Annotated in this window: 41 protein-coding genes and 1 tRNA gene (1 of these 42 only partly in view); 7 read left to right on the top strand and 35 right to left on the bottom strand. The window is 41.9% G+C overall.

The window, feature by feature from the left end; genetic code table 11:
• Positions 1–189 precede the first annotated feature (189 nt).
• The 15 genes from CJ305_RS08815 to CJ305_RS08745 form a co-directional block, all read right to left on the bottom strand.
• Complete coding sequence (locus tag CJ305_RS08815; RefSeq protein ID WP_099645884.1) at positions 190–957, bottom strand: DNA-methyltransferase; 768 nt, start codon at positions 955–957, stop codon at positions 190–192.
• 326 nt (positions 958–1,283) lie between these two features.
• Positions 1,284–1,481 carry a hypothetical protein gene (locus CJ305_RS08810; protein WP_099645883.1) on the bottom strand — a complete coding sequence of 66 codons (198 nt, stop codon included), beginning with the start codon at positions 1,479–1,481 and terminating at the stop codon, positions 1,284–1,286.
• An 11-nt stretch (positions 1,482–1,492) separates the two neighbouring features.
• Complete coding sequence (locus CJ305_RS08805; protein ID WP_099645882.1) at positions 1,493–1,942, bottom strand: JAB domain-containing protein; 450 nt, start codon at positions 1,940–1,942, stop codon at positions 1,493–1,495.
• A gap of 77 nt (positions 1,943–2,019) precedes the next feature.
• Entirely contained in the window at positions 2,020–2,364 is a 345-nt protein-coding gene (locus CJ305_RS08800) for a single-stranded DNA-binding protein (RefSeq protein WP_099645881.1), read from the bottom strand.
• A gap of 694 nt (positions 2,365–3,058) precedes the next feature.
• Positions 3,059–3,814, bottom strand: a complete 756-nt coding sequence (locus CJ305_RS08795; protein ID WP_099645880.1) for a hypothetical protein — start codon at positions 3,812–3,814, stop codon at positions 3,059–3,061.
• Between the two features lie 6 nt (positions 3,815–3,820).
• Positions 3,821–4,231: a protein NO VEIN domain-containing protein gene (locus CJ305_RS08790; RefSeq protein ID WP_099645879.1), complete on the bottom strand. Its 411-nt coding sequence runs from the start codon at positions 4,229–4,231 to the stop codon at positions 3,821–3,823.
• A gap of 11 nt (positions 4,232–4,242) precedes the next feature.
• The gene (locus CJ305_RS08785; RefSeq protein WP_099645878.1) at positions 4,243–5,034 is read right to left on the bottom strand and encodes a UPF0489 family protein; all 792 of its coding nucleotides are present in this window, start codon (positions 5,032–5,034) and stop codon (positions 4,243–4,245) included.
• Complete coding sequence (locus tag CJ305_RS08780; protein WP_099645877.1) at positions 5,027–5,938, bottom strand: hypothetical protein; 912 nt, start codon at positions 5,936–5,938, stop codon at positions 5,027–5,029. The genes CJ305_RS08785 and CJ305_RS08780 overlap by 8 nt, the downstream gene beginning before the upstream one ends.
• Position 5,939: 1 nt before the next feature.
• Positions 5,940–7,358, bottom strand: coding sequence for a hypothetical protein (locus CJ305_RS19475; protein ID WP_189319414.1), 1,419 nt, complete (start codon positions 7,356–7,358; stop codon positions 5,940–5,942).
• Positions 7,359–7,368: 10 nt separating this feature from the next.
• Positions 7,369–8,472 (bottom strand): nucleotidyl transferase AbiEii/AbiGii toxin family protein, encoded by a 1,104-nt coding sequence (locus tag CJ305_RS08765; protein WP_099645875.1) that lies wholly within the window; start codon positions 8,470–8,472, stop codon positions 7,369–7,371.
• Complete coding sequence (locus CJ305_RS08760; protein ID WP_099645911.1) at positions 8,465–9,232, bottom strand: DUF6577 family protein; 768 nt, start codon at positions 9,230–9,232, stop codon at positions 8,465–8,467. Before CJ305_RS08760 ends, CJ305_RS08765 begins: the two co-directional genes overlap by 8 nt.
• A 165-nt stretch (positions 9,233–9,397) precedes the next feature.
• Positions 9,398–10,234: a DUF932 domain-containing protein gene (locus CJ305_RS08755; RefSeq protein WP_099645874.1), complete on the bottom strand. Its 837-nt coding sequence runs from the start codon at positions 10,232–10,234 to the stop codon at positions 9,398–9,400.
• Between the two features lie 17 nt (positions 10,235–10,251).
• A complete protein-coding gene (locus CJ305_RS19470; protein ID WP_189319413.1) occupies positions 10,252–10,413 on the bottom strand; it encodes a hypothetical protein in 162 nt (53 codons plus the stop codon).
• 261 nt (positions 10,414–10,674) lie between these two features.
• Positions 10,675–12,462: a ParB/RepB/Spo0J family partition protein gene (locus CJ305_RS08750; protein WP_099645873.1), complete on the bottom strand. Its 1,788-nt coding sequence runs from the start codon at positions 12,460–12,462 to the stop codon at positions 10,675–10,677.
• Between the two features lie 498 nt (positions 12,463–12,960).
• A tRNA-Leu gene (locus CJ305_RS08745) sits at positions 12,961–13,042 on the bottom strand.
• Between the two features lie 403 nt (positions 13,043–13,445).
• Here CJ305_RS08745 and CJ305_RS08740 point away from each other — a divergent pair.
• Entirely contained in the window at positions 13,446–14,843 is a 1,398-nt protein-coding gene (locus CJ305_RS08740) for a dipeptidase (RefSeq protein WP_099645872.1), read from the top strand.
• 352 nt (positions 14,844–15,195) lie between these two features.
• Here the strand turns inward: CJ305_RS08740 and CJ305_RS08735 are convergent, their stop codons facing one another.
• Together CJ305_RS08735 and CJ305_RS08730 are read right to left on the bottom strand one after the other, a co-directional pair.
• Positions 15,196–15,969 carry a DUF1206 domain-containing protein gene (locus CJ305_RS08735; protein ID WP_099645871.1) on the bottom strand — a complete coding sequence of 258 codons (774 nt, stop codon included), beginning with the start codon at positions 15,967–15,969 and terminating at the stop codon, positions 15,196–15,198.
• Positions 15,970–16,127: 158 nt separating this feature from the next.
• Positions 16,128–16,709, bottom strand: coding sequence for a PhnA domain-containing protein (locus CJ305_RS08730; RefSeq protein WP_099645870.1), 582 nt, complete (start codon positions 16,707–16,709; stop codon positions 16,128–16,130).
• Positions 16,710–17,023: 314 nt separating this feature from the next.
• Between CJ305_RS08730 and CJ305_RS08725 the strand changes: the two genes are divergently transcribed.
• The 4 genes from CJ305_RS08725 to CJ305_RS08710 all read left to right on the top strand — a co-directional run bounded on the left by CJ305_RS08725 (position 17,024) and on the right by CJ305_RS08710 (position 23,526).
• Complete coding sequence (locus CJ305_RS08725) at positions 17,024–17,392, top strand: BlaI/MecI/CopY family transcriptional regulator (protein ID WP_099645869.1); 369 nt, start codon at positions 17,024–17,026, stop codon at positions 17,390–17,392.
• Positions 17,392–19,884 carry a M56 family metallopeptidase gene (locus CJ305_RS08720; protein ID WP_099645868.1) on the top strand — a complete coding sequence of 831 codons (2,493 nt, stop codon included), beginning with the start codon at positions 17,392–17,394 and terminating at the stop codon, positions 19,882–19,884. Before CJ305_RS08725 ends, CJ305_RS08720 begins: the two co-directional genes overlap by 1 nt.
• Before the next feature lie 39 nt (positions 19,885–19,923).
• Entirely contained in the window at positions 19,924–22,125 is a 2,202-nt protein-coding gene (locus CJ305_RS08715; protein ID WP_099645867.1) for a M56 family metallopeptidase, read from the top strand.
• A 300-nt stretch (positions 22,126–22,425) separates the two neighbouring features.
• On the top strand, positions 22,426–23,526 hold the full coding sequence (locus CJ305_RS08710) for a DUF4407 domain-containing protein (RefSeq protein WP_099645866.1): 1,101 nt from the start codon (positions 22,426–22,428) through the stop codon (positions 23,524–23,526).
• 103 nt (positions 23,527–23,629) lie between these two features.
• Here the strand turns inward: CJ305_RS08710 and CJ305_RS08705 are convergent, their stop codons facing one another.
• From CJ305_RS08705 to CJ305_RS08680, 6 genes are all read right to left on the bottom strand, one after another.
• Positions 23,630–24,880, bottom strand: a complete 1,251-nt coding sequence (locus CJ305_RS08705; RefSeq protein ID WP_099645865.1) for an NAD(P)/FAD-dependent oxidoreductase — start codon at positions 24,878–24,880, stop codon at positions 23,630–23,632.
• A 1-nt stretch (position 24,881) separates the two neighbouring features.
• Entirely contained in the window at positions 24,882–27,167 is a 2,286-nt protein-coding gene (locus tag CJ305_RS08700) for a S9 family peptidase (protein WP_099645864.1), read from the bottom strand.
• 102 nt (positions 27,168–27,269) lie between these two features.
• Entirely contained in the window at positions 27,270–28,277 is a 1,008-nt protein-coding gene (locus CJ305_RS08695; protein ID WP_099645863.1) for a 4-hydroxyproline epimerase, read from the bottom strand.
• A 120-nt stretch (positions 28,278–28,397) separates the two neighbouring features.
• Positions 28,398–30,113: a DUF885 domain-containing protein gene (locus tag CJ305_RS08690; protein ID WP_099645910.1), complete on the bottom strand. Its 1,716-nt coding sequence runs from the start codon at positions 30,111–30,113 to the stop codon at positions 28,398–28,400.
• Between the two features lie 116 nt (positions 30,114–30,229).
• Complete coding sequence (locus tag CJ305_RS08685) at positions 30,230–31,807, bottom strand: aldehyde dehydrogenase (NADP(+)) (RefSeq protein WP_099645909.1); 1,578 nt, start codon at positions 31,805–31,807, stop codon at positions 30,230–30,232.
• A 303-nt stretch (positions 31,808–32,110) separates the two neighbouring features.
• Positions 32,111–33,043 carry a dihydrodipicolinate synthase family protein gene (locus CJ305_RS08680; protein WP_099645862.1) on the bottom strand — a complete coding sequence of 311 codons (933 nt, stop codon included), beginning with the start codon at positions 33,041–33,043 and terminating at the stop codon, positions 32,111–32,113.
• 132 nt (positions 33,044–33,175) lie between these two features.
• Between CJ305_RS08680 and CJ305_RS08675 the strand changes: the two genes are divergently transcribed.
• Positions 33,176–34,021, top strand: coding sequence for a helix-turn-helix domain-containing protein (locus CJ305_RS08675; protein WP_099645861.1), 846 nt, complete (start codon positions 33,176–33,178; stop codon positions 34,019–34,021).
• A 3-nt stretch (positions 34,022–34,024) separates the two neighbouring features.
• Here the strand turns inward: CJ305_RS08675 and CJ305_RS08670 are convergent, their stop codons facing one another.
• The 12 genes from CJ305_RS08670 to ruvC form a co-directional block, all read right to left on the bottom strand.
• Positions 34,025–34,810, bottom strand: a complete 786-nt coding sequence (locus CJ305_RS08670) for an SDR family oxidoreductase (RefSeq protein WP_099645860.1) — start codon at positions 34,808–34,810, stop codon at positions 34,025–34,027.
• Between the two features lie 132 nt (positions 34,811–34,942).
• Positions 34,943–35,260 (bottom strand): cupin domain-containing protein, encoded by a 318-nt coding sequence (locus tag CJ305_RS08665; protein WP_099645859.1) that lies wholly within the window; start codon positions 35,258–35,260, stop codon positions 34,943–34,945.
• 82 nt (positions 35,261–35,342) lie between these two features.
• Positions 35,343–36,344 (bottom strand): metal-dependent hydrolase, encoded by a 1,002-nt coding sequence (locus CJ305_RS08660; protein WP_099645858.1) that lies wholly within the window; start codon positions 36,342–36,344, stop codon positions 35,343–35,345.
• Positions 36,345–38,120 carry a MutS-related protein gene (locus tag CJ305_RS08655; protein WP_099645857.1) on the bottom strand — a complete coding sequence of 592 codons (1,776 nt, stop codon included), beginning with the start codon at positions 38,118–38,120 and terminating at the stop codon, positions 36,345–36,347. It lies immediately after the preceding gene.
• A gap of 86 nt (positions 38,121–38,206) precedes the next feature.
• Positions 38,207–38,578: an MmcQ/YjbR family DNA-binding protein gene (locus CJ305_RS08650; protein WP_099645856.1), complete on the bottom strand. Its 372-nt coding sequence runs from the start codon at positions 38,576–38,578 to the stop codon at positions 38,207–38,209.
• A gap of 87 nt (positions 38,579–38,665) precedes the next feature.
• Complete coding sequence (locus CJ305_RS08645) at positions 38,666–39,286, bottom strand: tetratricopeptide repeat protein (RefSeq protein WP_099645855.1); 621 nt, start codon at positions 39,284–39,286, stop codon at positions 38,666–38,668.
• 2 nt (positions 39,287–39,288) lie between these two features.
• Positions 39,289–39,822 (bottom strand): GNAT family N-acetyltransferase, encoded by a 534-nt coding sequence (locus CJ305_RS08640; protein ID WP_099645854.1) that lies wholly within the window; start codon positions 39,820–39,822, stop codon positions 39,289–39,291.
• The gene (locus CJ305_RS08635) at positions 39,806–40,432 is read right to left on the bottom strand and encodes a DUF4230 domain-containing protein (protein ID WP_099645853.1); all 627 of its coding nucleotides are present in this window, start codon (positions 40,430–40,432) and stop codon (positions 39,806–39,808) included. Before CJ305_RS08635 ends, CJ305_RS08640 begins: the two co-directional genes overlap by 17 nt.
• 18 nt (positions 40,433–40,450) lie before the next feature.
• Positions 40,451–40,798, bottom strand: coding sequence for a DUF4260 domain-containing protein (locus CJ305_RS08630; RefSeq protein ID WP_099645852.1), 348 nt, complete (start codon positions 40,796–40,798; stop codon positions 40,451–40,453).
• 2 nt (positions 40,799–40,800) lie between these two features.
• Positions 40,801–41,550: a cyclase family protein gene (locus CJ305_RS08625; RefSeq protein ID WP_099645908.1), complete on the bottom strand. Its 750-nt coding sequence runs from the start codon at positions 41,548–41,550 to the stop codon at positions 40,801–40,803.
• Between the two features lie 61 nt (positions 41,551–41,611).
• Positions 41,612–42,796 carry a radical SAM family heme chaperone HemW gene (gene hemW / locus CJ305_RS08620; protein WP_099645851.1) on the bottom strand — a complete coding sequence of 395 codons (1,185 nt, stop codon included), beginning with the start codon at positions 42,794–42,796 and terminating at the stop codon, positions 41,612–41,614.
• Positions 42,797–42,807: 11 nt separating this feature from the next.
• A complete protein-coding gene (gene ruvC / locus CJ305_RS08615) occupies positions 42,808–43,401 on the bottom strand; it encodes a crossover junction endodeoxyribonuclease RuvC (RefSeq protein ID WP_099645850.1) in 594 nt (197 codons plus the stop codon).
• 52 nt (positions 43,402–43,453) lie between these two features.
• Here ruvC and CJ305_RS08610 point away from each other — a divergent pair, with 52 nt between their 5' ends.
• Positions 43,454–43,717 carry the 5' portion of a glycosyltransferase family 2 protein gene (locus tag CJ305_RS08610; RefSeq protein WP_189319412.1) on the top strand. The gene runs 855 nt beyond the window's last position, so 264 of the gene's 1,119 nt are visible here — the first part of the coding sequence; it begins with the start codon at positions 43,454–43,456; the stop codon falls past the right edge of the window.

The following is a 43,717-nucleotide window of genomic DNA, read 5'->3' as shown; positions in this document are numbered from 1 at the left end:
GATATGTTATTTTTCGATGTGTAAGGGTATCTGCGAAAGTCGAAAAGTGGATAACCTTACTTAAAATTGAATGCTGAATTTCAGCGAAATAAAGATAGTGATTTTTTCTTGATATAGAATTAATTACATACAAAAACACCCCTGAAATTTTAGATGAATGTATAACCTATATTGTAAATGATTTAAAGTTTAAGAATGAAATATCAAACCCTTTTTTTGAAGCCTACTTATGGATATATCATAATGTTCTTTCATCAATTCACTACCGATAAAATTACAATGGCTTTCAATACAACTGAGTTGCGTAGTTCCGATTCCAGAGAATGGGTCATAGATGAGACTGCCTTCGGGGAAATAGATATTAATCAGTTGCTGGCATAAATCTTTTGAGTATGCTGCCTTTAAATTTGACCTATAACCATCATTATTTTTTGCTTCGATATAGTTCGTGTAATTTTTGAAAAATCTTTGTCCCGTCTTTCCATTTACCTTACTTATTTTTTTATTGGTTCTAAATGTATGCAAAGAGGATTTCTTTACAAAGACGTAGATTAGTTCTGTTAACCTACTTAATTTTGTTGGTGAGGTTTGAAAAGGAATGGCATTTGATTTTTTCCAGCAAATTATATCTGCAATCGTCAAATTGGTTTCATTGTGGATTTTAGAAACCAAAAGTGTCGGTAAAATGGGATTCTCTTTTGAGTAAGAAATGTTGTAACAAATAACCCCTTTTTCTTTCAGTACTTTTGAGAATTTTGTAAATTCTTCCGTCCTTAATTTAAGATATTCTGCTTCGCTTAATCCGTCAATATTAGAATATCCATTATTGTAATAACAGTCGCTTCTTTCCGTATTTATATTATAGGGTGGTGATGTGATAATTCCGTCAATACACTTTTTAGGTAACCTATCTAATGTTACGCTACAGTTTTCGTTATAAATGACATTTATTCTCATTTAAATTGATTAAATCAATCCCAAAAAATGATATCAAAATGTTTTTTAGGATTTTTCACGCAAAACCAAATTTTGATATAATCAACTATTTAAAACAGAAAAGAGCATAGATAGCTGTGGTTATAGTGTGCTGTTTTTTAACTTTAAGAAGTTAGTTTTTATACTGTTAAGACAAAAACGGCAGTTGGTGCCAAGTACTGACATTTGACATCAAAAAATAGGATAATGCAAAAAGTAAATGATTGAAGTGTCTAGTTTCAAAGTTTACTAAATAAAAACCAAGCACTTCAATTTAAAAAATGCTTGGTCTTTCAATCTATTCAAGACTATATATTGAACACATAGGTGTAAGAATATAAATTCCGAAGTGCTTCTTCTTCAATCATCGTTTCAAAACAGCCATAATTTTCTTTTACGTATTTGCGAATGCTATCCCCAAATTTTCGTTTCACATCTTCTTTGGACGTTTCCAAAAGTCGGTTTTGAGCTTCTTGGCTCAAATCTGTAAAATTGAGATATATCATAGCTGTAAATTTTACAGAATTCCATTGTCAGAAAAACTATAGTAATCCCCATCGGGTGCAAAAATCAAGTGGTCTAACAATCGGATGTCAAAAACAGATGCAGCTTTTTTGATTTTGTTTGTCAATTTTATATCTGCTTTACTTGGTTCTAACTTACCGCTTGGATGATTATGTGCTAATATCAAACCTACCGAAAGTGATTTTAATACAGTTGCAAATAGGATACGCATATCCACTAAAGTTCCTGCAATTCCACCTTGTGAAATTTGGCAAATACCTTTCACTTTATTGCTGCTATTCAAGAGTACAATTTTAAACGTCTCTTGTAATTCCATTGTACGTTTATCCCAGTTTTGAAAAAGGACTTCTGCAGCTTGCGCAGAGGATGAAACCTGAACCCAATCTTTGGATTTGACACCACCTTCATAACTTATTTTTATTTCGTTAACTTGTGCTTTCATTGTGCATATGATTAATGTGTGAATGTAAAAAAAGAGGGCGCATCTTTCGACGGTTACGCCCTCTTTCATTTCTGTGATTACTTATCGACTTTGCTTCCAAGTAATAGGATTTCATCGGCTACGACTTCGGTAACATAGCGTTGGTTTCCATCGTCCGTGGTGTAGGTTCGGGTCTTTAGTTTTCCCGTGATTCCTACTTCCTTGCCTTTTTCGACATATTTCTCAACGATTTCAGCGGTCTTGCCCCAAGCCACAACGGTATGCCAGTTGGTGTCCGTTTGCTTTTCGCCTTTGCTGTCTTTGTAATACTCGTTCGTAGCGAGTGAGAAGCGGGCTACTTTCTTACCGCTTTCAAGGTTCGTAATGGTTGGCTCTTGACCAACGTTTCCAATCAACTGTACGTGATTTCTAATAGTACTCATAATAAAATATTTAAGTGATTTATATTTCCCCTATTGATTTAAAACAGATTAAATTTTAAGGGGTGTTTGTTCTTTTCTTTCGTGCATCGCACAATGGATATAGTGGGTTTTGTCAAGACTTTTAGGGCAAAATCAGGTGTGTTTGCGACGTAGTAAATTCCTTGGAATTTCAAGGAAGTAGATTCCTTATTTTTTACTAAAACTTTGTATAGTCTTGACAAGTTCCATAAGGGCATTAGCAATTCTTTAAAATCCGGTTACGATTTGAGCGTACCGACAGTTAAGCGAAATGAGTGGCTGGATTTAATATAGAATTGGTTATGTCGTGCCTGTTTTTCGACGACCCGAAAAACAACACAGGCTTTATCCATTATAAACCCCTTAAAATGTGTAAGACAGCGGTTCGGTTTTTAAGGATTTTCAGTGAGGGCTCAAGAAGACCGCGCCGAAAATCCTGTTAAGAAAACCTAAGTGATGGCCTTCCGATGAAAAGCGGACTTCGTACCCTATTTCGGATTGGGAATGAAGCGTCCCTTCCCAGCGTAGCGGGCAGGGTTAGCGAAATGAAAAGTAGAAATTGGGTACGGTGTCCAAGACGTTTGTAGGGAAGCTCTTTTCCCGAAATGAAGTGGTTGCCTGCTTTTTTCAGCAGGCAGGCGTGGAATGAAGGGGAATGTGCTGAGTGGGTTAAGAATTATTTGTTATCAATGATTTTTAGAAACCTTGTTGATACATCTTTTATTTTGTTGATAGAAGCTTCATCTTTTGCTGTTTCTAGAAGCGCCCAATATTTTGCCTCGTTCCAAATAAACTCTCTGTTCAATCCTGAACCACGTTGATTTATAAAACCCCAAAACCAAAGGTCATCCCAAATTTCCATTTCTTCAGAAGAATAATTATCCTGTAGAAGTTTATTTATTTTGTGAAAATTCCATTTAATAGATGGGTCAATACGATAAAAAATTGTTTCAATTACCGCATCTACAGGTAAGAAAACTCTATCCTTGATGTCTATAACTTTCGGTGCATCTTCCCATAATACATTTTGATATCCATACTTTCCATTATGCAAATGATAAATGGTTTTAGCAAATAATGCGGATGTTTTATTGCCCCAACCGGCTTGTCCCAGCATCCCATAGTAAAGTGATTCATAGTTATAGACACTGTTTTCATTACCTGTTAGAAAATCGATGAAAGACCTAAAACTATGAAGCTTCGATTTATTTGAATATACTTTTTGAAAAAAAGGTGCAAGTACATCAATTCTTGGTTGACTTTGTGTATTTGCTACGTGATATAAAACTGAATACAATTTATCTTCGACCGAATCAAAAGGTGATAAAAATAAGTTATAAGAATTAGATTGAACTTTTTTATTGTAATCCCTGTTTTCGTTCAAAAAATGAAATAAAGCGCTTAATTTAGAATTATAGGTTTCTGAATTCACAAATAATTATTTTTCAAGAGTTACAGTTCCGTTAGCATTAACCCAATAATGAAGTATTCCAATCTTATTAAGCTCGGGAATAATATTTGTTATTGCTTTTCGTATTTGTTCATCTTCAGGATGTGCAATGGCAATTTTTGCATTTGGAAACGCTACTTTAGTTTCTAAACATTTGATGATTGCTTTACCCAAATGAGTCTTAATCTGTCCAGAGTTGAAATAGTCCCTTCTTTTTGTTGGCGAATCTTTATGTGCTTTTGCACCTTTAACTTCAATATACAATTTTTCACTTTTTCTTTTGGCCACAATATCGTATCCTCTTGTTTGACCTATACAAAAACTCTCTATTTGATAGCCCTGTTGAACTAAATGAGGCATCAATAATTCAATAGTTTTATTTTCTGTCAGTTTTTCCATTTAAGCTCAAATTAATATTTTGTTTTCCATTTCCAATTGCATTTAGGGGCAAATAAGTCTGGACTGAAATAGATTTCGCTTATCAAATCGAGAAACTTATTGCTTCTTAAAAGGCCGCCGCAATGTTTTGGTTCGGTAGCAATTGTAAAACCTTTTATACGTTCAAAAATCCAATTTATCAATGGGTTATCCTTGTCTAACATATTTCGTATTTCTTCTTCTTTTAAATAAGTGAATTCAAAAGAGCCATCACTTAAGCCATTCTTTACTGAAAAGAAATCCAAGTCAATATCAAAAAACACAGATGTTTCTGAAGAATTCAATAGAGCATCCTGTAAGGCTTGATGTGTTTTAAATTTTTTGATTATATGCTTGTTTCCATTGGCATCAATCAGTTCTTCATCTTTCCAAGTATCTTGACCGAGTTCTTGTCTACAGTGCACGTATATATCTCCAATCAAATTGAGATAGGCCGCACATAGAATATGACCATCGTTATTGCCAGCAAGTTTAGCCCAAGTAAATATTGAAACATCGGCATCGCTCGTTAAGTCCAGTTCATCTAGCCATTCTTTTTCTGTTTCACCAGGATAGCATAAATCTTGGTGCCAATCTAATGAAACTAAACAGGGTGGGTTGCTACTTTTGTTCTTATGCATCCATTTGTTCCAATAGAAAAATGCATAACGATGTTCTTGAAATACTACAAGTTCTATTGCTTCAGTTTCATTTACAGGATGCGATAATATTTCGCGCAAAGCGCCAGGTGGCTCTATGTGATATGGGTTTCTGAATTTAATCATTAGTTTCTTTCTTTGGCACTAGTTTTTCTATATCAGACAGTTCGTTTACGATTCCCTGTTCCTTTAATGACGTTTCAACATTAATTTGAACAACATTAGCATTAGTTTTCCAAACAACTTCCGTAATAAAGGCTATGGTAAGTTGCACCTTTAAATCTGTAGCAAAATCGATATTTGAATTTTTCCATTTTTCTCTATGTCTCGAATTACTATCCTGTGTTAAATCGATTAAAGAGCCATAAATTTTTCTATTGTCATCTAATATACCCAGCTGATGTTCTTTTTGTTCGGTAATCTCTAGTTCTTTATGTTTAAGGATAGGCAAATCAGTTTTTGGTAAAATGAATAGTACATTTTTGAGCCCTGTTGATGGAACCCTAATAATATTATCCTCAATTTTATTAAAATCATCTATCCCGTAGATATTTAGATTCATTGCTACTATAACATCTCTATCAGCATCGAAACCTAATTTTTCAATACCTTTTACCAAGTCTTCTTTACGAAGAAGATACCGCTTTTTTCTAGCCGATAAGAACGCATTAGGAATGTAATAATTAATGTTTTGATAGACTATCTGTTGGGATAATATAGTATCTGCGTTGAGATGTGGAATATCTCCAGTTGTAAATGCAGATTTTTGAAACAAATTCATAGTACCATTTACACCGAAGGAAATAGTAGGTTCTCCGTTAAAACTCTCCGCAGCATTCTGGATGCTATCAAATTTCTCAAGCGCTTTAACGATAGCATCTTTAGAATTTATAAGAAATCCCCATTCTTTATCATAATCTATATCTGCATTCAATCTTGCAGCTTCAATAGCTTCTTCAATAGATGTTTCGAGAACATCAATAAATTTTGATGTCTTCGTTTTTAACTTTTTTATCTCTTTCTTTTTCATATCATATTGTCTTTAAGAGATTTTTATCTTTCAACACCTTTTTCAAACAGAATCTGAAATAATGGATGGATTCTTGCCAACGTAATAACTCTAACACTTCGGTTTGAGGTAAAGTAGGTTGACCTGTGAAATTATCATAGGTATAATGTTCTGGCAATTTAAATTGCCGTAGAAAAAGCAACACTAAATATTGGCAAATGTAAAAAGTCACACGCCTTCTGTTTCCTAAATTATCCAATCCTGGGAAAGGATATGATAAATCGATAGGGTAATATCCTCTACCAAATTCGTCTTTAAAACTACTGAACCAAGTAAAAATCTCTGTCATATTGTTAGGCAGCAGAACATATTTTGGTGGCTGATGTTGTGTGTATGTAAACAGGGTTTTTATGGCTTCATAGTTTTTCTGATATATTAATAAGCCACCTAATGCCAAGTGAAACTCAAAAAAACGTTTTCTTTCACTATCTCTTTTATCAATTAATGACTGATTTTCATATTGGCGAGTTTCAAAGTTATAATTTGTGCCATAGACCCTCTGCAAGCCGAAACTATAATATTGATGTGCCGTACCCCAATAATTACCTACAAATTTGGCGTTGTTTGATATGAGTACAACATTCCTCCAAAGTTCTTTATAGGTTTCATTTGATATTGGTGTTTCAAAGATACCTTGTCCCATCAACCAGACGCCACTTACAACAAAATATTCAAGACTTTGTAAGTCTTCATTTCTACCTTTAGCTACTTCTCTGATTATTTCCCTGATACCATAGTGGAATTCGTGATTAAACTCAACCTTAAAATTTTCAAATCCATCAGGTCTTTCTGCTTCTCTTGGTCGTATGAAGTTTGCCCGGTAATTATTGAATTCTTCCGTGTAGAAGTCAACCAATGTTTCTTCCAGGCCTTTATCCTGTGTTCTAATTGCGAATATTGCCAGCTTATTGATAATCTTGAAATGGTATTCATCATCTTGGTCTTTTTTGAGTTTTCGGTATTCGGAAATAATATAAGTAAGCAAACGTGTAGATTTGCCATTATAAAGTGAAACCTTATCTAGCCAAATAATAAAAATGACCACCAGTAAAACTGTCAAAAATAGCGTTAGAAGTTTTGCTGAGTTTTGCATCATCCAGCTATCCTTCCAAAAAAGAGGTTCAATGTCTAGTATTAAGAATATAAATGAGCCTATTGTTAAAAACAAAACCCATTCAAATACCGTTATTCTTCTTGACCTTCCTGGAAATATTCCAAAGAGTTTTGTCTGCGGAAATTCATTTTCAAAAGCATTGGCCAGATAGTTTGATGAAAACTTATTGCCTATATTGGATATTTTATCCACGATTATCGGATAGGCAATACCCAAGATTGCGATGTCAATTGCGACACAGATTTCTATTATATACTTAAATTCCATTCACGTTTATTTACAATAGTTCCACCGCCTTATACCAATAATAAAATATGGACTTATCCGGTTGTCGTTTTAATTTGTTCAAGAATACCCAATCCTCTTTTTCAACGTTAAGTTCGTTTATGTCTTGTCCTTCGTAATATTCGATTTCTTTTATCTCATCTTGTAACAAGATGGCATTCAAATAAGCTACTCTGGCCGAAGCTGCAAGAGCTTCCTCGATTCTGAAATTACCCGTCATAAGAAAAGCACCTCCAAAACTGCGTATGCCACGGTTTAAGCCCTCAAACTTCTTTTTCGTTTCAGCAGTTGGATTGCGTTCTCTTTTGGCGATGATGGCACAGGTGTCTATGCTATCCCAAAGCACATCTGTTTCTTTGAGGTTTCTTTTGCCGAAATCTTTATCGGAACTGCGATAGGATAGTTCTGCTTTCGCGAAAGCGGAAAAACTAGCCTTAACAATAGACATATCTGTAATGTTTTCAAACAACTTTCCTAAATCGAACAACTGCTTACAGATTTCCATTGTAAACAACTGGTCGCCCTTATAATATGGAATACCGATGGTCTCTGGTGCAAAAGCAGTAAGCTTATCGCCACAGATGGAATTTACCGAAGGTGTGGCAATTGATATGATAGGCTCATCAACCGATAGCCAAGGAATCTCAACGGAAGATTCTATAAGTTCTGGATAATGTGGACTGTCAAAAAGTATATCCAACAGAATGGTCCCAGGAACGTTTGGGTTGTAAACCGAATCAAATTCAAAAGTATAATGTGCCTTTGGAACGCCTTCTTTATAACTTCGGCGTTCATTCAAAGTGTGGCTTTTAAAATGTGAATTGGCAACAACCGCATCAAGAATTTTTTCCAACGGTTCACGCTCTGTACTTGATATGATATCGATATCGATTGAAAACCGATTGCCTTCTTCAAGTAAAAGAACAAGCGACGTACCGCCTTTAAAGACAAAATCAAGTCCTTCTATCTTTAGATGTTCTAGCAAAGAAAATGCGTGAACCATTTTTTCCAAAATGGTCACATTAATGCCTTTATGTTCTTTTTTTGCTCGGAAAGTATCTAACCATTCTTTTGTGAAGCTTTTGTTTTTAATCATTGATGATGTCCTCTAAAATATTCGGTATGTGATTATTCATAAATTGCTTGATTTCCAGTTCTTTCTTTCGTCTTTTCGCATAACTGAATAGTTTTGTGAAATTAATATTGTATCGCTCAAGTATCTTTTCATAAATGTTTATGAGTTCAGAGCCTTGGTAAAAATGGAACAGGTTTTCATCTGCAAATAAATCCACCATTATTTTTTCAAGTGAGGCGACGGGAACTGCAATTTTTTTGTCTTTCAGCTTATTTATGGGTGCTCTTGTAACAAGACGCTTTATGACCACAGGAACAGCACTCTCGGAAATGTAGAACTCAATTTCCTTGTCATCGGGATTCAAGAAAAAATTCATTTTCAAGGAATCATTTAGATAGTAATAGACTGATTCGGTAAATTCCTTCTCTACTTCCACAACTATCATTTGGTTGGACACTTGATGCTGTGTGAATTCATTGAGCCATTGGTTCTCCCATATAGCATATTGGATTTCTTCAAACCTTTCATTGGTCTTTCGTACTATTTTTAGAACGTAATCAGACAGTACCGGTTTATACTTCGGTTTATAGGATATAACATAAACACCACGACCAATAGTCTTGATGATGTCCTTTTTCTTCAGGTCATAAATTCGCCAACTAAAGGTACTTTCCTTCAAATCTGGTTCAAAGTCCAGATAGAACTGAAATAGTTCCTCCCTATCAAAAGAACCACGTTCCTTAAATGCTTCTATAAGTTTATTTTCTAAAATCTTTGGCATAACCTTTATATCAAAATTTTGCCAAAAATACAAAAAAGTGGCGAATATTTGAAAACTAATTATTGCCACTATGTAAATAAAGTGGTAAATATTTGAAATTATACAATTTTACGTGAGTAGAAAAATCCAGTTTAAGGTACTGGATGAACCTTTATTGATGCTATACTATGACATTGCATAAACTTCATCGAACAACTTTTTATCCAATCGTTCCTGTTGGCCAAAGGTTTTTTTCAACGTATGGTGCAATACTGCATTGAACGCATTGTAACCCAACCAGAGATTAGGCTCTTCATTAAGCAACAAGGCTTCGTAGTTCAATATCTCAATGACTTCACGGGACTTTTTTGAAGGGTCACTGTTCTTATCGCTACATTCGTATCTAAAGAGCTTAGTCTTATCGAGAACTGCTTTTACAAATTCCTGCGCGTCGATGATTTTAAATTCCTTCATCTTGTCGAATTTCTTGGTAATGGTATAGAACTCATTGTCCAGAAATTTCTCGAATAGATTGTTCAACCTTGGCATTATAAGGTCGGTATTGTTCTTACTATGTTTGATGGAAAACTCAATTTCAGCCTGTGAAACGTGCAGGCCATTTGAACATACTTTTCTATAAAACCCAAAATGACCAGAGGTCTTTTCGCTACCATCATACGAGTTCTTGAACCGAAGCATTGGTAGTATCAAGTCCTTATCATTCTTAACCGTAAACTGGCTTTTGTCATCGATGATAAAATCGGTAATGAACGACCGGTCATTTTTGTTGATAGTTCGTTTATGATAGTTGAGTCCTGCATCGGTCAGCATTTCTTCAGCTTTCTTGAAGAACAATTGATTTGGAATGTGTCCGTAGCTGTTTGATACAACATTTACGATTTTGCCATTTGAGATAATGGCATTTTCAAGCCCTCTTCGGGATTCCATCTGGGTCAGGCTTTTTAAGGATTTCATTTCTGATGGAACGAAGATTTCATCCTGTTGCAAATTTTGTAAATACATAGCTTTTGAATTTTAGATTAAACATTTTGTAATAACAGAGCGTAATATTCTGGATGCCTTTCTCTGTAATAAGCCAAGTGGCTTTCAGCGCTTTCGATGTCGTAATTTTCACGGCTCGATTGGTAGTGGTCTTCAACTTCTTGTAATGTGATTGTGGATTTACTTGATACTCGTTTCATAATGTTGAAATTTTAGTTAAACAATACTTGAGCAGTACCCAAACGGAAGCTAAAATCACAGCTCAAAAGGAAACGGAATAAATAGGCGTAGGACGGTGAGATGGCTTTATGCCGTAGTCTTTTGATGGGTGCATTTTACGAGTTTACCTTTGCGCTAACTATTGATTGATAATCCCCTTCCTCGTAAATACATTTTTAAGCACTATCATAAAAAAGAAGAAGGGCCAGCACGAATGCCGACCCTTCTTCAAACAACAAAAGCTAATCGTTCAGTTCCTTAATTTTCTTTTCAAGAACTGTGATGCGCTCTTTCAAACGTGCTTCACGCTTGTTTCGTTTTTCGGCATATTCCTTCTCAATGCCGTCAATCTTGGATTTGTAATATCCTTGCATCGCATTGTAGAATGAAATATTCGTTAGGTTATTCACGTGATTGCTCTCGCCAAAATGCACTTGCTTTGTAATTTTATAGCGTATCAGCTTGTGAAAGATTTCCTTTTTGAATTTCTTCTTGAAATTCTCGACCATTTCAACTTTGGTCATCTTGGAAGTGTCGCCCAAGAACTTCGAGAAATACTTTTGTTGGCTCATATAATCCACATTATTTTCAAAAAGCGATATCGAGAATGCCACCATTTCGTCTGTGGAAAGTGTCTTCTTCGTTTCGATGTATTTGGTCTCACGAATCATCTGGACAACTTCTTCAAACTGCTTGTTGTTCTCGATGTGCTTCTTGCGGATTTCCCTTTCGTTGATTTTCACGATTTGTTCTTCAGGTGTACAATCTGCCATTTTTCTATTGGCCAATGGTGCTGAATAATCAGTTACTTCATCTTTTGATTTCTCGATTACCTTGACAAACACTTCTTTGTTCTGGTAGGTCTCAGGATGGAACACGATGCCGTTTACAAATCCATTGTCAGTTGCTGAATTGTAATTTTTCAATTCTTCTTCATAGTTCTGAATTGCTTCCTTAAGCTCAGCTTTTAGTTCATCTTCAGAATAATCGTAATGTTGATATTCTATTTTGATGGCCTCTATTGTTGGCTTAATTGGTTCTTCGATTATTTCAACATCATCCAGTAGATAGACCTTCAAGCCATTTTTTTCCAACTGTGAAATAATGAGCTGATTGTTTTCGTCATCTGCCCAGTACTGTCGTATTTCAGGAATCAGAAGGATGTTCTCTTTTTTGGATTTCTTAATCAGGTTCAAAAACGATTTGTTTTTCTTTGTTTCAAAACAAGCTGATTTTGTACAGACCATTTTACCCTCGCCGAACAAATTGCCTTGATTGGCCGCATTAAATGGACATTCTAAACAAGACCCTGCTTTCGGCACTAACTTCTTATCGGTTACATCAAAAGATGCTTTTTCCAAGTCATAGGTTTGGTCTTTAATCATCCTGTTTATCTGATGGGCATTAAAATCTTCGCCCATCGTTTCCAACATCATCTGTTGTTCCTCTGGTTCAAAAAGTGCGACACCTACACCCAATGATATTGTCATTTTGCCAATGCGGACAAAGTGCTTAAAACCTTCTATCAAACCTGCCAATTTTAGGCGTTGTCTGATAAAGTTGTCCGTTCTACCCAATCGTTTCGCAATTTCTGTGGGCGTATATTTCTCGCTGAGATAGGCAATGGACTCAGCTTCTTCGGTAGGCTCAACATCCTGCCGTTGTAAGTTCTCGATGATTTGAACTTCCAATACATCATTGTTCTCATAAGTCCTCACGATACTGGGTATGGTCTTTTTTCCTGCCAGCTTGCTTGCACGATATCGGCGTTCGCCCATCACGATGATATAATGGGCGTTTAATTGCCTTACCGTGATTGGTTGCAATACACCGTGCTCTTCGATACTCTCAGAAAGTTGCTGTAATGCGTTTTTGTTGAAAGTCTTTCTTGGTTGTTCTGGGTCAGTCTTGATTTTGCCCAATGGTAAGTTCTGAATTTGAAGTACGGATGATTTCTTTCCATTCACTTCTTTTTTGGCAGTTACTTTTGCTCTACTGCGCTTTTTTGTGGTACTCGCTTTTGTTGTCATAATACTCAAATTTTTGATTAAACAATATTTGAGCAGAAACCAAACGGAAGATAAAATCTTGGCTCAAAAGGAAACGGAATAAATGAGTAGGGGCAGAAGCGATGGCTTTATGCCGTAGTCTTTTGATGGAAGTATTTTACGAGTTTAACTTTCGGGAATATTTTATGATAAAAAACTTCTTACCAATGCTTTTAATTTTAATACATATCTCTAGAGGAAGCAGAAGTCTGAGGTAAGAATTTGTCCCATATTCATACTTTTTTTAGGGATAATAGCAAAGTACTTTAAAACTGTAATTTCTTGAATGGAATGATAAAAATCACTAGACTTTTCTAAAGAAAAGACTTTTTCATTGCAATTAATATCTAAAAATCACAAATGATGTCATTTCTTATTAGCATCCAAAAAAAGACAAAATGTTGTACCTATGTTGTACCTGTCCATTTTTTCGCTTAGTTTTTTCAATAAAAAAAGCCGAAGATAAATCTTCGGCTTTTGTGCGGGTGAAGGGACTCGAACCCCCACACCTTGCGGCATCAGATCCTAAGTCTGACGTGTCTACCAATTCCACCACACCCGCATTAAGTGCAATTTAACACTTTTTATTTGGTTTAATCCTAAGTCTAGCGTGTCTACCAATTCCACCACGCCTGCATACTATTTTTAACGTACTTAGGACTCCCGTTAAAAACTTGCATCCTTATCTGTAAAAATGCGAGTGCAAATATAGGAAAGATTTTGAATTTGAAAATGCTTTTTCAAAATATTTTTTCAATCCCGGAAAGCAATTTTAATCCCTCCGCTTTTTACCCGTTCTTCCTCAGCCTTTCCACCCCTTCAAAAGTACAAATCTGAAAGTCAATCCGTATTTTTACCCAAACTCAAGTTTTACTTATGAAAGCCCATAATGGGCACCCGGTAAATAAAGGTTATCACACCAAATTAAATAACGGAACCCCAAGTTCCTGATACAATTTAAATAGATGAAAGACATTAAAAAATACATAGACACCCATCAAAAACGCTTTCTCGACGAACTCATCGAGCTGCTTAAAATTCCATCTATCAGTGCCGATAAAGCCTATAAAGACGACGTATTCAACACCGCCGATGCCGTGGCCGAACGCCTTAAAGAAGCCGGTTGTGCCAAAGTTGAAATCTGCGAAACTCCGGGATATCCCATCGTATATGGCGAGATTATAAAAGATAAAAATCTGCCCACCGTTTTGGTTTACGGGCATTATGACGTGCAACCGCCAGACCCGCTAGACTTGTGGGAAAGCGCACCTTTTGAACCCGTTATCAAAAAAACAGAAGGGCATCCTGACGGTGCCATTTTTGCCCGCGGCGCATGCGACGACAAGGGCCAGATGTATATGCACGTCAAAGCGCTTGAGTATATGACCCAAAACGACGACCTGCCCTGCAACGTCAAGTTTATGATCGAAGGCGAAGAAGAAGTGGGTAGCGAAAATCTGGGTTGGTTTGTTTCCCGAAATCAGGCAAAGCTCGCTAACGACGTAATCCTGATTTCAGACACCGGTATGATCGCCAAAGACGTGCCCAGCATCACCACCGGCCTGCGCGGCCTCAGCTATGTGGAAGTCGAAGTCACCGGCCCCAACCGCGATCTCCACAGCGGCCTTTACGGCGGTGCGGTAGCCAATCCCATCAACGTGCTTACCAAAATGATCGCCTCACTGCACGACGAAAACAACCACATCACCATTCCCGGATTTTACGATCAGGTTGATGAACTCACCGCCGCCGAACGCGAAAAAATGGCCGAAGCCCCGTTTTCACTTGAAAACTATCAGAAAGCGCTCGATATCGACGCGGTTTATGGCGAAGCCGGTTACACCACAAACGAGCGCAACAGCATACGCCCTACCCTCGATGTCAACGGCATCTGGGGCGGCTACACCGGCGAGGGAGCCAAAACCGTAATCGCCAGTAAGGCTTACGCCAAGATCAGTATGCGTCTGGTACCGCATCAGGACTGGAAAGAAATCACGCAGCTGTTCAAAACTCATTTTGAAAGCATTGCCCCAAAAGGCGTACGCGTCAAGGTAAAACCGCATCACGGCGGCGAGCCTTACGTAACGCCCATTGACAACATCGGCTACCAGGCGGCAGAGGCGGCTTATGAGAAGACTTTTGGCAAAACACCCATCCCGCAGCGCAGTGGCGGCAGTATTCCAATTGTGGCTTTATTTGAGCGCGAACTCAACAGCAAGACCATCCTGATGGGCTTTGGTCTGGATAGCGACGCCATTCACTCGCCAAACGAGCATTTTGGGGTTTGGAATTTTCTCAAAGGCATCGAGACCATTCCGCATTTTTACCACGAGTTCACTAAACTAAAGTCTGCAGAAAACTAATTTTAAACTTTTGGGCGTGACCCCGCAAAAGGCGGGGTCGGGCTTTCGGCAGTCGCTTTTTTGCACCCGCGGTTTGGGGTGCTTTTACTGAAAGAAAATAATATCGAAGCACCGCGGGGCAAAAAGAGCTCCAACAATGCCTCAATCCCTCACGCAGTGTTTCAGTAAGCAGTCTCCCTTTGCAGCATCATGCTGACTGAGTGAATTTCCGTGAGCGAAAGCGATCTGAAATTCGTATCGAAGTCGGTTTGCGATTTAACTATTCAAATTCGCTAATTAATTAACTCAATAAAAAAACCCGTACGGCATCAGGCCTACGGGTTTTTTAATTTCGAATTTTAAATTTTGAACCTTAAATCCGAATCTGTGCATATTTGGCCTGTATAAACATAAACACCGCATAGGCGACAAGACCTAAGGCGACAATTCCCATGACGGTTGCGCCAAAATTATTCTGCAGAAACTCAAAGGCGGCAACTTTACCACCGGTATCTCCGCCGCTTCCGGTAGCCACCTTAAAGAATAAAAAGGCCACAATCCCCGAAACGATTCCTCTGGCGATAAAACCAATTTTTCCGGCGCGTATAAGGGTCTTACGTTCGTTCTGGCTGAGGCTGCTTTCACTCACATCATCCCTGAATTTTCCGGAATAGGCTTTATAGACCTGAAAAATGGCTTTCCCAGCCAGACATAGGGCAATAAAGCCCACAAGATAGGGTCCGTATGATTTATCCATCAGGGTAGAAATTATAGAGCTGCCCCCTGAGCCTGAGCTTTCGCCCAAAACCATACGCAGTGCAGTAACACCCAGCGCACCATAAAAAATACCACTTACGATAAAGCCGGAACGCTTAAAAAATCCTTTGACTTCACTCCACGAATCTCCGCTTCCTTTAAAAGCTTCATAAAACCTGTAAAAAGTATAGCCAAAAAGCCCCACCCCCAGAAGTGCGAGTAACACCTGGCCAAAAGGCTGACCGGCTAAAAATTGAAGTACGTTTTCATTTCCGCTTTTAGAACCGCCCAGGTTGAAGGCCGCCATTGCGGTTAGGGTTCCTATTATAGCATAGACCACACCTTTGGCAAGCATACCAAAACGGGCCAGTTTTTCTTTCTTATTGTTCATTGGAGTATTAGGTTAGTTAGTGATGCCAATATATCGATATGCATCACAGCCTTATCCCAACCCCGTGTTATAATAAACCAAACAAAGTGCTAAATGTCAGAAAATTAAACCTTAAACCCCTGATTACGAACGTAAAATTGAATAGGCTTCCATGAGACCTAGATTTTTTTCACATAATCAGTTACCAGAACGATTTGCTGCCCGTCAACTTTGCCTTCAATGTATTTTTCGTTTTCGTGATCTAGCGAAATACGTCTTACAGCCGTACCCTGTTTGGCCACCATACTGCTGCCTTTTACCTTGAGGTCTTTGATCAACACCACCGAATCGCCCGCTTCGAGAATAACTCCATTGCTGTCGCGATGCACCAGTGCGTTTGCTGCAGTTTCCTGCGCCACACCGGCTTTAGCCCACTCGCGCGTCTCTTCTTCCATATACATCATATCGAGCAGGTCTTGCGGCCAGCCTTCGGCTTTAAGCTGGTGCAACATACGATAAGCAACTACCTGTACCGCCGGCACGGGGCTCCACATACTGTCGTTAAGGCAACGCCAGTGATTGGGCTCTACCTGATCTGGATTTTCCAATTGTGTTCTGCAGGTACCACAAGCAAAAATCGCGGTGTCTGCGGTATCTCCTTCCGGTGAATGTGGCACGGCATACACGTCTAAATCGGTTGTGCTGCTGCATAGTTCACATAAATTGCCGCTTCGGTCTCTTAAATCCTGTTCGAGGCTCATAGTTTTAAGTATTGGTTAGGGCGGTAAAGTTAAGATTATTGTTAAATCAAGCGATAAGGATTGAGGCATTGTTGGAGCTCTTTTTGTCCCGCGGCGCTTCGATACTGTTTTCTTTTAGTACAATCATCCAACCGCTGCGGGTACAAAAAAGCGACTGCCGAAAGCCTGCCTTTGCCGGGAGACCAACATCTTTCGGCTGTCCCCAAAAAAAATCCGGCAAAGGATCGCCCTAAACATCAAAATTAATTTACTCTACACTTGTAGAATTAAAATTTATTTCTACATTTGTAGAATACATTCTAAACTTGTAGAAAATGAACCTCTCCAATGCCGAAGAACAATTGATGCAAATCTTGTGGAAACAGGAAAAAGCCTTTATGAAAGACCTCATTGAGGCGTATCCCGAACCACGGCCTGCAACGACTACCGTCGCCACTTTGTTAAAGCGCATGCAGGACAAGAATTTTGTGGACTATGTGCAATACGGGCGGTCGCGGGAGTATTTCCCCCTGGTCAAGAAGAAAGATTATTTTGCCAGGCAGGTGAATGGAATGATCAAAAATTTCTTTAACGACTCTGCCGCGCAGTTTGCTTCCTTTTTTACGAAGGAAACCGATTTGTCCCCGCAGGAACTGGAGGATCTTAAAAAACTGATTGACGAACGCCTAAAATCTAAAAAGTGATGCTCGCCTACCTCATCAAATCAATCTTATGCCTGCTGGTGCTTTGGGGGTTTTATAAAATCGCCTTAGAGCAAACGGCTGCGCATCACTTTAAGCGTGTTTACCTCCTGGGAAGTTTGGTTTTGGCTCTCACTTTACCGCTGATTACGTTTAGCTATACCGTTGAAGTAGAACCGCAAACGGTGGTTGCTGAGTCCGCAGTTTTTGAACCGGTTGCCTTTACCGAAGCTCCGGTTGCTGCACCGGTCGCAGAACCTACAAACTGGCTGCTTGTTGGTTTAGGAATCGTTTATGGTGCTGGTGTTCTGCTTTTTGGATTTCGGTTTCTGCGGAATTTGATCAGGCTTCGAAAGAAAATAACCCGTAACGAAAAGGTGCAGGCGAAATCCCACATCAACGTGTTGCTCGCCGGAAAGGTTATTCCGCATTCGTTTCTTAAGTTCATTTTCCTGCCTAAATCCGAATTTAAAGCCAACTCCATCGCCCCGGAAATTCTGGCGCACGAGCAGGCACACGTCACGCAAAAACACAGTTGGGATATTCTGGCGGTGGAATTTTTACAGGTGATTTTCTGGTTTAATCCGCTACTTGTTTTTTTGAAGAGAAGCATTGCTTTGAATCATGAATTTCTCGCAGACCGCGCCGCACTGACTCAAAATACCACTACTGAAAATTATATTGATCTTTTATTTACCTATTCGGGTGGTGCTCATCACACCGCATTATCAAGCCCGATTAATTATTCATTAACTAAAAAACGAATTCTTATGTTATCAAAAACCCGCTCGGTCAAAAAACTGGCCACCCGTCTTGCACTCTTTGTGCCCGTTCTCGCTTTATGTGTTTATTTCTTTAATGAGGAAATTTTGGCGAAGCCGGTTTACAAAGAATCATTACAGCAGAAAGAAGTTCCTGTAGTCGCAGATCCAGATGCAGCACTTCATAAAAACATCAAAGAGGAGCTTGAAAAAGCTGATAGGCTACCTATGTTCTTAGCAAAACACCCACCCGCAGATGCACTTCTTAAATCCTGGAAAGACTCCGATAAATATGAAATATGGGTTGATGCTGAAAGAGTTTCCAGTGACTTTTTAAACGATAAAACCGAAGATGATTTTGTTTGGTATCAAGTAAGCGCAGTTGATAACAGACTTACAAAATCTGTAAAAGGCTACGTCGTAAAACTAATGACTCCTGATTATTTTGAAAATCATAACAGAATTGATTCATCGACATTAAAAAAGGGTGACTATTATGAAAATGAAACCAGTGGAGCTGAAAAATCTATTAATCCTAAAGCCTATATATATCTACAGGACGGTAAAAAGAAAGTAATTACACAAGCTGATCTTAATGCAATTTCAAAAAATCCTACTTATCGCATTTTAGAAAAAAAATCGCCAACAGCATCGCAATTGTCTGAATGGAAAGACGCTTCGCAATACGGCATTTGGGTTGACGGGAAACGTATTACCAATGCTTCCTTGAAAAGTTCTAATGATTACAGCTATTATTCGATAAGCAAGCTTGAGAAAAATGCAAAAAATTACGGCTCGCATTATTATCAGGTTGATTTAATGACATCTGAATACTATGAAAGTCATAAAAAGATGCAGAATCCGCCATCTTTTGAGGAAGTAAAAACATATCTCGCTCAAAATGAAAAAGTACTGAATATCATAGTAATGGGTGCGCAGGTTTCGGTTAATGGCCAGGAGACAAGCATTGAAAATTTTGCAAAGGATCTCGATGCACTTAGTAAAAATTGGTCTTTCAGTGATAAACGCAATTACAGTATCCATGTGAGAACCACAGATCCTGCCGAAAAAATTTGGCAAAAATTGCAAAGCGCCTTTGAGACAACTGCCTTATATAAGGCAAACCCTAAAGGTTTAATACTACCGCCACCACCGCCAGTACCTGGTGCTCCAAATGCAGGAACTCCTCCGCCACCGGCGCCAGCAAGCGAAACTAAGCTTTCTGAAGAAGAATTGATAACACGTTTAGAGCAGGATGGGAAAGTGATTTCTTTTAAGATTGAAGAGGATCAAATTTTTTTGAACTCTAAGAAAGTTAATGTTGAGGACTTCGTAAAAGAAATGAATGCGATAACTCGCGGATGGACTCAGGATGAACTCGAGAACTGTAGGGTGCTTATTGGTAAATCTACCAGCAATGCTGATCCTAAACTAAGAGCAGCTGTAGAACGCGAATACAAAAAAACTGATTTATATCAGGCGCAACCGGCACATGGCTTGATTCCACCTCCGCCACCAGCGCCTGCTGCACCAAAAGCAGGAACTCCTCCACCGCCGCCGCCGCCACCCTCAGCACTGGAAATGGTAGACCTAGCAAAGGATAACATTTATTATAACGATAAAAAGATCTCTTCCGCCCAAGCTAAATCGTTAATGAAAGAAAGTGATAACTATAATATCCTAATGACTAGTTTTAAAGGTAGAAAGGCATTAATTATAAAGGACAAAGAATAACAAACTTCAGCATAGCTTTTAAATTAAAAATAATCAGGTATGACAGCCTACCTCATCAAATCAATCTTGTGCCTGCTGGTGCTTTGGGGATTTTATAAAATCGCCTTAGAACAAACGGCTGCGCACCACTTTAAGCGGATTTACCTGTTGGGAAGTCTGATTTTGGCTCTAGCATTACCGCTGATCACACTGAGCTATACGGTTGAAGTAGAACCACAAACGGTGGTTACTGAGTCCGTAGTTTTTGAGCCGGCTGTTTTTACCGAAACTCCGGTTGCAGAACCGGTTGCAGAACCTACAAACTGGCTGCTGGTTGGTTTAGGAATCGTTTATGTTGCCGGTGTTTTGCTTTTTGGGTTTCGGTTTCTGCGGAATTTGATCAGGCTTCGTCACAAAATAACCTGCAACGAAAAGGTAGAGGCGAAAACCCATATCAACGTCCTATTGGCCGGAAAGGTTATTCCGCATTCGTTTCTTAAGTTCATTTTCCTGCCTAAAACCGAATTTAAAACCAACTCCATCGCCCCGGAAATCCTGGCACACGAGCAGGCACACGTCACGCAAAAGCACACCTGGGATATTCTGGCAGTCGAATTTCTACAGGTAATTTTCTGGTTTAATCCGCTGCTGGTCTTTTTAAAAAGAAGCATTGCTTTGAATCACGAATTTCTCGCAGACCGTGCTGCCCTGGCTCAAAATACAACTACTGAAAACTATACCAATCTTTTATTTACCTATTCGGGTGGTGCTCATCACACCGCGTTATCAAGCCCGATCAATTATTCATTAACCAAAAAACGAATTCTTATGTTATCAAAAACCCGCTCGGTCAAAAAAATGCTTCTGCGACTGGTGCTTTTTGTACCTGTGCTGGCCCTATGCTTCTACTGTTTCAATCAGGAGATTGTCGCAAAGCCGGTAGTACAAAAAGAGTCTCTTTCTATATTGGGAAAATGGGTTGACCGCAAAAGTGAGTTCGCACAACTAACAATATACGAGCAGGATAAAAAGCTTTGGATGAAGTCTTATAAAGACACCTTTGAGTTGCGTCAGGAAAGTGAAAACCTTTATGCAGTAACTAAGAAAAACAAATCACTTTCTGCTGGTAAAATGCAGATTTTTATAAATTATAAACCTGAAAAAAATGAACTTCTTTTAAATGACAAAAGCTTTATTCGCCCTGAAAATACCTACGGAAAAATTTTCGCCGGGGATTGGGAAGGTGTTGATGTTGATCAGGAATTCTATATCCGTTCAGAAAACGGAGGCACCATCTGGACAATAAAAGATCAATTCGGTACAAATAGGTATTACCCAGTCTTAACGTCTAAGGGATTTTATTTCACATATGGCGATAAGGATATTTATTTTACAGTTGATGGAAACCATATGACCAGCTCAGAGGGCTATACCTATAAGAAGATCAAAGAAGCTCCTAAGATTATTACAGTATATGTAGTAAATAATCGCGTAAGCTTAATAAGCCAGTCCAGTTCAAAAGATAAACTTGCAGAAGATCTTAATGCAATGACGGCAGACTGGTCGCCTGAAGACTACAGAAACTATATCCTTGATGTAAAATCACAAGTGGGAATGGATGAGTTTCTGAAAGAGCTAAATAAAGAATTTAAAAAGACAGAATTGTTTAAAATCAATCCTTCACAACAATTAATCCCCCCACCGGCTCCAGCTGAACCAAAAACAATAAAATCAAATAAAACCTTAAACAAACCCGTTCCTGAAGAGTCTGAAATCATTCAGGTTTTTGAAGACATTTATATCGAAATTGATAAAAACCATCAGGTTTTCATCAACTCTAAAATGATAGACTCAGACCGTATTGAAAAAGCCTTAAGCCGGTATAATTCAGACTATACTAAAGCTGAACGCGCCAAAGTGATGGACGTAAAGATTACGGTAGACCCGTCGGTTAAAATGGGGATCATCACCGATGTGAAATCAGCACTTCGGGATTACGGTGTTAAGAGTATCAAAGTGATTATTGCGGGGGAGCCTCAGGAGGAAGCCTTGATTCCGGCGAAATCTGAAAATCCCCAAAAAAGCTCACCCCTTAGCCCGGAACAAATGACCAAAAAGGCCGGGTATTTGGTAATAGGCGATCAAACCTATTATTATGTAAAAACGGAATCTGGCGCTTTTAATTATTATGATCGCTATGCAAAACAACTTAGCGAAAAGGAGGTTTTAAAACTTCAGCAAAAAGCAGAAAAAGCAAACTGATCATACAACTCAGACCAAATTTTCATTCCTCAGCTGTTTAAACAGCTGAGGAATCCTTTTTTCTATTAATACAACAAACCACACTGGTTCAGCGTTCTACTTCTTATTAACAAGGCGGGATTTATTCAGCAGGTTATTCTAAATTTAGCTATTAACAACAGGCTTATCAAAACATGTTATGAGCCTTCAATAAACTTTTAAAAAGCCTGCGAAACCACTTCTGGTGAGCCTGTCGAAAAACTCGTGGTGAGCTTGTCGAAAAACTCGTGGTGAGCCTGTCGAACCATCAATCATCAAACTATGCTTAAAAAATTTTTTATTCTTTGTTCGGGTGCTGATCACGCCTTATTAGACACCTGCGCTCCCGGCGAGCAAAACAAATATGCCGGTATTGGCGCCACGGTGTTCTTTACCGCCTTAATGGCTTTTATTGCTTCGGGATACGCGCTGTACACGGTTTTTGACAACGTAGCAATCGCAATAGGCTTCGGGTTTTTGTGGGGTTTGCTCATTTTCAACCTGGATCGTTTTATCGTTTCAACCCTCAAAAAACGGGATAACTTTTTAGACGAATTCCTGCAGGCTGTTCCCCGTTTGATTTTGGCACTAATCATCGCTGTGGTTATCGCCAAGCCTTTGGAATTAAAAATCTTTGAGAAAGAAATTGATCGAGTTTTGCTCGAACAAAAGAACGATCTCACCCTCGCCAATCAAAACCAGATTGCAAACCAGTTTACTCCTGAAATCACTGCTCTGGATACGCAAATTGAAGCGCTAAAAACCGAAATCACGACCAAAGAAGCCGAAGTAAATGCGCTTTACAGCACCTATATTACGGAAGCCGAAGGAACTTCCGGAACCGGCAGATTGGGTAAAGGTCCGGTTTATAAAGAAAAACGCGACAAACACGATGCTGCCCTGGCCGAATTGCAACAACTAAAGCAAACCAATACCGAAAAAATCGCAGCACTTGAAACCCAAAAAACCGAATTAGCAACTGTCTACGACACCCGGGTTGCCGAAACCCAGCCGATCATTGATAATTTTGATGGACTCATGGCGCGTATTGAAGCTTTAGACGAATTGCCCTGGCTGCCATCGTTCTTTATCTTTTTACTGTTTCTGGCCATTGAGACTACACCTATTTTTGCCAAACTAATTTCGCCTCGCGGAGAATACGACCTGAAACTGGCCGATGCTGAGGGCGAACTCAAATCCTGGGCTACCCAAAAAGCCAACCAGCGACGCAACCTCATCGATGCAGACAATGTGCTAAACGACAAAGTTTACGGCGATCTGGCTCAGGAAGATGAACTCTACAACTACAAAAAGAAAATGGCGCGCGAACTTATGCAAAAACAGCAGGACGCGTTTTACAAACGCCAGAGTAAGTTGCTTTAGGTATTCATAAAAACAGTGCTGATGCGATGCTGAAACACGTTCAACATGACTCAAAACAGCTCCCTTCTCCTTAGGGAGAAGGGTTGGGGATGAGGAGAAGCCCCTAGAATTTTCGATCCGGATTGTACACGCTCAAATCCAGCGAAGGCTTTGTTCCATTAATCACTTCAGAAACCAGCAGTCCGGTAGCAGGGCCCAGACTCCAGCCCATCATGGCGTGACCGGCTGCAAGCGTGAGGTTTTGCCATTTTGAGGTATGACCTATATACGGCAAACCATCTGGGGTTACCGGGCGCAGACCGCACTGCGCATCTGCCTTTTCGGCTTCGGTGATTGTTACATTTTCAAAATAGCGGGGCACAGCCTGGGCAATAGCATCTACCCGAGCTTTGTTGATGTTGTGATTGATCCCGGCGATTTCCATAGTTCCGGCAAAACGCGTGAACCCGTTCATGGGTGTGATCGCTACTTTGGCCTCGCACAAAATCGAAGGCAGTGTGATTCCGGTTTCTGTGGTAGAATTGATGCGATAGCCTTTACCGGCCTGCATCAGGATATTCAGGTTTAGTTTTTTATTTAGTGTGCCGGTCCAGGCTCCGGTGGCGAGTATCACCTCATCGGCTTCAATCTGCCCGCCTGATTGGGTTTGTACTTTGGTGATCTTTTCGCCCTGCTTTTCAAAATCGGTTACCTGCTCATTTTTTAAAAACTGAACTCCATTTTGCTGTAAAAGGGTTTTAAACTCCTGCATAAACTCGCCCGGAGTGGTATGCCAGTCGCACTCGTAATAAGCCGCTCCTTTGATATTTAACTTCGTATCAGGCATTTTTTGCTGTACTTCTTCAGCGCTCAGCATTTTTGCAGGCAAACCTTCTTTATGGGCGAGTGCTACGGTATGCCCCTCCTCTTCCAGCATGTGATCGCTTTGGCACAACATCAGCAAGCCTTTTTTCTCAAGCTGAAAACTGAAATCTTCGGCTTCTTTGATAGCTGCATACAGGTCCCTTGAAAGCAAATTGATATCGCGTATCGCCGGAATGGCTTTAGCTACATTTTCTTTGGAACAGGAGTTATTAAAGGCCATCGTCCACTTCAGAAAATCTGCATTGAGCCGGGGCTTGATGTAAAGCGGACTCTTGCTGCTGAGCATCCATTTTAGGCCCTGTTTCATCACACCGGGCGCCGCCAGCGGAATGATGTGACTGGGCGTTAAATAACCGGCGTTTACGTAGGACGCACCGCTATCCATAGCGCTTTGATCAATCACCGTTACCTCGTGACCGGTTTTCTGCAAATAATAAGCACAGGATAAACCAATAATCCCACCGCCTATGACAACACATTTCTTACTCATGTTAGTTGATGTTATAATCCCACAAAGGTTCTTTGTTGAGCAAATTTTTTATAAAATAATTCCAGCGCTTTTTCTGAAAATAGCTGTTATAACTACCACTGTATCCATGGCGCTGACTTGGGATGATAAGCAGGTCAAACTCCTTATCGGCTTTAATTAAAGCCTCCGCCAGTTTAAAGGTTCCCGAAGGGTTTACATTATCGTCAATCCCACCGTGAACCAGCAATAATTTCCCTTTAAGATTGGGCGCCATAGTCACGTTTGAGACCTGCTCGTAGCGCTCATCAATGGGGTAGCCCATGTACATTTCGGGCCACCAGGCTTTTTCCATTCTAAAATCGTGATCCCCGCTGCTGGCAACCGCCACCTTATAAAAATCAGGAAAGGCCAAAACCGCATGCGCCGCATCATAACCGCCTGCCGAATGCCCAAAAATCCCGACCCGGTCTGTGTCTACCCAGGTGTACTTTTCGCCCAAAAACCGAATCGCATTAACATGATCGCGCAGGTTGTCGCCCATATTCCTATACGAGACATTGCGAAAAGCCTTGGAACGGGCAGCTGTACCCAGACCATCAACGGCCACTACGATAAAACCCAGATTGGCCATAGCCTGATGACTGAGCGCACGGTCAAACGAACGCGGAAACATCTGCGTATGCGGCCCGGTATAGGTCGCATCAATCACAGGGTATTTTTTTGTGGCATGAAAATTTACCGGTCGCCAAAAGGCCCCGTAAATAGGCGTTATACCGTCTTTACCTGTTAGGCTGAACACTTCCGGCAATTGCCAGCCTTCACAGGTCAGGGCATCAACATCTGCTTCGGTAAGCGTTTCTATAATTTTTCCGGTTTTCTTGCTGCGCAAAAGGGTTTTAGAAGGTTTATCTACGGCCGAAAGCACATCTGCAAAATACGCTGATCCTTCTAAAAACTGAATGTCATGGTTCACAGGCTCAGGCGTAAGGCTCGTCATTTTTCCGTTTAGGGAAACTTTATAGAGTTGCTGATGATAGGGATTTGCAGCTTTATCCACACCGGAAGCCAGATAGTATATCAGCTTGTTTTTGGTATCGATATTGACAATCTCATTAACTACAAATTCCCCGTTTGTAAGCGGTTTTAGCTTGCCGCTTTGTTTATTCAGAAGGTACAGCTGCTTCCAGCCGCTGCGCTCTGAAAGCACAACGAAATCCTGCCAACCCTCCACCTCACGGAATTCAAAATTATCGATGCTGGTCGTAACCGATTCTTCGTAAAGCGGACTGATGCTTTGTGCATCCAGATCAACCACTTTTAAGTACTGATCTTTATAGCCGCGACTGCGGTAAGAGGCGATCATTTTATGCGGCTCGTCATCCATCCACTTAAGCCAGATACTGTTTACGTGTATTTTTTTGGGCAGATCAATATCGAGTTGTTCTTTGGTTTCCACATCAAAAAATACCGGCTTGTAAGTCACCATCGTGGTATCGCCGGGCGAACCGCGGTAATAACTCAGCAATTTGGGCTTATACAGACTGTCTATGCTGTAATCCAGCAAATACATTTTTTCGGCATTGCGGGTATCAACCACCTGCGTCACCAGGTATTTGGAATCAGGTGACCATTGTACGTCAAAATGCGGTGGGCGCTCGGTGCCTTCGCCTTCTATGATATCAAACCAACCGATACTGCTGGCATAATCGTAACCCGGCTCCCCGTCTGTGGTTAGCTGCACCCTCTTACCCGACCCGGCATCTTCAAGGAATAAATTGTGATTTTCTACAAAAGCTTTCCATTTACCATCGGGTGAAGTTGAAGTGCTTCGGTCGCGGTTGCGCCAGGAATCCCTGGCCTTGTCATTTTTTGAATCAACGGGCTTAAGGCTATCACCGTCCCACGAAAAAGGCTTTCCATCAAAAACAAAATACAGGCTTTCTGCTTTGCGTTCCAGGCGGGAAAGGTCTAAATCTGTTGCCTCGACGTTTTTGTCCAGCTCTTTGGATAAGGATTCCGCCAGTTTTGCATGATCAAAAAGCGGAGCCGTCCTGAGATCCTTGTAATTTACTCCCAGATAGGTTTTTCCGGCTTTATCGTAGTTCAGAAACCAAATCCCTGAACCTTCCTCAAACTCGTGCACTTCCGTTTTGAGGTTGAAGGCTTTTTGATTGATCACATTTCCGTAGGTATAGTCAATCGCCTGCTGATAGTCAGCCTTTGTCATTTTTTCCTGGGCGAAAGAAACACCCGCAATCAACAAAAGCGTAAGCGTGATATACTGAATATTTAACTTAAAAACCTTCATATTCTATTTATTAACAACCTCGGGCAAGCCGAAGAGATATGGGTTTGACAATCAATTTACAATTTTGAAGTAGGCGCCGTCAAATAAAACCCTCAATGAGGGTTAAATCACCTGAAAGCCGAACGCATACGGATCTTCGGTATCAATAGTCATTGTGTTATGCCCGTAAATACGCGCCCAACCTTTGATGCTGGGCACAACCGCCGGAAAATTCCCCAAAGTGGTTACTTCTTCAATACGGCCAATAAACTTGGACCCTATAAAACTCTCGTGAATAAAATCGGTTTGCGGCTGTAGCAATCCCCGGGCGTGCAACTGGGCGATACGTGCCGACGTCCCGGTACCACAGGGCGAGCGGTCAATAGCCTTGTCGCCATAAAAAACTGCGTTGCGTCCCGTTGAAGCAGGATCAATGGGCGAACCCGTCCATAACATATGGCTTACATCGCGTATGGTATCATTTTCAGGATGTATGAAATGATCGGGGTATTTCAGATTGATGCGCTGGCGCAATTCCTGACTGAGCTGTACAATCTTTGAGGCTGAAAAATCCTGAACGCCGCTAAAATTCTTCTGCGGATCAACAATCGCATAGTAATTTCCGCCATAGGCCACATCAAATTTGAGTTCGCCAAGTTCCGGGCATTCAATGGTCAAATCGCGTGCGGCGAGATAACTTTTTACGTTGGTGAGCTTTACCCAGTCTACCTTCTTTCCCGTTTGCTGGTATTCGATCTCTACCAGACCTGCCGGCGCTTCCATCCTGATTTTACCGGGTACTTTAGGGGTGATCAGGCCTTCTTCGATAGCAATGGTAATGGTACCTATGGTTCCGTGACCACACATGGGGAGGCAACCGCTGGTCTCAATAAATAAAATCGCAAAGTCGTTTGCAGGGTCATGGGGCGGAAACAAAATACTCCCACTCATCATATCATGACCGCGGGGTTCAAACATGAGTCCTTTGCGTATCCAGTCGTATTCTTTTAAAAAATGCTGGCGCTTCTCGCTCATGGTTTTGCCTACCAGCTCGGGACCGCCGGTTTTAACCACACGCACAGGATTCCCACAAGTGTGCGCGTCTATACATTGAAAAGTGTGGATGGGCATTCGGTATTACTATTCTTATTGTTATTATTATTCTTATTATGGTTTCAAGCTCTACTTAAAATAACGTTGCATTTTCCGGTTGCATTCTCCTTTGTAGAATTCACAATTAACTTTTAACCCTTAACTTTTCCCATTTTCAGCGATATAGGCGTCAACCTGTTCTTCCAAAATGGGTAAGGTCACGGTGCCCTCGCCGAGAATGACCTCGTGAAACGCCCGGATGTCAAAGTTTTCGCCCAAAGCTTTTTTAGCACGCTCCCTCAATTCGCGTATTTTGAGTTCGCCTATTTTATAGCTGAGTGCCTGCCCCGGCCAGGCGATATAGCGGTCGGTTTCGGTATTGATCTCGTGTATAGAAAGCGCCGTATTTTGAGACATATAGTCTACCACATCCCGGCGGCTCCAGCCCATGGCGTGAATCCCGGTATCTACCACGAGACGGCAGGCACGCCACATCTCATAGGTGAGCTGACCAAATTTCTCATAAGGCGTTCTGTAAATACCCATCTCATCGGCAAGATACTCGGAGTAAAGCCCCCAACCCTCACCGTAAGCGGAGAGGTATAAATTTCTGCGAAACTGCGGAATGCTGTCACTCATTTCCTGATTGAGGGCGCCTTGGAGGTGATGTCCCGGCACGGCCTCGTGCGCGGTAAGCGATGGCAAGGTGTACAGCGGCCTACTCTCTAACTGATAGGTATTCACCAAATAATGCCCGGCCTGCGTACCGATTATACTGCTGCCGGAATACCGCCCGCCGGTATATTTAGGCGCAATCGCATCGGGTACTTTAATCACACCATAAGGCTGCCTTGGCAATCTCGAAAAGAAAGCTGGCAACTCGTTGTCAATACGCTTGGCAATATCCCGGGCGTGCATTAGCAAAGCATCACCGGTAGTAACGTAAAACTGAGCATCGGTACGTAAGAACTTCAGGAAATCGGCGAAGCTGCCTTCAAAATTGACTTCCTTGATGATTTTTTGCATTTCGGCTTTGATGCGGGCGACTTCTTTCAGGCCCAGCTCGTGGATGCTTTTTGCTGTATAATCAGTCGAAGTGGTGTAAAAATCAATTCGGTTTTGGTAAAATTCTGCTCCGCCGGGTTGTGCCAAAACTCCAATGGCATCCCGGCTTGCCGGTAAATATTCGGTCTCAAAAAAGGCTTTGATCTTTTTAAAACTGGGGATCACACTGTCTTCAACTACCTGCTTTGCGGCGGTAAGCAGCGAATCTTTTCGCGACTGCGAAATGTTATCGGGCAATTCTAAAAAGGGCGAATAAAAATAACTCTCCAGCGGATTGTCGACAATATGCGTCTCGTAGGTGGACTCATACCCGTTGAAAATCACGCGTGGCTGCACAATACCCTGCTTAAACCCTTCGCGCATCAGGGCGAAATGACTTTCAGCAAAATACGGAATGGCCTTTAGCCGGTTGAGATACCCCACCGCCTGATCGTAATTGCGAATGGGTCGCACCTGATAATTGAGATTGAGGTGAAAGCCCTGATCGGCCTGAATGGGATTGAGGTGCATCTTGTAGGTGTACTCAGCTACCTGATCCTGCAACACAAAAGCCAGAAGCTTACTGGATATCTTTTGGCTTGCCGGGAGCTTCTCTTCGTTCAGGGCCGCCAACTTATCTAAAAGCTCCTGAGCAAACGCAGCCCGCTCTTTATACAATTCTTCATCGTAACGCCCCAGCGGATAATCCTGCCAATCGTAATCCCGATGGTTTTCATAAATGCTAATGATGCTGTCCAGGGAAATGGATTTTTGCGCATTTAAAGCTCCTGTCATCAAAAAGACAAGCAGTAGTATACAACGTGTTTTCATCTGAATTCGTTTAGACATTATCATCATTTTACTTTTTACTTACCGGCTTTGCAGAACTATCAAAATTCCCGTCAACATCCCATCCCAACCTTCCCTTCAAAGGGAAGGAGTTGTTACTAGGCTTTATTATAAATACCGTCCACCTTACGCAGAATACCTAAGGGATTTCCGTCTTTTAAAGCATCGGGTAATAGTTCCTGAGGCCAGTCCTGATACGAAACCGGGCGTACCCAGCGGTAAATCGCGTCATTACCTACCGATGTAAACTTCGCATCAGAAGTTGAGGGAAACGGACCGCCGTGGTGCATCGCCGGGCATACTTCTACACCGGTTGGCACCCCGTTAAATAAAATTCTTCCTACCCGTGAACGCAGTGCGTCAATCACATCTGTATATGCTGAAACTTCTGCGGCTTCGGCAATCAACGAACCGGTCAACTGACCTTCCAAGGTATTCAATACTTCGAGCAACTGGGCTTTTGAAGCGCAGGCAACCAGCATCGAAAACGGACCAAAAACTTCGGTATGCAATTCCGAATTAGCCAGAAAATCGTCTGCAGTTACTTTAACCAATGCGGGCTTGCCGTCATTTGCACCTTCCGCCTCAAGCGCTACCGCCAGAACTTCAGTGCCGTTTGCGTCGAGCATTTTTTGCTTTCCGCTCTCGTAGGAACTGTGAATATTGGGGTGCAACATACAATTAGCCGGTTGCTGACCTAATGCTGCAGCTAGGTGCTTTCCAAACGTATCGAGTTCAGCGCCTTCAATTCCTAAAATAAGTCCGGGATTGGTGCAAAACTGTCCCGCTCCCAGATTGATGCTTCCGGCATATTTCTGTGCCCATGACTCACCATTTGCTTTTAATGCTTCAGGCAAAATCACAACCGGATTAATGCTTCCCATTTCGGCATAAACCGGGATAGGCTCTTTTCGGCCTGCACCCAATTTGGTCAATGCCGTTCCGGCTTTGATGCTTCCGGTAAAGCCCACCGCTTTAATTGCAGGATGCTTTACCAATTGCTCACCTACGGTAATTCCTTTACTATTCAGATTTGAGAAAACACCGTCAGGCATCCCTGTTTTTTCCGCAGCTTTTATAATCGCCGAAGAAACGAGTTCGCCCGTACCCGCATGCATCGGGTGACTTTTTACAATAACGGGGCAACCTGCTGCCAGCGCACTGGCCGTATCACCGCCAGCCGTAGAAAAAGCAAACGGAAAATTACTGGCGCCAAAAACGGCGACGGGACCTACCGCGATTTGCATTTTGCGCAAATCAGGTTTCGGTGCGGGAGTGCGCTCCGGGTCACCGTGATCTATAGTCGCCTGGACCCAATCTCCCTGCTCAAGCAAAGCTGCAAACGAATTCAGCTGGCCAATGGTGCGCCCGCGCTCGCCCATCGCACGCCCTTCGGGCAGGCCTGACTCTGCGGTGTACGCATCTATCACTTCCTGACCTAAAGCTTCAATTTCTTCTGCAATAGCTCTTAAAAATGCAGCGCGTTCTTTATCTGTTTTTTGTTTGTATACTGCGAAAGCTTCCGTCGCTTTTTGAGCCGCTTCATCTACCTCAGCTTCTGTGGCTTCGGTAAAATCCCACTCATTATCGCTGTTAAGCTTCGGGTTAACCGTTTTGTAGGTTTGTGTTCCTTTCGCCGAAAGGCTGTTGCCTATGTAATTTTTTCCTGTAATCATATCATTTTTGATTGTCTGACTTTCAAAAACACCTTGAAAAATCAGCTTGTAGTTTTCAGCTTTAACTGCCAAAAACAGTATTTATTTAGCGCGAAAGCACCTCTGAAAGGTGCCCGGCTTGTATTTGAAACCCTCAAAGAGGGTAAATCGGTAAAAATGGATCTTCGGCATGGCCTCTGCTTTGTTAGTTAGTTTTAGCCGTACTTGAGTACGTTTCTAGCTTCCGATCCATTTTCTCACCAATTTAATTGACACCACCAGGGGGTAAAATACCTCAAGGCCTGACCCGAGGTAGTTTTACGCTTAGGCAGTTATGCCAGCATTTAAACTCTTGTATTCGGGTAATACGGGGCGGGTTTCCAGACCTTTCTTAATAATCTGAAGAACCTCTTCCCTGCGTGCTCCCGCAAGCGGAAGACGCGGCGCCCGCACGAATTCTGACCCAATGTTGGTATGTACTTCTGCCAATTTAATGTTTTGCACCAACTGAGCGTCTATATCCAACTCCAAAAGCGGTAAGAACCAGCGGTAAATTTCAAGTGCTTCGGCAATGCGACCCGCTTTTTGCAGCTCATAAATCGCCACAGTTTCAGCAGGAAATGCACAAACCAAACCGGCAACCCAGCCGTCTGCGCCCATCAATAAACTTTCAAGAGCCAGCGTATCAACACCGGTCATAATTTTAAGACGGTCTCCAAAACGGTTCTTGATGCGCGTCACGTTTGAAATATCTCGTGTAGACTCTTTAACTGCCTGAATATTGGGTTCTTCGAGCAACTCTTCAAACATATCCTGAGTCACTTCAATCTTATAATCAACGGGATTGTTATAAACCATAATAGGAAGCGAAGTACTTTGCGCCACCGCTTTAAAGTAGGCGACCACCTCGCGATCACTGGCTTTGTAACGCATAGGAGTCAACATCATGAGTCCACTTGCACCATCTTCTTCAGCTTTTTTTGCAGCTGCAATTGCACCTTTTGTGGTTTGCTCGGCGATATTCATCATAACCGGCACTTTACTGGCAACGATTTCAACCGTTTTGCGGGTTAAGGTACTTTTTTCTTCATCGCTCAGGGTACTGGCTTCTCCCAGAGTACCGCCCAGTACGATGCCATGAACACCGGCATCAAGCTGCGCTTTAATATTTAGTTCAAAAAGTTCAAGATCCAGTTTATCGTCCTGAGTAAATTTTGTGGTTACTGCGGGCATTACGCCTTCCCAATTGATTTGCATAGGTTTAATTTTAAATACTCTAGCAAAGCTACTGGAGTTCTAAAGCATTTCTTTTGTAGTATTTAACCAAATCTTTGCATATTTTAGCGCGACCTTCAAATTAAGGCTGTTATTTAGGTCAAATTCTACTTAGTGAAAGTTTTACCGTTTAAAATACCGAAATCGGGCAAGCAGGCCCTCATCGTGCAGGAGGATCACGAATTCCTCTTTTACGACAAGCTGCATCAGCATCCCGAAATACAGATGAGCTATGTTCTGAGTGGCACCGGCACCTTGTTAACCGGAAACACCGTAACCCGCTTTGAGCCCGGTGAAGTTTTGGTTTTTGGCGGAAATCTGCCGCATGTATTTAGAAGCAATATACAGGAAGACAGCGAATCGCATATGCTCTCGGTTTTTTTTAACCGTGAAAGTTTTGGCGCCGATTTTTTTGAGACCGAAGAACTCCGCGATTTTGAACCCTTTTTTAATCTGGCCCAGTCAGGTTTCCGCATTAAAGACCGGGATTTACGCTTTAAAAAATGCTTTATGCAACTGAAGAATTCCGGAATGAAGCGCTTCTTACACTTTATCAACCTGCTTTACGAAACCGCTGAAGCTCCCAAAGAACTGCTCTCCAATTTCACCGAAAATTCACGCTATACCGATACGGAAGGTCAGCGGATGAGTAAGGTTTTTGACTTTTGCCTGAGTCATTTTCAGGAGCGCATAAGCCTGGAGGAAATCGCGGAAATCGCTGTGATGAGTCCCACCGCTTTTTGCCGGTTTTTTAAAGAGCGGACGAACAAAACCTTTAGCGAATTTTTGACCGGCCTGCGTATTGAGCACGCCTGCCAGTTGCTGCGCACCCCAGATCAGCAGGAACCTATCGCTAACATCGCCTATGCCGCAGGTTTTAATTCGGTTTCCAACTTTAACCGGTATTTTAAAAAAGAAAAGGGGATGTCGCCGCGCGAGTACCGAAATTTAAGCGCGTAATAATTACAAACTACTCAACAAACCACCATCAATGGGAATTTGAGTACCCGTGATGTAGGCCGCCTGCTCTGAAGCCAGAAAGGCAACCAGAAACCCGTATTCTTCCGGTTTACCAATACGGCGTACAGGCACCCCGGCTTCGAGTTGTTTAAAAACTGCTGCTTCCGAAATACCCTGCTCCCGGGCTTTTTTAGCATTTAAGGAAGCGATGCGTTCGGTATCAAAATAGCCGGTCAAAATGCTGTTTACCGTGATCTGATCGGGGCCTACTTCGGTAGCCAGACTTTTTGCCCAGGTTACCACGGCAGCCCTTATGGAATTTGACAGGACCAAATGTGCCAGCGGCTCTTTAACCGAAACCGAGGCAACATTAATCACACGCCCCCATTTCGCCTTGCGCATCGCTTTAAGCGCCAATTCGGTAGTGAGGACGACATTCTTAAACAACAAATCAAAAGCCTGCTGGTAATCGCTTACCTCTTTCTCAAGCGCGGTTCCCGCATCTGGACCCTGCGTGTTATTAACCAAAATATCAACCGAGTTGCTTTCAAAGTATGTTGAAATAATCGTTTTGTAGGCCTCAAAATCGGTAAAATCAACCTGAATAATCTGGTGGTGCTGCTTATGAGGAGTAGGCAGTTCTGCCTTTACAGCTTCCAGCTTTTCCAGCGAGCGGGACATTAAAGTCACTGCCGCACCACTTACCGCAAGTTGCATAGCAATTGCTTTCCCAATCCCTGATGTGCTTCCGCCTACCAGTGCTCTCTTTCCGCTTAAATTGATATTCATATTTTACTTCTAATAAAATGAGTCATCTCGAGCGCAGTCGAGACGTTTACGACAACTCTTTTGAATTGGGTCTCGACTGCGCTCGACCTGACATAAGAATCTTTCTTAAGTCTCAAATCTAAAGTCTAACGTCTATCTATACTCCTCCCGTGTAGGGCTAAACACATCCAGAAGTTTGCAAGGTGTAAGGGCTTTGCCGCTGTGTTTAAGGTGCGGAGCGATCACGACAATATCACCAGGATGATACACCTGCGTGTTTCCGTCGAGGGTAAATTCGAATTCGCCTTCAATTACGTGCATAATTTGCTCGTTCATATGACTGTGCTCGGGCACCTCAGCACCTTCTTCCACTTCCCAAAAAGCCAAAGAGGTATTCTGGGTATGTATCAATTTACCATGGTAACCCGGCATAATTTCTTTTGGAGTAATGTCTGAGAGTTTATAGTTCATTGTTATTACTATTTTTATTTTTATTGATATTGTCTCTACTCTTTTCTCTTTATTCTATATTCTCAAATCTCACGTCTAAAATCTAATTCCCCCACATGCGTTCCCACAAACTGCGCAGCACCTGCTTCATCGCTTCCGGGTCACGCTCGCTTTCCTTTATGGTAAGTCCGGTTTTGGCAGGAATCAATTCATAACTGAATACAAAACTCAGGTTCTTTGCATCTAAATCGTAGACTCCAAAACGCAGGTCGTTAAAATACAGGTTTCCGTATTTACGGGAAATCGTGTACCAGTTTTGGGCAATGGCTTCCAGTCGCTTTATGGTTTCGGTATCCTTGTAATCGCCTAAAAACTGATGATCTTTCGGCACAAACCGAAATTCAATGGGTTTGGTATCAAAAAACGAATAATCCCCCAGCAGATAGGCGTCTCCCACATCTATGTTTGCATACCACAAGATCGTATTAAAGGCTGCGGGGCGGGTATCAATCGCGGTATATTCAATGTTTTGCTCCTCAAGCGCAGCGGTAAATTTTTGATAGCTGATGCCTTTTAGAACGAGCGTAAGCAGCATATAAACCGAACTTACAATCAGGCCTAAGCGGTTCCACTTACGGCGTTTAGGCGAAGTTTTGGGCAATCGCATTGCCAAAATCAGAAAGATCAGAAACGGCAAGGTGTACAGCGGATCGATCACAAAAATGTTTTGATAAGCCAGCCTCAGGTCGAAGGGCCAAAACAACTGCGTTCCCCAGGTGGTATGCGCATCCAGCAATGGATGTGTGATCAAAGCCCAGAAAAAGAGCCAGGACCAGTCTTTCCAAGTGGCATTAACTTTCCTATGAATTTGTGAAACCAACCAACCCAGCAACGGCGCCATCGCAATACTAAACACAATAGAGTGGCTGATGCCGCGGTGAATTTCAATCGCTGTAAGCGGATCAAGGAATTTACCCACGATGGTATCCAAATCCGGAATTGTACCGGCAATAGCACCATACAACATCGCTTTGTTGCCTACTTTCTTGCCTAAAACGGCCTCGCCTACCGCGGCACCCAGTACAATTTGTGTTAGCGAATCCATCTAAGCGTCGATTATATTCATTTTACGCAGCAGGAACGAGGCGTTCATATTTTGACAAATTCCTTTTTTAAAAGTGTAGTCAAAGAAGAGTTCGTCATTGATGATCTGGGCGTCAAAATAGTAATTCTTTACAGGTTTCAGATCTTCTGCCGCTTCGCAAAGGCTCAGGTCGTGCGTGGCGATGATTCCGGTAGAATTGGAAGCGACCAGTTTTTCAATAAACTTACGCGAGCCAATGGCCTTATCGGTGCTGTTCGTTCCTTTGAGGATTTCGTCGAGAATGATGAAATAGGTATCGGTTTTAATGGCGTTTACAATAAACTGCAGGCGCTTCAGTTCCGAGAAGAAATAAGATTCATCATCGGTAAGTGAGTCGCTGGTGCGCATACTGGTGATGAGTTTAATAGGATGGTAATGCGCTTCAGGAGCACAGATGGGAAGCCCGGTGTTGCTCATCACGATAGCCAGCGACACAGTACGCAGAAAGGTGCTTTTTCCGGCCATATTGGCCCCGGTTATGATAAAAAACTGCTCATTTTCGATACTGAAATCATTTGCCACTGCCTTCTCAGGATCCAACAACGGATGAGACAGGTCTTTAGCTTCCAGCGTTTGACTGGCCTTTGTAATTTTCGCGAAAGCGTAATTGGGATGATTAAAGCTGAAATTCCCCAGGCTGTTTTGCGCGTCAAAAAAGGCAATGACTTCAAACCAATTGGCCACCTCGTATGCATTGGCCTCGATCCAACGCTCGATGTTGTAGCATTGTCTAAGATCGGAAAGGAAAAAAGAATTGATTATAACACCCATGAGCATATTGGAACGCTGGTCTAAAATCCCCAGCATTTTTGAAAACTGCTCAATCACGGCCGAAGCTTTAGCCTTTTGCGACTTGATTTTAACCTGTTGGCGTTGCAGGTAGACCGACTGAAATTCCTGTTTTTCAAGCAGGAGCATCAGTTTGTGATACTGCTCAAACGTAGATTGCATTTTGCTGGCATTGGCCCAGAGGTCATTTACTTTTTTCACATAAATCCCGGAGATCCCCAAACCGATAAAAAACAACCACACCACAACGTTTCCCGATATTAGGCCCAGATAGGCCAACACAAAAGCAATGAGTGAAATACTGGTGTACGTATTGGGCACCCAACGCATAAGTCTGGGCATAAAACTGCTGTAGTTTTTTAGCCAGCTGAGAATTTCTTTGGCATCATAGTCTGCTTTGACGAGTGCAGCCGTAGCCCGAAATTGCTGCCTCCACGATAAATGCCCGGCAAGTTCCTGCACGGCTTCCTGTTTCTGCGGAATTTCTGCAATTTCATTTACGGTGAGGAATTCGGCCAGTTTGCGGGTTCCGCTCTCGAGGGCGGTGCGGTTGAGGTACTGAAAAAAGGATCCGCGGCCAAAAAGATCTACATCCTGACTAAAAGCGTGAAGCGGATTTTTAAATTTTTCGCCGGAAGGTAAATCGTGAAAATCGCGATTCAATACGCGCAATTCGGTCTCATTTAAAGCAATCAATTCCTGCAAAAAATCGCGTTTGTACTGAAGCTTGCTGTGCCGGGAGACCAAAATGAGAAACAACACAATCTCCGCCACCACAATCCCAATGACCACCCGCGTCTGCGCCCATAAAAAATAGATCGCGATAACCCCGGCCAAAAAAACCGCCAGGCGAATCATACTGCTGGTAAACAGTGCCGACTGGGCTTTAGTCAGCTGCGATTTATAGTCGGTTACAAGGGAAGTGTAGGTATCTTTTGGGTTTTGCATAAGCTTAAAAGCTTTATAATTTTTGGTTTTCTATTAAATCGCAATCAGACGTATTTAACAAGAAATGTAAAATTAACTTATGCATATCAGTTTAGGCCTTTCAATTCTTCTTTTAGCTTTTTGGTAAGGCTGTTTACGATAAGCTCGTAACTGTGATCGATGAATTCGTAGAGTTGTTTTAGCGAAATCTCCCCGTTTAACAGCACAGTATTCCAATGCTGCTTATTCATATGCCAGCCGGGCAAAACACTCTCGGGGTACTCCCCACGCAGCTCCAGTGCACGCTCAGGATCGCACTTGAGGTTGATGCGCGGTGTGCCGGCCTCCCAACTTTCGAGTCCGCTTAGGGCATACATTTTACCCATTACTTTAAACACCAAAGTCTCGTTATCAAACGGAAATTCTTCGGTTGTACCCGGTTTTTGTAAACAGTATGTTCTGAAATTATCTATGTTCATGGTCCCCTCCCTAGCCCTCCCCCAGGGGGAGTGAATTTTATATTTTTAAAATTAGCTCAACTTCGACAAGCTCAATTTGACCCAATCTTAAATTCCGTATTCAAAATTCAACACCTCTTTCAATTCTAATAATTGTGTTTCCTTATCTGAAAACTTAAGCAGCATACCATCCAACAAGGCTTTTGCTTCAGCACAATTTTCCAGATCATTTTTACAGTGCAAACTATAGGCACGCACAAGGCGGTAGTTGATCTCGTAGTCGTCTGGATATAGCTCACCACCTTGTTTATAATAGAAAATCGCATTCTTCCATTTTCCCTGAGAAAACCAGCGATCTCCAAATTCTATATGCTTTAAATACAGCCGCTCATTTTTTTGAATTAATTCTAGCCGGCTATCGTTTTGCTCCTGTAAGGCATCTTCAACTAAAAATCTACCTAAGGCCACAAAAAGAAACAAGCCAATCAATCCCAGAAAAACAAAAAAGACCTTCTCACGTTTACGACTGCGTTTAAATTTTATTTTTATTTTTCTAATAGCCTCTTTAGAATAGGCATTGAAAGTCGGTTTGCCGGTTGCACCTTTTAAATCGGTTTCTTTAAGGTTAAGAAAGCTTCGGTCTTTTTTAAATCGGGAGTTCTTGCGGAGTAATTTTCGATTATTCCGCAGGCTATTGATCATAGCCATCATGCTTCCTTCTCCACCCATAATTACTCTTTGAACGGATACACCATTATATAATCCTGCATCAGGTAGCCTTTACCGATGTCAAAGTCCCCTGAATAGGCAGTTTTAAAGCCGTAATACTCATAAAATTTAACAGCTTTGTTGTCTCGGTTCACATTGAGCATTACGCCCTGAACGTTTTCTTTATTAGCTTCCGCAAAAGCGAAATCCATCAAAAAACGACCTGCTCCCGTGCCATGATTTTCGGGCATCACGTAGAGTTTATCTACTTTCATCCAACTTCCCTCTTTGGTAAGTTTCTCATTTCGGTAATTGGGGATCAACGCCAGGTATCCTATAGGTTCGGCTGCTTCATACAAAATGTAAAAACGGCTTCCGGTCTCTACCTGTTTTTTCAGCGAAGCGGTGCTGTACATAAACTCCATCATATAGGCGATCTGCTCTTCAGACAGAATATCTTTAAAAGTCACCGGCCAGACGCGGTCTACCAAACTTTTTAAAACCGGCCAGTCCCTTTCGCCCAGAGGCTTTACCTCAAAACTACTCTGAGACTTCACCTTCTTTCAATTTTGGGGTTTCGGCTGCGGTTTCCAAGGCTTTGTAATCCAGTTTCCAGCCTATGGTTTGCACCAGGTTTTCCATCAGAGAAACCGTGCTCAATGCCTGCTTTGAAGCTTCGCCAAAGAGTCCGCTTTGCGGCACTTTATCAATAATATGCTGTTTGGCTTCCCGGTTGATTTCGGTTAAATCTGTGGAGGTAAACGGGTTGGCCCAACCTTCTTTTTTGTCGTAATATTTGAAATCAGTCTCGATGCTTAGTAACTCCGGCTGCGGAAAATCGGTCAGTACAATCGTACGGTTTTTCACATCGGGATGCATTTTGATTTTGGTGAGATCAAAACCCACATAGGCTTTGGCATCAATAAGCACCAGGGCCTTTTTGCTCCCCAGAAATAAATTGAGCCATTTGTCTTTTACATTTTGGTAATGGTAGATTTCGGAAAAATCCCCTTCCACAGTGATGAATTTACATACGCTGCGTATTTTTTCCATCAACACCACAGACTGTTGCTGGGCATTTTGCTGTCTTCGGCTTTTAGAAAAGCGCGAAAAAATAAAATAGGCAATGATACTGCCTGCTGCGAGACCTATGAATAGATATTCCATACCTCAAAGATAAAGTTACTAGCCCATTTTACCCAGATGTGTATCCTTAAATCCGGTTTCATACTTTAAACCATAACCCATAATCCGGTCGAATGCCGCGTGTGAATAAATAATGATTCCGGCTAGCTGCAAAACAAGGCTTTCAAAATAAAGCCCTGAAAGAAACAGCACGAGGCCCAAAATCTTCAAATGAAAGAAGTTGTATGACCAGGCACCTATTTTGGTTCCGAAAAGGTAGCCCAACATCGAAATATCAGGCAATAAGAACAAGCCATAAAACCACCACCAACTCAAATCGAGGCTTGAAAATAAGTATACACCAAGTAGCAGTGATCCTATTTCTTCTAGTTTAAGTAGTTGTTTCATCACTAATATTCAAAAGCATACAGCACCGGTTTACTGGGGCTGGCATCGTTTTCAAAAGAAGCGATTTGCAGATTGAGCAGATACGAGCCGTCTGAAACAGTGTGGGGAACGAAAATCATTTCGGTAATGGTGGCGTCCATTCTCATTTTTCCATCGGTGTTCCAAAACGCATTGTGTGCAGCGAGCACGCCACCATCTTCCTCGCGGTCAACGCTGGGCATATCGATAAGCAGGTGTTTAATTCCGCTTTCGCGAAAGAAAACCGCCGTCTCTTCCAGCAGATATGGCCAGTTGGTATGCGACCATTTTCTGCTTTTCTTGGTTGCCGTATTGGGCAAGGTTCGTATCACCACAGCTTCCGGATTCTTTCCCTGAAGGGCACGCTGAGCCAGTTTTTTGGTAAACACAAAATCCCCGTTATGCGGCTCGGGCACGAGGGTGATTACTTCCGCAGTGAACATAAAGGTTTTTAGATTCTGGTTGATGCTGTGTACTTTTTCGGTAATGTGCCCCACACATTCGGTATGCGTGCCGTGCGCGTGCGGGTTGTAATAGATATTATTGAAATTCACAACCGCTCCCTGAGCCACCGCAGCGACCCATTTGCCCTCGACTACCGGTTCAATCTTAGGCGGATTGAGATACCAGGCCACGGGATTAGCGTCACCACTCACTACAGGAATGCTGATGTCTATGGGTTTGCTAAAATCTACGGTAACGGGTTTATTGTTTAGAGTAATTGTTGCTCGCATAGGCATTTCATTAAGTTGCCTTATAAGTTAGTCTTTTCAGAAAAAGTTACAGCTAAAAAAATTAAGAAAGATTGAGCAGGAAGAGATCGCTCGCCAGACCGTCGCTCAAAAACTTACCTTTTTTAGTGACTACAATGCGATCGCCATCCCGAAAAAGCAAGTGCTCTTCCAGATGCTTTTCGGCCTGTTGCAATGCGTATTCTTTAAATTTTAGACCGAAGGATTCTTCAATCTTAGAAAGTGAAATCCCCCAAATGGTGCGTAAACCGGTCATTACATACTCGTTGTATTTGTCGGTAAGCGAAAGTGTTTCACGCTCCACCGGAACCTCGCCGGCCTCAATAGCTTTAATGTATTTGGGGTTGTTATTGATGTTCCAGCTGCGGGTATTTCCATCATAACTGTGTGCCGAAGGACCAATGCCCAAATAGGCTTTGCCGGTCCAGTAGGCGGTGTTGTTTCGCGAAAAATAGCCGGGTTTGCCAAAATTAGAAAACTCATAATTTTCAAAACCGGCCTGCTGCATCGTATCGACCAAAATCTCAAAATGCGCCTGTGCCACCGCATAGTCAACGGGTTTCACAACACCCTTTTCTATAAACTTCTGAAGGGCCGTATTGGGCTCCACCGTAAGCGCATAGCTTGATATATGCGGAATATCCAACTGCAATGCCTTGTCCAGATTCTCTTTCCAGCGCTCGTTACTCATATCAGGCATACCGTAGATTAGATCGATTGAAATGTTGTCAAAATAGGCTTTGGCGAGTTCCAGACAGCGCACCGCCTCGTCTGCATTATGCGCGCGGTTCATCAGCTTCAAATCTGCTTCAAAAAAGGACTGCACGCCAATACTGAGTCGATTGATTCGTGATTGCGCCAGCATCTTCAGCTTTTCTTCGGTAAGATCATCGGGATTCGCTTCAAGAGTGATCTCCGGATTTTCGGTAATCGCGAAATGCGCATCAATGGTTTTAAAAATACGCTCGAGTTCGTCTGCATCAAGCAAACTCGGCGTTCCGCCACCAAAATAAATGGTTTGCAGAACGCCGGGAATTTCGTTTTTGCGCAAGATGAGTTCGTTGCACAGAGCCTCGACGAGTTGGTCTTTCTTCTTTAGCGAAGTCGAAAAGTGAAAATCACAATAATGACAGGCCTGCTTGCAAAATGGGATGTGGATGTACAAACCGATCCCCCCGGCCTCCGAAGGGAGAGTTTTACTGTCGTGTAGAAAATCTTTGATTTTCATAGAATAAGGCTTTAAGTCCCCTTTGGGGGTTTGGGGGTTGTCGGGAGTTTTCGGGCTACTACCCTTTTTTCATTCTGTTTGACAAAAGCATCCCAGCCGGTATAACTTTTACCGGTTTCGACACGACCTGCGTTAAAGTGATGACAAACCGCGGCAGCCAGACCGTCTGTGCTGTCCAGGTTTTTAGGCAGGGTTTTAAGACCGAGCAGGCTTTGCAGCATTTTAGCCACCTGTTCTTTACTGGCATTACCGTTACCGGTGATAGCCATTTTTATTTTTTTCGGAAGGTATTCGGTAACCGGGATCTGGCGCGAGAGACCGGCTGCCATCGCCACACCCTGGGCTCTGCCCAACTTAAGCATAGACTGTACGTTTTTCCCAAAAAACGGAGCCTCGAGTGCCATCTCATCAGGATTGTAGGTGTCTATAAGTTCGATGGTGCGTTCAAAAATGAGTTTGAGTTTGATATAGGGGTCGTCGTATTTTTTAAGCTGAAGTTCATTCATCTGAAGAAACTCCATTTTTTTATTGACCACGCGTATGAGACCAAAACCCATAATCGTGGTTCCCGGGTCAATCCCTAAAATGATTTTTTCTGATTTCAAGCGCTAAATTTTTTCCATCTTTGAAGCTTTCGCAAAGCTAACCATTATAAGCGTGATCGTCATTGCCCTCCTCTTAATCTTCTATGTTTTGCTCATCGCGGGGCTTTGCATTGGTTTTTTTAGACTGAAAAACGAAAGCACAAATTTTGACAATCAGGTGTTTTCAGACACCAAAACCAGGTTTTCTATCATCATCCCGTTTAGAAATGAAGCCCGGCATCTGGAAGCTTTACTGGAAACATTAAATTGTTTGGATTATCCGGATGAGCTGTATGAAATCATTCTCATCAACGATGGATCTACAGACAGGTCTTTG

Source organism: Leeuwenhoekiella nanhaiensis, assembly GCF_002744755.1.
GTDB classification, from domain to species: domain Bacteria; phylum Bacteroidota; class Bacteroidia; order Flavobacteriales; family Flavobacteriaceae; genus Leeuwenhoekiella; species Leeuwenhoekiella nanhaiensis.
The sequence above is the reverse complement of the archived record's forward strand: the minus strand, read 5'-3'. Positions and strand labels throughout refer to the sequence as shown.

Bases quoted from the DNA above. Each gene is read 5' to 3' on its own strand.
- CJ305_RS08625 (WP_099645908.1), bottom strand. From the start codon at position 41,550: ATGCGAGCAACAATTACTCTAAACAATAAACCCGTTACCGTAGATTTT.
- CJ305_RS08800 (WP_099645881.1), bottom strand. From the start codon at position 2,364: ATGAGTACTATTAGAAATCACGTACAGTTGATTGGAAACGTTGGTCAA.
- CJ305_RS08690 (WP_099645910.1), bottom strand. From the start codon at position 30,113: ATGAAAACACGTTGTATACTACTGCTTGTCTTTTTGATGACAGGAGCT.
- CJ305_RS08750 (WP_099645873.1), bottom strand. From the start codon at position 12,462: ATGACAACAAAAGCGAGTACCACAAAAAAGCGCAGTAGAGCAAAAGTA.
- CJ305_RS08765 (WP_099645875.1), bottom strand. From the start codon at position 8,472: ATGATTAAAAACAAAAGCTTCACAAAAGAATGGTTAGATACTTTCCGA.
- CJ305_RS19470 (WP_189319413.1), bottom strand. From the start codon at position 10,413: ATGAAACGAGTATCAAGTAAATCCACAATCACATTACAAGAAGTTGAA.
- CJ305_RS08660 (WP_099645858.1), bottom strand. From the start codon at position 36,344: ATGGATTCGCTAACACAAATTGTACTGGGTGCCGCGGTAGGCGAGGCC.
- CJ305_RS08725 (WP_099645869.1), top strand. From the start codon at position 17,024: ATGAACCTCTCCAATGCCGAAGAACAATTGATGCAAATCTTGTGGAAA.
- CJ305_RS08720 (WP_099645868.1), top strand. From the start codon at position 17,392: ATGCTCGCCTACCTCATCAAATCAATCTTATGCCTGCTGGTGCTTTGG.
- CJ305_RS08730 (WP_099645870.1), bottom strand. From the start codon at position 16,709: ATGAGCCTCGAACAGGATTTAAGAGACCGAAGCGGCAATTTATGTGAA.
- CJ305_RS08735 (WP_099645871.1), bottom strand. From the start codon at position 15,969: ATGAACAATAAGAAAGAAAAACTGGCCCGTTTTGGTATGCTTGCCAAA.
- CJ305_RS08810 (WP_099645883.1), bottom strand. From the start codon at position 1,481: ATGATATATCTCAATTTTACAGATTTGAGCCAAGAAGCTCAAAACCGA.
- CJ305_RS08685 (WP_099645909.1), bottom strand. From the start codon at position 31,807: ATGATTACAGGAAAAAATTACATAGGCAACAGCCTTTCGGCGAAAGGA.
- CJ305_RS08760 (WP_099645911.1), bottom strand. From the start codon at position 9,232: ATGCCAAAGATTTTAGAAAATAAACTTATAGAAGCATTTAAGGAACGT.
- CJ305_RS08655 (WP_099645857.1), bottom strand. From the start codon at position 38,120: ATGCAAAACCCAAAAGATACCTACACTTCCCTTGTAACCGACTATAAA.
- CJ305_RS08705 (WP_099645865.1), bottom strand. From the start codon at position 24,880: ATGAGTAAGAAATGTGTTGTCATAGGCGGTGGGATTATTGGTTTATCC.
- CJ305_RS08650 (WP_099645856.1), bottom strand. From the start codon at position 38,578: ATGAACATAGATAATTTCAGAACATACTGTTTACAAAAACCGGGTACA.
- CJ305_RS08630 (WP_099645852.1), bottom strand. From the start codon at position 40,798: ATGAAACAACTACTTAAACTAGAAGAAATAGGATCACTGCTACTTGGT.
- CJ305_RS08780 (WP_099645877.1), bottom strand. From the start codon at position 5,938: ATGAAAAAGAAAGAGATAAAAAAGTTAAAAACGAAGACATCAAAATTT.
- CJ305_RS08805 (WP_099645882.1), bottom strand. From the start codon at position 1,942: ATGAAAGCACAAGTTAACGAAATAAAAATAAGTTATGAAGGTGGTGTC.
- CJ305_RS08715 (WP_099645867.1), top strand. From the start codon at position 19,924: ATGACAGCCTACCTCATCAAATCAATCTTGTGCCTGCTGGTGCTTTGG.
- CJ305_RS08695 (WP_099645863.1), bottom strand. From the start codon at position 28,277: ATGCCCATCCACACTTTTCAATGTATAGACGCGCACACTTGTGGGAAT.
- CJ305_RS19475 (WP_189319414.1), bottom strand. From the start codon at position 7,358: ATGGAATTTAAGTATATAATAGAAATCTGTGTCGCAATTGACATCGCA.
- CJ305_RS08645 (WP_099645855.1), bottom strand. From the start codon at position 39,286: ATGGGTGGAGAAGGAAGCATGATGGCTATGATCAATAGCCTGCGGAAT.
- CJ305_RS08785 (WP_099645878.1), bottom strand. From the start codon at position 5,034: ATGATTAAATTCAGAAACCCATATCACATAGAGCCACCTGGCGCTTTG.
- CJ305_RS08755 (WP_099645874.1), bottom strand. From the start codon at position 10,234: ATGTATTTACAAAATTTGCAACAGGATGAAATCTTCGTTCCATCAGAA.
- CJ305_RS08740 (WP_099645872.1), top strand. From the start codon at position 13,446: ATGAAAGACATTAAAAAATACATAGACACCCATCAAAAACGCTTTCTC.
- CJ305_RS08670 (WP_099645860.1), bottom strand. From the start codon at position 34,810: ATGAATATCAATTTAAGCGGAAAGAGAGCACTGGTAGGCGGAAGCACA.
- hemW (WP_099645851.1), bottom strand. From the start codon at position 42,796: ATGAAAATCAAAGATTTTCTACACGACAGTAAAACTCTCCCTTCGGAG.
- CJ305_RS08790 (WP_099645879.1), bottom strand. From the start codon at position 4,231: ATGGAAAAACTGACAGAAAATAAAACTATTGAATTATTGATGCCTCAT.
- CJ305_RS08635 (WP_099645853.1), bottom strand. From the start codon at position 40,432: ATGGAATATCTATTCATAGGTCTCGCAGCAGGCAGTATCATTGCCTAT.
- CJ305_RS08680 (WP_099645862.1), bottom strand. From the start codon at position 33,043: ATGCAAATCAATTGGGAAGGCGTAATGCCCGCAGTAACCACAAAATTT.
- CJ305_RS08710 (WP_099645866.1), top strand. From the start codon at position 22,426: ATGCTTAAAAAATTTTTTATTCTTTGTTCGGGTGCTGATCACGCCTTA.
- CJ305_RS08700 (WP_099645864.1), bottom strand. From the start codon at position 27,167: ATGAAGGTTTTTAAGTTAAATATTCAGTATATCACGCTTACGCTTTTG.
- CJ305_RS08815 (WP_099645884.1), bottom strand. From the start codon at position 957: ATGAGAATAAATGTCATTTATAACGAAAACTGTAGCGTAACATTAGAT.
- CJ305_RS08665 (WP_099645859.1), bottom strand. From the start codon at position 35,260: ATGAACTATAAACTCTCAGACATTACTCCAAAAGAAATTATGCCGGGT.